Below are 57,671 nucleotides of genomic sequence, written 5' to 3' on the forward strand. Positions count from 1 at the left end.
ACTTCGCCCCAGAATTTAAATTTATCGCAATGGAATTTACAGGAAAAATTATCGCTATCCTCTCTCCAAGAGGTGGAGTTTCAAAGACTAGCGGAAACGAGTGGAAATCACAAGAGTATGTAATTGAGAACCATGACCAATATCCGCGCAAAATGTGCTTTGACGTTTTTGGCGAAGACAAAATCGAGCAGTTCAATATTCAGATGGGCGAAGAACTGACTGTATCATTCGATGTAGATGCCCGCCAATGGCAAGATAGATGGTTCAACAGTATCCGTGCATGGAAAGTTGAACGTGTTAGTGCGGGTGCAGCTATGGTCCCGGGAACTCCTGTTCCTCCTCCGCCACCTTCTGCAACTCCTGATTTTACTTCCGGAGATGCTAAAGACGATTTACCATTCTAACATAAAACTCGATTTTTGAATTTGTATATCATCAAAAACTTCCGGAGAAATAATCTTCCGGAAGTTTTTTTATCCGTCATTTTCTTTGCTGAATTTCTGATTACCTAAGTAATGATTAATAATTCGACTATTCGGCTTTATATTTTAGTACTATATTAGGATAAATTACTCCGTCTGCACAAGTAAATTGTACGAAGATCACAAAATTACTGAAAAAGTCGGAATTACGTGAAAAAAATTCCGGAACAAAACGATAATGTTTTTCAGGTTGCAAAAGCAATTTTTCAAAATCTGCCATCAACATAAAATGATATGAGTCAGACAACCCTCCCGTTCCGGCACGGTAACCCAATGCTCCACCTAATACTTCTCCTTTTTCCAGTTGCCGTATATAATGAGACAAACTATCTTCGTCGGGAGCAAAAAGCAAACGTCCGTTATAAAATGTTGCATAAACGTGTAACGGAGACTCTGAAAAGCCCGTCAATTGAGAAAATAACGTGGTAAGAGGTAGCCTGTAAACTGGATAAGCTTTGTCCGGAGTATAACAAAAAGAGAGACGGGTATTTCTTCGTTCTCCTTCTTCCAAAGGAGCTACTTCAACAAAGGAACGGAGCATTCTTTCAGCCTCTGTCACATCGGCAACGGAAAGCCCCATAACAGCCGCAGGGCCTAACAAGGAATCTTCCCGTTGAAAAAGGAGAGTCACCAAATCCTGCCCTGTATTCTCTATAAGAAAACGAGATAACTCTTTATCACGATCAAGTATTTCTCTAGTTCGTGAGGCTACAGCATATTCTTGTCTTTCACCATATGCTAATAAGGAACCCCAATCTGTTACGCCTTGTCTGCTTAGATAGAATGTAGTGGATGGTAAGGCATCGCCCGCAAATCCTTTTACAAGTTCCTGTTGGCGAAGTGCATTAATAAAAGTAAAGCAAGAATCTACATCATGACTAACACCGGAAAAATAGATAAAATCATCTTTCAGTTTCATATCGAATTCCGTCCATCCGATCATTCCCTCCAAATGAACATAAATTGTAGCTGTAGAAGCAGGCTTTCTTAGACCATTCAATTTTATAAATGTAGAATCAGAAGCCACTGAATTTCCAGTCTCACGAGTATCAATAACTTCTTCAATAAGTTTTTTCTGATAACTGAGAGCCAAAAAGTCCTGCGTCAGGTAACAAGCCAGAAAATTACCATCTGCCATTGGATAAATATATATATATTCTCCTTTATATTTAAATATTTTAAATGGATAGGCAGAAGAGAGATGCTTCTGAACAAACTTATCTACAAGCTCACGATCACCAGCCCCCAAACGGCAATAGAGTACTTGATTATAGTCATTATCCGGCTCATGGAAGCTGATCAACAATCGATTCATCTGTCGGCTCAACCCATGTGGAGCATCTTCCTGAAGGTTATAAAGATTATCTTTCAAAGAGGAAAATAGTTTGGATATATGCAGATAGTGTTGATTTTGACTGCAAGTCAATCCTTCGATTTCAGATATCAGCTCGGCAGCATTATCTGTTACAATGACAGCAGAGGCAGTAGACGGAATTAGAGTATAGAGATTGAAATCTTTTCGCTCATCGGCGGCCGATAATCTAAAAAAAGAGTACAAAGCGAATCCTGTGCACAAAAGTACCACAGAAGAGGTAATTGCAATTTTCACTATTGTACGAAGTTTCATAATATTGGTTGTTTATCGGCTAGGGACAAAAATAATAAATTCTACAAAGAAAACAAAACTTTTGCTAAAAAAAATCACTTGCAGTCAAAGATAGATTTCTTGTCCGTCAAACGCTAGGTGAATATTTTTAGGAAGCTCCCTCTCTACTTTCTCATGTAGCCCCATATCATGACTCATATGTATAAAGTAAGTCTCCTTTGCTCGAATACGCTGTGCATTTTTCAATGCCTCCTCTAGGTTTTGATGAGTAGGATGCGAAGCTATACGAAGCGCGTTCATTACCAAAACATCCACCCCTACTAATTGTTCATACGATTCTTCAGGCATAGTCAGCATATCTGTGATATATCCTACACGCCCGATACGATAACCCAGAATAGGCAAACGTCCATGCATTACACGCAGTGGAAGTACTTCTGCGTCATTAATCATAAAAGATTGTCCGGCAATAATTTCTTGTAAAGGTATATTGGGGATACCCGGATAGTTGTGATCTACAAAACAATAGGGCATACGCGAACGTAGTCCATCTGCCACATATTCTTCGGCGTAAATAGGTACTGCACCGAAACGGCAAAATGGACGCAAATCATCCAAACCGCCTACATGGTCATAGTGCTCATGGGTAATAAGTACTCCATCTATCTTTTCAAAAGGCAGATGCAATACTTGTGTTCTAAAATCAGGGCCACAATCGATGAGTATACGTGAATCATCCGTTTCGATAATTGCAGATGCACGCAAACGATTGTCTTTCGAATCAGCAGAAGTACAAACCGGACATATACAACCAATTTGAGGAACTCCAGTCGATGTTCCACTTCCAAGTATTCTTATTTTCATTTCTTAAATAAAGGACTAATAATCGATAATAGATCGTTATTATGCAACATCACAATATACTTAAATTATCCATTATCAATTATATAAACTTCCGGATTAATATCAATTCCAAACTTCTGAAAGACAGACGTACGTACCGCATCCGATAGTGCAATAATATCACTTCCTTTTGCACCTCCACGGTTTACAAGCACCAATGCCTGCTTATCATGTACGGCTGCCGGACCCAATGTTTTCCCTTTCCAACCACACTGATCGATCATCCATCCAGCCGGAATTTTCACCGAGCCATCATTCAGTTCGTAATAGGGTATTTGGGGGTATTCTTGCTGTAAAACTTCTAATTTTTCTCTCGAAACAATAGGATTCATAAAGAAGCTACCTGCATTTCCCATGACTTTCGGATCGGGAAGTTTGCTTTCACGAATGTTAATAATCACTTTACGGACTATAGCTAATGTAGGTTTGGAATATTTCTCAAGTTCCTGAAGTATAGTTCCATAATCCAAAGTATAGTATTCTTTTTTACTAAGGCGAAAATGTACATACGTCACAAAAACTGTTTTATTTTCTGTATGTTTAAAAACGCTATTACGGTAAGAATAGCCACATTCGTCTACTGAGTAAACGCGTTCCTGACCCTTAAAGTTCACTGTTTCTACTTCAGTAATCAAATCTTTTACCTCGACACCGTAAGCTCCAATATTTTGTACTGCACTTGCTCCTACTTCACCAGGTATGAGAGAAAGATTTTCTACTCCATACCATTCATTCTTCACGCACCAAGCTACAAAATCATCCCAAATGACACCTGCCCCAACTCTTACAGACACTGATTGTTCGGTCTCCTCTATAACCTCGATGCCTTCAATACGGGAATGCAGGACCAAACCGTCATAGTCTTTGGCAAATAACAGGTTACTTCCACCTCCAATATGCAAAAAAGGTGTCGTAACGGCACCTTGCACAATCAGTTGCTTCAATTCTCCGACTGAAGCATATTCCAAAAAACGGGTAGCTTTAACATCAATACCAAACGTATTGTGAGATAAAAGAGAATACATAACTAATCATTGTTTAATTAACATAATAATATCCTATCCATCAACACATCGAAGCTTTATTATATACTTGTATCTTCAAACTTATACAACTCCCAAGCTCCTCCTTTCCGACGGAAATAAAGGATATTCGAGAATCCATTTCCGTTACCTTTCAATGCAAGAATTTTTGTCGATGAATCATCATCATTCCGCTGTCCATAATTAATATTTGAAAGACGATCAGTTGGCAATACCGGTTTAAATGCAAACCATTGGTTCCGGTCGATCGTAGTTTCCAGAATAGAAAAGTCATCATCCGGATCAGAAGTGACAAAAACAAGTGGATCAAACACGCGCTGGCTCTGGAAAATACTATCAGATGCAAAACGTCCGAAAAATTCCACAAAATCTTCATTCTCACTCTGCTCTATAGAACGCAGGTTGATAGCTTCCAGTATCCATGCTCCTTTAATACGCTCGAAATAATACCTTTTCATCATTCGTTTTTTCACGAATATCCACTCCACTTGTACAGAAGTTAGTGAAGTATCGCCAACAAGGTCCATATCTTCTTCTCTATCAAACAGAAGCGTATAATAATGCTGTTTGGTAAATAAGTTATCATGCTTCCAAAAACGTTTTTCGATGTTTACTTTCTCATCCCCATTGTAATATGGCAATGGAAATCTAACACGCTGAAACTGCAAAGTATCATCGGAAGCAAAGTTATAAATAAAATCATCGAAAGATTCGTCCACTTCTGTCGGTTTCGGGTCTTCCGGCAATTTTTCCTGATGAATAGAGTCTTCCTTTTGTCGGATAGAATCCACTTCATGAGTAATAGATGCAAAAGGGTCGATGCTCGTTCTCTTGTTTCCACAGGAGCTTAAAAGTACGAGCATCATAACCCCCGCAATTAGTTTTTTCATTATTTTAGTTTTGCTCTTAATTTTTCAAGCATATCCACCGTCATACTTTCCAAATCATAAACCGGTTTCCACCCCCACTCTTCACGAGCACAGGTATCATCCAAACTATCCGGCCAACTATCAGCTATACGCTGTTTCAAGGGGTCAATATTATAAACCATCTCGAACTCAGGAATATGCTTTTTAATAGCCTGAAAAATCGTTTCGGGACCGAAACTCATGGAAGCGATATTGAAAGCATTACGGTGTATCAATTTTGCCGGATTTGCCTCCATCAACATGATAGCTGCATTCAAAGCATCAGGCATATACATCATATCCATTAATGTACCTTCTTTAACCGGACACACAAATTTCTCACCTTTTATGGCTGAGTAGTAGATATCTACCGCGTAATCAGTCGTGCCTCCACCCGGTGGAGTCACATTCGAGATAATGCCCGGAAAACGGACAGCACGAGTATCCACACCATATTTATTAAAATAATAGTCACTTAACAACTCGGTAGTCACTTTAGTAACACCATACATTGTGCGAGGACGTTGTATCGTATCCTGCGGAGTTTTTGTATGAGGTGTACTTGTACCAAATGAACCGATAGAGCTAGGAGTAAACACAGCACATCCTTGTTCGCGTGCTACTTCCAAAACATTCCACAATCCATCAATACCGATTTTCCAAGCCAATTTAGGCTTTGATTCAGCAACTACAGAAAGTAAAGCTGCCAAATTGTAAATCGTATCAATATGGTATTCCTTCACCACCGATTCAATCATCGCTCCGTCTGTTACGTCTACAATTGCAGACGGTCCTGACTCTTTTAATTCTCCCTTAGGTTCTGCACCAGGGATATAACCAGCTACAACGTTTGTATTTCCGTAACGCTTACGTAGTTCCATCGTCAGTTCGGATCCTATCTGTCCGGTAGCTCCAATTATCAAAATGTGTTTCATTTTTTCTTCTTACTAAAGATATTAAGCTAAATGGTGCGCAAAGTAAGCACTTTTTTTTCATATTTTCGTCAAGAAAACATTGTTATTCCAAGAAAAATAGTGTCCTTTGTATCATAACTTAATCACTCAAACACTATGTACGGTAAAATGCAAGAATATCTCAGCCAAACACTGGCTGAAATCAAAGAAGCCGGGCTTTATAAAGAAGAACGACTGATCGAAAGTGCGCAGCAAGCTGCCATTACTGTAAAAGGTAAAGAAGTACTAAACTTCTGCGCCAACAACTATTTAGGGCTTTCCAATCACCCTCGTTTGATTAAAGCTGCTCAGGAAATGATGGATCGTCGCGGATATGGTATGTCATCTGTTCGCTTTATTTGTGGAACTCAAGATATACACAAAGAGCTGGAAGCTGCTATTTCAGAATATTTCCAGACTGAAGATACAATTCTGTATGCTGCATGTTTCGATGCCAATGGTGGTGTGTTCGAACCTCTTCTCACAGAAGAGGATGCTATTATTTCAGACTCTCTAAATCATGCCTCCATTATTGATGGTGTACGTCTTTGCAAGGCTAAACGTTATCGTTATGCCAATGCCAATATGGACGAATTGGAAAAATGTCTGCAAGAAGCACAAGCTCAACGTTTCCGTATCGTCGTAACAGACGGCGTATTCTCTATGGATGGAAATGTAGCACCGATGGACCAGATTTGTGATTTAGCAGAGAAATATAACGCATTAGTAATGGTAGACGAATCTCACTCTGCAGGTGTGGTAGGAGCTACGGGACATGGTGTAAGTGAGTTATATAAAACTCATGGACGCGTAGATATTTATACCGGTACGCTAGGTAAGGCTTTTGGAGGCGCTTTAGGTGGATTCACTACCGGACGTAAAGAAATCATTGATTTGCTACGTCAGCGTAGCCGTCCTTATCTGTTCTCGAATTCGTTAGCTCCGGGTATTATCGGTGCAAGCCTTGAAGTGTTCAAAATGCTGAAAGAAAGCAATGCACTTCATGATAAATTGGTAGGAAATGTGAACTATTTCCGTGATAAGATGACTGCTGCCGGTTTCGATATCAAACCGACGCAAAGTGCTATATGCGCTGTTATGTTATATGATGCAAAATTATCACAGGTATATGCAGCACGTATGCAGGAAGAAGGCATATATGTGACAGGCTTCTACTATCCGGTTGTCCCTAAAGATCAAGCACGTATCCGCGTACAAATCTCTGCAGGACATGAGAAAGAACATTTAGACAAGTGTATCGCCGCCTTTATTAAAGTAGGTAAAGAACTCGGTGTACTAAAGTAAAAAACTTTTTTCATCTTCCATTGTTATTATATTCTACTTGTGGGATTATAACAATGGAAGAATTTATATAATCATGGAAGAACTAACACTTACAACACCTGCATTACTTTTTTCTGCAGTTTCACTGATTTTATTGGCATATACCAACCGTTTTTTATCTTATGCACAACTGGTTCGCCAACTACGCGACCGTTATATAGAAAATCCAACGGATATCACTGTTGCCCAAATAAAGAATCTTCGCAAAAGATTAAACCTAACCCGAACAATGCAGGAATTAGGTATTGCAAGTCTATTTCTTTGTGTTGTGAGTATGCTCCTTATCTATATTGGACTACAATTACTTTCAGTTTATGTATTCGGAGTTGCTCTGATTTTGCTGATTGGCTCTTTAGGTGTTTCTTTTCGCGAAATACAGATATCAACCCGGTCATTGGAGATTTACCTTGGAACGATGGAGAAGGGAGAGGATAAAATTAAGAAGTAGTTGTGCAAGGTAGAATTACACTAAAAACAACTGCCTTTTCCCGATTCGGATGTCAATTCAATGCTGCCCTTCAATTTACTGATAATATTCTGGCAAATAGACAGTCCTAAACCTGCTCCCTGAGAGAATTCATTTTGCTTATAAAATCGGCTGAAAATCATCTTTTGTTCTTCGTAAAGTATTCATCGACTGCTATCCTTTAAGTAGATAAACACTCCATTACTTTCCGACAAATAATGATAGCCCAATGTAATCGAACCTTCATTTGTGAATTTTCCTACATTATTCAAGAAATTAGTCAATACTTGCGTTAGACGTCACAAGTCTACTTCTACTTCAATTAAATAGCGTTTATCCTCATTCTTTGATAAATTTGAGACGTGAAGGAATCAGCATCTGTCACACGCGAAACTAAACTCTGGACATTTTCCTTACCATTTTGTCACTCTACTACTTACAGAAGAAGTGGTACTCTGTGCATACGTAATTGATATGGAACAGAACTGGACACAAAGAAAACATATTCTCATCATTACAGTCAATATTTCATCAGACACTAGACTAGCTAGCTGACGTTTTGTATGTGTTTAAATTATCACAGATTGACAAAGATAATTAAACATGAAAAAAAGCAAGAAATTATGGTAAAAAAAAGCTGCCCAAATCTTTATTTGAGCAGCTTTTATCATTTTTTATATCAAACGATTGCTTTCGCTTAACGTTGTCCCAGTTGTGAATCAATAAAGAAAATACCTGCATCACCTGCTTTTTTGATCTTATCTACAATATTTAGGGCAGTAGCTTCCTCTTCTACCTGCTCACGAACAAAGCCCCACAAAAAGTCCTGAGTAGCTTTATCCTTTTCTGCAGCAGCTAGATCTACCAGTTTATCCACTAATTCAGAAACATGACGTTCATGTTTATAAACATGCTCAAATACTTCCAAAGGAGTGCCCCAACCATTAGGAACAACATCTATCTTGTCTACTTTTGCAGTACCACCACGCTTTACAATATAATTAGCCATTGCACAAGCATGTTCAATCTCCTCAAAATATTGCTTCTTCATCCAATGTGCAAAACCACTAAAACCTTCTTTCTCCAAATAGAAAGACATCGCCAAATACAGATTTGCAGACCACATCTCAGCTATGACCTGCTCATTAATTGCATTTTGTAATTTTTCCGAAATCATAATTGTATTTTTATTATAAAGTTATAATGTAATTCCATAATAAACTTATTATATATATAACAAGAAATAAATCCAATTTGTTTCAGCAAAATTGTTTTTTTAAGCTACATTCACCTTTTATTTACACAAGTTCATCAGATGTATATCCTTTCGGGAGTTCCCGACAATTATAGCTGGAAGCCATTATTTCACCGTAAGCTCCGGCAGAGCGAAGAGCAATCAAGTCACCACGCTTCACTTTGTTCAAGTCTATCGCTTTACCGAAAACATCTGACGATTCACAGATCGGTCCCACCACATCGTAAGATTCAATCGAGCCTTCGGATGTAATATTCTCTATTTTATGATATGCTTGATATAAAGCAGGACGAATCAAGTCTGTCATACCTGCATCGAGAATGGCAAACTGTTTCTTTGTCCCTTGTTTTACATAAAGAACCTTAGAAATCAATGAACCGCATTGAGCGACTATAGCTCGTCCCAATTCAAAATGTAACGTTTGGTAAGGACGCAGTTTTAGTTGTCCGGCATAGGTGGCGAAATATTCCTTAAAATTAGGAATCGCCTGGCGATTAGGATGTGCATAGTCAATTCCTAATCCTCCACCTACATTTATATGCTCTACTAAAATGCGACGAGCTTCTAACTTATCCTGAAGCTCATTAACACGGTTACAAAGAGCAACAAAATCACCCATATCCAATATTTGTGAACCAATATGGAAATGCAAACCGATAAACTTAATATTTTTCATTTCCAGTGCTACGTCAATCACTTTATCCATATCCTGCATACTAATACCAAACTTATTTTCAGCAAGACCAGTAGTAATATTAGCATGAGTATGAGCACCTACATCGGGATTAATGCGGAAAGCTACATTAGCTACTTTATTCTGAGCAGCAGCCAATTCATTGATAATTTCAAGTTCAGGAATAGACTCAACGTTAAAGCAGAATATACCATATTCCAGCCCTAAATTAATTTCCCAATCAGCTTTGCCAACACCCGCAAAAACTACCTTGTTAGCCGGAAAACCGCCGCGAATAGCTGCACGGATTTCCCCACCACTTACACAATCAGCTCCCATCCCGCTTTCACGGATAATGGTAAGCACTTTTAAATTTGCATTTGCTTTAACAGCATAGTGAACTGCATAATTAGGATATTTGGCAATCTCATGGCTGATAGCAGACAACGTATCACGCAATACCTTTGTATCATAATAATAAAAAGGAGTTTGAATGGTACGAAATTTATCAATTGGAAATATTCCTTTCATAATTGGAAACTTGTTTAGTTAGTTAAAAAGAGCGCTTTTATCAGTATTGGTAAAAGCGCTCAGTATATTTTCAGTGGAATTATTTGTTATTGAATAGCATATCGCTCAACGACTGTAATGCCACCTTCTTATCACATTCTCGAATTAAGAAGGAAATATTGTAGTTACTTCCTCCAAACGAAATCATTCGTACCGGAATATCACGCATTGCATCAAGTGCTTTTGCTTCGAAACCGATATTTTCCCATTCCAAGTCACCGACTACGCAAATAATACACATATCCTTATCAACGGTTACTGTACCATATTTCTTCAAATCATCCAGAATCTCATTCAGATGCTTTGTATTATCTATGGTTACAGATACTCCCACCTCTGAGGTACAGATCATATCGATAGAAGTCTGGTAACTTTCGAAGATTTCGAAGACCTTACGCAAGAAACCATGAGCCAGCAACATACGACTTGACTTGATTTTGATAGCTGTAATATTTTCTTTGGCTGCAACTGCTTTGATTTTACCTTTTTCCGTATCGTTTGAAATCAAAGTTCCCGGAGCTTTCGGATCCATTGTATTGAGCAAACGTACAGGAATATTGGCATATTTAGCCGGCTGAATACAAGTCGGATGCAGGATTTTAGCACCGAAGTAAGCCAATTCAGCAGCTTCTTCAAATTGTAATTGACGAACCGGAGCAGTTTTATCAACGATACGTGGATCGTTATTGTGCATACCGTCAATATCAGTCCAAATCTGAATTTCAGAAGCATTTACTGCAGCACCGATCAGTGATGCTGTATAGTCGCTACCTCCACGTTGCAGATTATCAATCTCACCGTAAGCGTTACGACAAATAAAACCTTGTGTGATATAGATTTCAGCATCCGGATAAAGTTCAAGTTGAGCTTGCAACTTATCCTTGATATATACAGGATCAGGTTCTGCATTTTTATCAGTACGCATATATTCCAAAGCCGGAAGCAATACAGACTTCACGCCACATTCCTGCAGATAGAAGTTCACCATTGCCGTAGAAATCAACTCACCTTGTGCCAACACAACTTTCTCTTCGAACAAAGTAAAAAGATCTTTGGTATAAGAGCGGATGTAGTCGAAATGAGACTTGATGACTTCCAGACTTTTCTGTTTATACTCCTGAGTCGCGTAAAGTTCATCAATATGCTGTTTATACTTGACCTCCAGCTTATTGATAATCTCGTTGGCACCCTCCGGATTTTTCTTATACAGATAGTCCGAAATTTCCACCAATGTGTTTGTTGTCCCTGACATAGCAGAAAGAACAACAATCTTCTGTTCACCATCGGTAATCAATTTGGCTACTTCCTTCATCCGCTGAGCAGAACCTACGGAAGTTCCTCCAAACTTTAAAACTTTCATCTTCGTTACTGTTTTAATTATCTATATTTAAATCTATTTCTATTGTTTTCTGTCGGGATATATACTCGTCCGTTATATCTGTAATCTGATGTTCGGCACAACGATATACCCTGCCAGGATATTCTTTAAGTAATTGTAGATTGTGCGTGGTCATCACTACCGATGAACCGGACTTGCAAATATTATGCAACAATTCCACAATGGATTTACCCGTTTCTATATCCAGGTTTCCGGTCGGTTCATCTGCCAAAATGATTGCCGGAGAGTTAAGCACTGCACGAGCTATCACAATACGTTGTTGCTCACCACCCGACAACTCGTTCGGAAATTTGTAGCCTTTATTAGACATTCCAACCAATTGAAGTACTTCCTCAATACGTTCCTTGATCTCTTGCTTATTGTTCCAACCAGTAGCACGAAGTACAAACTCAAGATTATTATATACCGTACGATCCGTCAATAATTGAAAATCCTGAAATACAATTCCTAACTTACGACGTAACTGAGGTATATACTTACGTTTGATAGTCCGCATATTATAACCCAATACTTCCGCTTCGCCATCAACCACGTCCAATTCACCATACAAAGTTTTCAGCAGGCTCGTTTTTCCGGAACCTACTTTTCCAATCAGGTAAACAAACTCTCCTTTGTGCAACTCCAGATTGACATTACTCAGTACACAGAGTTCCTGTTGATGGATTTCTACGTTTTTATATTGAATTAGTGTTTCTTCCATGTACTGCTATGTCTTTCCTGTAACTCACGGGCAAGATTTTCAATACGATAGCCTTTTGAAGTTAGTAATACGATCATATGATAAATCAGGTCAGAGCCTTCATAAATCAAACGGTCGTCAGTACCATTGGTTGCTTCGATCACTGTCTCTACCGCTTCTTCACCTACTTTCTGTGCTATCTTATTGATTCCGGACTGGAAAAGGCTGGTAGTGTAGGAACCTTCAGGCATTTCTGCATGACGTTTGTCAATAAAATCTTGAAGAAGTTTCAGGAACATAACCGGTTCTTCATTCTTTTCACCCCAACAAGTATCTGTACCTGTATGGCAAACCGGACCTACAGGATTTACCTGAATCAACAATGTATCATTGTCACAATCGGCTTTGATAGAAACAACATTCAGAAAATTACCACTCTCTTCTCCTTTGGTCCACAAACGATTCTTGGTACGGCTAAAGAAAGTTACTTTTCCAGTTTCTACTGTTTTATCATACGCCTCTTTATTCATAAAGCCCAACATGAGAACTTTACATGTTTCATTGTCCTGTATGATAGCCGGAACAAGCCCGTCCATCTTATCAAAATCCAATTCCATCATTCCTATTTTTTCAGTTTACTATTTACAAATTACAAACTAAACAGTTCGCATTGGTATATTCTGTGTGCAAAGATACGATTTTAATTCGGGAATTTTAATTTCTCCGAAATGAAAAACACTGGCAGCCAATGCCGCATCTGCTTTTCCGAGTAAAAAAACATCACGGAAGTGTTCTTTCTGCCCTGCTCCTCCCGAAGCTATCACAGGGATTGAGAGTTGTTCCGCCAAAGAGGCAAGTGCTTCGTTAGCGTATCCGGTCTTTACTCCATCATGATTCATGCTCGTAAAAAGGACTTCTCCTGCACCACGTTCTTGAGCTTCTTTCGTCCATGACAGCAGTTTTTTATCAGTTTCAATACGTCCGCCATTCAGGTAACATTTCCATCCATTCTCAGTTTGTTTAGCATCTACTGCCAATACACAAACTTGTGAGCCAAAATGTTTTGCTATTTCATCTATCAACTGAGGATTTCGAATAGCAGAAGAATTGATTGATATTTTATCTGCTCCGGCATTCAGTAAACGGTCTACATCGCTTAGTTCATTAATTCCACCACCTACCGTAAACGGAATATTGATATTGGCAGCAATACGTTTCACCAATTCTGTAAATGTCTTACGTCCTTCATGACTGGCGGTAATGTCCAAAAAAACAAGTTCATCAGCTCCTTGTTCACTATAAACGCGTCCCAGTTCCACCGGATCACCTGCCTGCCGCAAATTGACAAAGTTAGTTCCCTTTACAGTTTGTCCGTCTTTAATATCAAGACATGGTATAATTCTTTTTGCTAACACAATATTATCTTATTTACTATTTGACAATTTATTCTAGTTATACAAAACCTTTTACTTTATCCGATCCACTATTACAAGAAAATCTGTAAATCTTTCAAAGTAATATGTCCTTCATAAAGCGCCTTACCAAAAATGACTCCAGGAATTCCGGCTTCATTCAAAGCTACAATATCATCAATTTTACTCACTCCACCACTCGCCATCAAATAAAGATTTGAAAATCTATCTATCATTTCTTTATATAAATTAATAGAAGGCCCCTTCAACATTCCATCACAACTAATATCGGTACAGATTACTTTTTGAATGCCTTTATTTATATAGTCTTCAAGGAAAGGAAAGAGTTCACAAGCACTTTCGTCTTTCCAACCATTAACGGCAATCTTATAATCTTTTACATCTGCTCCTAAAATAATTTTTTCGCTACCATAAACATCCAGCCAATGACAGAACAACGACGGATCTTTCACTGCAATACTACCTCCTGTCACCATCTGCGCACCACTTTCGAAAGCGATTCTCAAATCGTCATCGCTCTTTACTCCTCCTCCAAAATCTATCAGTAAAGAAGTATGGTTAGCTATCTTTTCCAAAACCCGATAATTGACTATATGATGAGAAGCAGCACCGTCCAAATCTACGACATGAAGTCTTTGAATTCCATGCGCTTCAAACTCTTTAGCTACTTCAACAGGATTTTCATTATAGACTTTCTTGCTATTATAGTCTCCTTGGGAAAGGCGTACACACTTTCCATCTATTATATCTATGGCAGGAATAATTTCTATCATCAGGCTATTTAGATTATTAGTTATTCAAATTTATTTTTTTTACCATCCAACATTACTTTATGCACCTCTTATTAAATGCCTAAAATAGTTTATATATAAACGATGAGAGAGTTTATGTATAAACGATGATGTAGTTTATGCATAAACAGCAACATCGTTTATTATAAATCCAAAAAGTTTCTTAGAATCCTCTCTCCTGTCTTTCCGCTCTTTTCCGGATGAAACTGGGTTGCATAAAAGTTATTTTTATGTAAAGCAGCACTAAACGAATGAATATAATCTGTTTCAGCAGCGGTAAACTCACAAATCGGAACATAGAAACTATGCACAAAATAAACAAATTCTTCTTCGGTAAATCCTTCAAATAGTTTGCTATTTACGTTATTAATGTTATTCCATCCCATATGTGGTACTTTTTCCTCATGTTTCTGAGGAATAAAACGCTTCACATCCACATCAAAGATATTCAGACAATCGACTTCTCCTTCTTCTGAATGGCGACACATCAACTGCATTCCCAAGCAAATACCAAACACAGGTTGGCGCAAATTTTTAATCAGTTGATCCAGTCCGGTTGCCTTCAAATGGTTCATAGTAGTCTCCGCCTCTCCTACTCCGGGAAAAATTACTTTATCGGCAGATTGAAGTTCTTCTTTATCAGCAGTAATTACTGCCTCAACCCCCAACCGCTTCAAAGCATAATCTACAGAACGGATATTTCCGGCATTGTATTTTACAACAGCTACTTTCATCAGCTAAATATTACAGTTTTATTCTTATAGGCCAGAATCTTACGTTCAATGTGCTTTTGTACTGCACGAGAAAGAACAATTTTCTCCAGATCTTTTCCTTTATTAACCAAATCTTCTACAGAATCCTTATGAGTAATACGAACTACATCCTGTTCAATTATCGGACCTGCATCAAGTTCTGTTGTTACATAATGACTAGTTGCACCAATAATCTTTACACCTCTTTCAAATGCTGCATGATAAGGCTTAGCTCCCACAAAAGCAGGAAGAAAAGAGTGATGTATATTAATAATCTTATTCGGATAAGTATTGATCATCTGCTCAGAAATCACCTGCATATAGCGTGCAAGAACGATAAAAGTAATATTATGCTTAGCCAGCAATTCAAGTTCTTTGCATTCCTGTTCTTCTTTTGTCTCCTTTGTGATAGGAAACAAATAGAAAGGTATACCAAAACGTTCGGCTACATGCTGCAAATCGGGATGATTGCTTATTATAAGAGGAATTTCCACATTCCATTCTCCGGCAGTATAACGCGCCAACATATCAAAAAGGCAATGTGACATTTTCGAAACGAAAATAGCCATACGCGGTTTCACGTCCGAGAAATAAAGACGAAAATCCATTTCATATTTTTGTGCATAAAGCGTTCTGAAATAATCTTCAATCTTCTCCTGTGGAACTAAGAACTCTTTCAATTCCCATTCAATACGCATAAAAAATATGTTCTCTACATGATCTACATATTGATCCAGATAGATAATATTTCCTTTGTTTACCGTAATAAAGTCTGTCACTTCCGCAAGTATTCCCGGTTTGTCGGGACAGTGTAATAACAGTTTGGCTGTAGTCATCATTCTTTTTACAAATTTACGATTCAAGGCAGAAAACTCTCCACCCTTGCAATTTTAGAGTGCAAAAATAACGATTTATTGCAAAATTACGAATTATTAAAGCAGAAAGTTTACATAAAAAGACGAAAATCGAACAGATAGAAAGAAAAGAGAAAACTTTTTATTGAATTCTTTCTATTATCACGTTTTTAGTTTTTCTTCCACTGTACCAATATACATTTTTCTATTGCTTTCATTAAGACATCCGCTTGAATCGGGCCCTCTATAAAATCCATACAAACGGCTTTCGTGCCAATTCTTTATTTTCTCCATAAGCATAAGCAAGTTGAATAATCACCGGAATATTTTTATACTTTCTATTAAGTTTTTAATACGGTAAAAACATCCATTTCTTGCATCTTAATATCTATCAATACCAAGTCTACCAATCATTTATTGATAATATCCAATCCTTCTTTTCCGTTCAAAAACCATAAAACCATAAAACACTTTTTTAATATACAACTCAACACTATAAATCAATAACGCTATCTTCAGCAATCGGAATTACAGGATGATCTGGATCTTCAACTAAGGATTCCTCTTACTCCTTACTCCACAAAACTGCCCAATGCCATAACATCTCCGTCCAATCGTTCAACTTCACAAGGTATTATAATTCCCGAACGATCACCTTATCCCTTCCTCTAATAATCTGAATACAATCTTCCTTTTCGATTCTTCTTCAATAACCTAACATATAGAAAACCCTAATCCAGTTCCTTGGGCAAATTTATCCCGCTTGTAAAAGTGATCAAAAATCATCTTCTGCTCTTCCACTGGAATGCCGATGCCAGTATCTTCTACATAAAGGCAAATTTCACCTTTATTCTTATTATATTTTACACCAAGCTTTGTATATCCGGAAGTAGTAAACTTAAACGGATTATTTTCAAAATTGACTAATACCTACTTCAATCCGGTACTATTAGTAGTAAGTATAATATCTTCAGATAATGTTTCTTTTATGAATGAGACTGAAGGAGACGCTGTCATTCTTAGTTATACGTAAATTTCATTGCTAATTTAACGAGGCAAATACAATCCCAAAAACAGAACTACCGATGAATCTAAACAAGATTTTTTTTCGAGAATAAAAATCTCATTATGAGCATTTAAGCTTACATTCTCATTTTTTCTCAAAAAAATATGTTCTCAATAGTTTGCAAGTTTATAAAAAACAGCTACCTTTGCACCCGCAATCGAGAGAGATGCAGATTAATAAAATAAAATTCTGGTGCGTTAGTTCAGTTGGTTAGAATACATGCCTGTCACGCATGGGGTCACGGGTTCGAGTCCCGTACGCACCGCTTCTTCTAATAGAAGGAACAGGGAATGAAAACTAGTTAATCTAAATAAAATTTGGTGTGTTAGTTCAGTTGGTTAGAATACATGCCTGTCACGCATGGGGTCACGGGTTCGAGTCCCGTACACACCGCAAAAGCAAATAGTAAATTAAAGAAAAGTTCTGAAATCCTTAAATTTCAGAACTTTTTTTATCTTCCCCCATTCCGATAGAAGTAAGAATCTAACACATTTCGAAACTCTGCCATCATTACTTTAAAAACAATGCCATCATAATGATAAAGTGTTATATCATGATGGTAACATTTAAACTAACATAGCAGATCAAACACATTTAATAGTTACGCATTACCTCTTTAAAATACCATTGTATCTTTCCAAAATTCTCCAATGATATATATTCATTCTCATTATGACTTACAATCTGATATTTATAAGAATCGGTGCCTCCTATTGTAATATAAGAAGTTATTATTGTAACAGGATATATTTCAGCTAACTCTTCTTTTATAATCTGAAAGCCTCTCACGTTTTCAGGAGAAATACCGGAAGGCTCACGTTGTGATATTACATCTATAGAGACATCATAACCTTCGCATATTTTCTTTACGTGCTCCATAACTCCAGCAATTAAATCACCAGACAGAATCCGAAAGTTCACTCTAACTTCAGCTTCTGAAGTAAGCACATTAAGAGCATCACTTCCTTTAGCCATAGTCACAGCTTTTGTTGTACGAACTAATACATTGGATGCAGAAAACTTTTCCATTACCTTATTATTGTGAAATTATAACTGACTTCCATGCATTTACATATATCACAAAAGCAAGATCGCTAAAAATGTTAAATCGGTATAACTCTTCAAAAGGAGCTATGTCAGAAGTCTATAATCACTATCTTCTAGACTTTTGACATACTCCCTTTTCTATTCTACCATTTTAACAGATCTATTCAATAACAAAATCCTCTGATTTAAAATTACCGTAAAACCGTCCAGATGTAGCATTAAATTTCAAGACACAATAATCAGGATCCGTTACACCTTCTTTATAATACATCGTGTCTCCTTCTTGCCAGATCATTTCTTTACTTGCACTATCAGTCAATACTTCCATTGTTCCGCACAGCATTACTCCCTTAAAAAATCTTGCATCACAAAAGTAAATACAAGCACGATTGTTCATTGTAAACTGCGTCGCCCTCATTGAAGAAGTATTGGTAGTGAAATAAAATGTTTTTATCCCAACTCTTTTTCGTGGCTGCAACATTGCTTTAATATTTGGGCAACCCGTTACATCAACAGAACCGACAAAAGCAGTTTTCTGCTTATCAATCATATTTCCAATTGTTTTTTCTACATCTCTCATTATTACATAATTTTTTAATGTGATTAGCTGAGTGCAAAAATAGGAATACAAAAGAATATCGATGTAATAAAAACTATGGTAGAAATAGCACTTTTTACGGTTTATGAATATTACGATAGCTTGATGGCGTTTCTCCTGTATATTGCCGGAAACACCTGGTAAAATAAGAAACTGATGAAAAATGAAGGTAATAAGCTATCTCCAATATAGATAAATTCGTATAAACAAGTATTTTTTTTGCTTCATCCATCACCTTATTTTGAATATATTGTTTGGCACTAACACCCAAAGCTAAGTTTGCAATCTCATTTAGGTAATTAGGAGTGATGCACAGTTTATCCGCATAATAACGAACAGAATGTTGCTCTTCTAAATAAAGTCCAACTAATTCAACAAATTTGTTTGCATGAGTCTGATTCATCTCCTTATTTTCACTTTTAGTCTGAATATCACAAAGATAAGCCCGGTCCAACAACATAAGTACTTCATAAAGCAATGCTCTCAACACTTCTACACCACTTTGTTTGTATGAATTTATCTCTATTTTGATATGATGCAGAACTTGAATTATACGAATGTAAAGTTCGCTAGATAGACACAATTGAGCAGATACTTTTCCAGAACAGAAAAAAGAAAGGTGTTGCACAAACAAAGCATCTTTAAACAGAGAAGATAAAAATCCATCTTCAAAAATTAGCGCATAACCATTTACAATGTGATTGGTATCCCAATTTCGAATTTCACCAGGTCTTGAAAAGAAAACATCATAAGGCTTTGCTATATAAAATTGATTATCGATTGAAAAATTTCCTCCCCCTTCTGTTATGAAAGTAATGTCATAGTAGGTTAATGTATGAGTGGGATTCTTAGTCAAGAACTTTTTTATATTCTTTAGCTCAATTACATCAACCAATAGTTCACTTCCATATTTATATTTATAGAATTTAAATTGTGGAATTATTTTTTTCATTCATACATTTTATAAAATACAACCCGACACAAAGATATCAAAATTCATTAAATCAGAAAAAATGCAATTAAAAAATGATATCAATCTATCTTTGAGCCAAGGAAAATAAATACTATTGTATCATGCAATATCAGAATAGACAACATATAAATCAAAAAGAAGATTATATTATGTATGAAGCAGATTCTAAAAGACTTTTGTTTAGTATTCAATGGTCCCGAAAAGTGAAATCTATAAAATATTCATTCTTTCCTTTTTTGTAAGACTTTCAAGTACTGTATTATATGAATTACTTACAATCTCCTTAATTTTATTATCTGGCACATCCTGATTAAAATAAATACTAATCCAGTACTTCTTGTTCATATGCCAACCCGGAGTTATACCTGCGTATCGAGCTTGTAATTCTACAGATTCACTAGGATTACATTTAACACAACAAAAATCAAATATTTCTATATTTACAAAGCAAAACCATTTATTTGCTATGTAAAAACAAAGAACATCCTGACTATATTTATCGGAAACATTTGAAAAAGGCATTTTCTCATGAACACTTTTCAAAGAAAGACAGTACTCTCTAAATTCTTCTACATTCATATATTTTAAATGATTGACCTAACACAAAATTATATATATTTTTATTTATACAAAAGAATCATGAAAAATATTCCTTCCTATATTTCCTCCACACTCCTCCTTAATCTTTACTTATATACAGCAAATAGTATTTATTCCATTATAAAATTATATCAAACTTAATTGATTTGAATAAAATGACCTATCTCATTTAATAGTATATCCCGATTAATTGGTTTCGAAATAATGGCCGATGCTCCTGCCTGTTTCGCCAATCTTATGTTCTCATCAATAGCATAAGCTGTCTGAATAATAACAGGAAGTTTCTTGAAATTCTTTCTTAGCTTGGATAAAGCAGTAATTCCATCCATCCCGTGCATTTTTATATCCATCAATATAAGATCGACCTTTTGTTTCCTAATTATCTCCAAAACATCCTTTCCATTTATAGTCCAAATTATAGTACAATAATTTTTTAAAATATTATTCAGAATCATATAGTTACTTACACTATCTTCAGCAATTAAAACAACAGGTAGTCCGTTATCACAGGCAATAATAGTCTCAGACTTATTCGTCTCTAACAATTCCTCATCTTCCTCATAAGATTCCATTTTATCAATATCATTATATGGAAATATAACTTCAAAACGACTACCTTTATTTTCTTTCGAGGTCAAAGTGATCTTACCATTCAACTTATTCACAATCACTTGACAAATAGACAATCCAAGTCCTGTTCCCTGAGCAAACTCATTAACTTTATAAAAGCGGTCAAAAATCATTTTCTGATGTTCTTCAGGGATACCGGCTCCGGTATCTTCAACATAAATACAGATTTCTTTTGCTTCTTTATTCTGCTCTAATCCGATAGTCACATATCCGGAAGAAGTAAATTTAAAAGCATTATTAATCAAATTAACCAATACTTGTTTAAGCCTCAACTTATCCGTCTCGATATATAACATCTCGGGAAGTTTACTTTTAATAAAATCAACATTCGAAGGGACTTGTACCATACACATACCATGCACATCATCTATGATCTCATTCAAATCACATTCTTCAACAGAAAGAGAAACATTTCCTGATTCAATTCTCGAAATTTCTAAAATATCATTGATTAATTTAAGTAACAATTCACAATTCAGATTGATAATGTGTATATACTCCAATTTATCTTCATCCGGCAGAGCCTCGTCAGTAGCCAGCATATTAGAAAATCCTACAATCGCATTCAGAGGAGTCCGGATTTCATGGCTCATATTAGCTAAAAAAGATTCCTTCAATTCGGCTTTAGATGCAAGATCTCTGGCTATAATCAGTTCCAACTCTTTATCTTTGAAATCCTGAATATTCATCAACAAACCAATGACTGAAGATTTATCTCCTAAAATACCTGTTATATTCAGAAATCTGAGCTCATACCACACATATCCCTGTCCATTGAAATTCATTCTTGCACGAATTTCTCCACGTACTCCTACTCCATTAACCACATTGATAAAACTTGTCAATGCCTTTTCTGCATCATCAGGATGAGTTATCTGATTTATAATATCCAGATTAATAGTTTCATAACATGAACCTATACTATCTAGAAACTCTTTATCAAATATGAACTCACCGCTTTCACCATTATATCTCCATGCAAAAATATTACTTCCTTCCATAGCCAAAGAGAGGAATTTCTTTTCTTCCCACAAATACATTTGTACCTGACGCTTCCGTTTGGCTTCGCGATGGTATAAAAAAAGCAGATTGACAATAAGTAAAGAAATAAATCCGCCAAAAACAGAGGAGCCAACAATCACTTCTGTTTTATATTTCACATAGAAAGGCATATTGACAATCTCAAATTCTTTGGGGACCTTATCAACAGGAATGTCCCAACGATTCAGAACCGCCCAGTCTAGCACATATTTCTTCGGAACCTCTTTTATTGGTAAATCAGCAACTTTTTCGCCTTTCATTATTCTGAATATATAATCACATGTTGCATTAACTTGATCTTCCAAAGTCATAAAATACCCCCCAATAATATCCATACGATGAGTAAATCCTTTATTGACAGCCGAAAAAGTGGGCACGGTAGCGAGACGACCGACATTTGCAGTAGAGTAATCATATTTAGCCAACAAAAAAACTGAATATCTGAATGAACCAGAAATATTCCACATCAAGTCTCGCCCACGCTCATCCCACATATTAATAAAATGAAGAGTCGTTTTTAATGGTCGTTCACTATAATCATTGCCTCTTAAATATTCATTCAACTCTTTATTTACCCCTTTATTTACAATAGAATCATTTTTTCGCAAGAATGTATCTAGTGTATTATAAAGTTCCTCATCCTTATCTTTATATTGTTCGGCTAACCTTGCAATAACCTTCTTTCCATTATAAGTCTTATCATAAAAGAAACGGACACGCTTTACACCCATAAAATGCTCTATCATCTCAATATTCTTCACATAATCAGGATTGTCCCATATACCAGTAACATTAGGATATTCTTTTAGTAACTCCTTATTAGGAAAATTCACTCCAGAAAAAACAATGGGTATATCTTTTAAAAATGGATGTTTGGATGCAAGCAGTGAATAAGTAGCTTGATCGTCGGTTACCATAATAATATCAGGTTTAACTTCGATAGTATCCAAATAGTGATTAATACGTTCTATTTCATCATCACGATCATAAGCATCACAATCTAAATAAAAAGTATGTATATTCGCTAATACTTTCTTATCCTTCAAATCCGACACAATCAATCTATTGAATTCAGGGTAGCCAGAGAATGTTTCCTCAAATGAATGTATTACAATAAGATTTATGTTGCCATCTTTAACATAAGCTATATTCGAATTTACATGATCAATAAAACAAATTAAAAACAAAATAAGTACAACATATTTTGTTGCATTCCATATGCAATAACCCCGATATCTCATAATAATATTTGTTTTGTTTGCTATATACTTTTTGCAAAGATATAAAATAAAATGATTCTTATGCAAGTTAAAATGATTCTTCTATTTACAAGTTTTTCATACTTGTAATATTGCCCATAATTCAATCACAAACAAACAGTCTATTCATTTATTTCCTAATCATTACAAGTAAAAAAATCTGTTTACTCTAGTGATTCAATATATTGTTTACAAACCAAACTAATAGAATAATATACCATCACAATTTCTGTAATAAAGTTTCATTTAGCTTAATAATGTTTTTATAAAATTCTCTCTAATTTTTCCATTTGATTATAAAATATTTATTCAATATTCGATCTTTCAACATTCCACTTTATATTTTCAATTTTTCTACTTATCTTTGCTAATGAAACGAAAGAAAAGTATCTCTATAATCTTACCAAACATATACTAAATGAAAAAACTCTTTTCTTTGATAATACTTTTGAGTATTATGGAATCGGTCCAAGCCATAAAAATCATATATGGTCCTTATTTACAAATGGTAACGGAAACAGAAGCAACAGTCGTATGGGTTACCGATAAGAAGTCATTGTCATGGGTAGAGATAGCTCCCAACGACAAATTAGATTTCTATGCAGAACAACGTCCGCAATACTTTGAAACCTATCTGGGACGTAAAGTCCTGGGGACAGTACATAAAGTAAGAATAAACAAATTGACCAAAGGTAGCACATATCGCTATCGTATTTTCTCACAAGAAATACTTGACGAGCAAGATTATCAAATCACATACGGCCCGGTAACCGCAAGTAATGTTTATTCAAAAGCTCCTCTCACTTTCCGTACTTTAGATGGTGGTAAAGATAAAATTAGTTTTATGGTAGTCAATGATATACATGGAGATAATATTCTTTTCAATAATTTGCTAAAAGACTGCAAGAAAGGAGAAACTGACTTTGTTTTATTCAATGGAGATATGGTCAGCCACATGGACAGTGAGCAACAAATGTTTGAAGGTTTTGTCAATCCGGCAACCAATCTATTCGCTTCTGAAACCCCTTTCTATATGATTCGCGGCAATCATGAAAGTAGAGGAAAATTTGCTCAGCACTATATGACATACTTCCCCACTCCCACCAATAAGCCTTATTATTCCTTTAAAGAAGGACCTGTATATTTTGTCATTATGGACGGAGGTGAGGACAAACCGGACAATGACATCGAATATCTGGGCACTGCCGCTTTTGATAAATATCGGGAAGAGCAAGCCGAATGGCTGCGTAGTGTCTTACAAAGCCAAGAATTTAAATCTTCTCCTTTCAAAGTAGTCGTCATTCATGTTCCTCCGGTACAAAGCACATGGCACGGACCATTGCACACGAAGAAAACATTCTTACCTATTTTGAATGAAGCCGGTATCGACCTGATGTTATGCGCACATCTACATAAGCATATAAATAACCAACCGAATACGGATGGAGCAAACTTCCCTATTCTGATTAATTCAAATACTCATGTATTGAAGATCAATGCTGATGCGAAAAGATTAAATATCGTAATTGAAGACGAAGCAGGCAAAGAAGTAAAAAGGTTATCTTACAATACCAAATAAAAAATACCATTCAGTGGTCAATCTCATAAAACATTTTCTACTATATAGGGATGGACCACTGATTTTTCTATACTTATCGCTACACAAATAAAAACATAGAAAACTAAATAATCATCAATATCCAAATCTTTCCACTGCCATTTGCATTTGTTGGATAATGGAAACTCCAAACGGACAGTTTGCCTCGCATTGACCACATCCAATACATTCCGAAGCATGATGTGTAAGCACTTTATAATGTTCACGTACCGTTTCCGGAATCTCATCTTGAGCATTAGTCAGATTATAGTATTTATTCACACTTGCAATATCAATACCGACGGAACAAGGAGCGCAATGCCCACAATACATACAATGCCCTTGCCACGAGAACTTATCCATGCCGGACATTACTTGAGTATAGTCTTTTTCTTCTTTGGTCGCAACGCACCAATTAACAGCCGCCTGTATTTCCTCACAACTTTTGCAGCCTACCATCACAGCATCCACACCCGGACGAGTCAAAGCATATTCTAAACATTGCACCGGAGTCATTGCCTTACCGAACGGAGAATTCTTTTCACTAAGCAAATCCCCGCCTCCATAGACTTTCATCACATCCAGCCCGACACCTCTTTTTTCACAAAGTTCATAAAGTCTTTCTCGCTCGGGAGCAATATTCCGCATTGGACGTTCATAGTTTTCATCTGCCCATAGATCGTCCACATTCTCACTGGGCGGCTGCAAATCGTAACAAGGATTTATTGAAAACATCAGTACGTCAATCAGGCCGCTCTTTACTGCCAGCAAAGCTACAGCGGGATTATGACTACTCAATCCGATATAGCGTATCCTGCCTTCCTGTTTCAAACGTAAAGCCAGTTGAATAATCGGACCGTCGAAAATATCCTGCAAATCCTGTTCACTATCGACATAATGTATCATGCCAATATCCAGATAATCAGTTTGTAGGCGTGTCATTTGGTCTTCAAAAGAAGCAAGGGTCTTTTCTATATTGCGAGTCCGCAGATATTGGTCATTCTCCCATGTGGCACATAAATGTCCCTGTATAATAAAATCCTGACGATGACCGGACAATGCTTTCCCGATATGACTACGCAACTCCGGATTAGAAGAATACAAATCAATAAAATTAATCCCTTTACTGATAGCAAAGTCCATCTCTGAACATACTTGTTCTTCTTTTTTGCCGATAAAACCTTCACATCCTAACGCAATGACACTAACAGATAAGCCGGTATTTCCCAATATTCTATATTCCATGATTATTCAGTTTCATAAATCATTCCATTTCATTATAAATTCACAAATATACTCATTTTATTTCCGGCTGACCAACATCACTCCCAGTAAAATAAGTAACAATCCAGATATTTGAATGAGCGTAATATGTTCGTTCCCCAAAAACATCCCTAGAAGCACAGCAATAAACGGATTGACATAAGCATGAGTGCCAACTTCTAGAGCCGGACGAATTTTCAGCAACCACACATAAGCCGAATAAGCAAGCAAAGAGCCGAATAGAATCAAATAAGCTAATGAAAACCAACCTGCGGTAGACACTTCTTTTAGATTAACCTCTGTCATATCTCCATTAACAGCGGAACATATCCAAAACATTGCACTAGCAAAAAGCATTTGCCATGCCGAACCGGCAAAAGCATTCACCTCTTCCTCACGGGAAGAATGGTATTTAGCATACAACGTACCCAAAGCCCACGAGATACATCCGACAATCAAAAGTAAAAAGCCTGATCCACTGTGAAAGGATAGTAAGTCCGAATTAAGCTGTTCGAGATATAACATTACCACTCCCGAAAAACCGATCATGCCTCCCGCTATTCTGAAAAAGCTACAGAAATTATGCTTCCACATGGGAACATCCAACAACAAAATCCAGAGAGTTGTAGACGAAGCTATGATAGCTACGAAACTACTCGTCACATAACGCTGTGCCAACATGACAACCGCCATATCAATAAACAATAGCACAATTCCACTCACAGCCGAACGCATTACGAGACTTCTTTTAAATACCCGTTCTCCGCGTATGTAACAAATGCAGAGAAGTATCATCCCAGCCACAGTAAACCGCAACGCACCAAGTAAAAAAGGAGGAAAATCTTTCAAAGCCACACCTATAAAAAAATAGGTAGACCCCCAAACAACATAGATTAGGAAATAAGCGATAACAATACCTACTAGATTCCTGTCAATTTTATGTTCTCTTTCCATATTTTCTTTTTTACTTGGTTACGTCACGGTACAAATACGCATTTTTCATTGATATTAGATTATTGATGCCGTAAAGCCAGTTCCAAGCGTTTTAAACGTTTTAAACCGTCAATCAGCACCTTCTGGGGACATGCTATATTAATGCGAATAAATCTTTCACCCTCTTTGCCGTACATACTCCCTTCATTCACCCAAAGTTTTTCTTCCTCCAACAAAGTTTTCACTATCTCTCTGGAAGATTGCCTTAATGCCAAGCAATCCACCCAGACCAGATAAGTTCCCTCCAGCATGACGACAGGAAACTGTGGAAGATGCTCGTTGAAGTATGTTCTCAGACAATTATAATTCTCCCAAAGATAATGTGTCAGTTCTTCCAACCACTCTTCACCTTCATTATAAGCAGCTATCAGAGCCTCCACTCCGAATGGATTTACATCACAAACCTCATTGATATTTATGGCTTTATCTATTTTCTGGCGCATTTCCTGATCCGCAGAAATTATATTTGCAATCTGCAATCCTGCGAGATTGAATGCCTTACTTGGTGAAAGACAGGTAACTGAATGCAATAAAAACTCCTCTGATATAGAAGCAAAAGGTGTATAAGTATGTCCGGAAAAAACCAGTTCACAATGAATCTCATCCGCCACTACCACTACTTTATTCCGAAAACATATTTCACCGATACGTACCAGTTCCTGCCGTGTCCAAACCCTTCCTGTGGGATTATGCGGGTTACATAACAACAGCAGTTTAACCTTCGGATCGGCAGCTTTGTTTTCCAGATCTTCAAAATCAATCCGATAGGTTGCATCTTCATAAATAAGCGAATTGGTTATAACTTCACATCCATTATTACGAATGGAAGAAAAAAAACAATTATATACTGGCGTTTGTACTAAGACACGATCACCCGGAACAGTTAATGCCTTGATGATAGCAGATAATGCCGGAACTACACCCGAAGTATAAATAATCCATTCCTTCTTCATCTGCCAGCTATGTCGCCTTGCAAACCAAGCTACTATTGCCTCGTAATAGGCAGAAGGTACTTTCGTATAACCAAAAACACCATGTTCTACCCGTCTGCGCAATGTCTCCACCACAGCGGGAGCCGTACGAAAATCCATATCGGCCACCCACATAGGCAGAACATCGTCTTCTTTCGCAGTATCCCATTTATAGGAATTAGTGCCACGACGGGGAATTATTTCATCAAAATTGTACTTCATTGATTGAAACAGGTTGCATCATCCCATAATTTCAGTTCACAGTTACCGGGAGCTTTGATATTCCCATCAATAATAATTTCACCATAACTTTCCGCAATAATGCTTCCACTTCTCGGATTCTTCACACTGTGTACAGGACCGTTAATGGTTGCTTGCAAACTACTATACTCAAAACAAAGATCAGCATCTTCAACCATCGTACAATTTTCCATTACAAGATCGTGTGCATAGCAAAGCGGTTGAGTTCCTGATATTTTACAGTTTACCAGACGTAAGTTACGTGAATGCCAGCCTAGATATTCGCCATTCAATTCCGAATCATAAACGGTCACATTTTCGGTATTCCAGAATGCGTCCTTTGAATTGATGACCGCATTACGAATTTCCACGTTCTTACAATACTGGAATGAATAGTTTCCATTCTGACTGTAATTCTCGATACGGACGTTTTCACCATACATAAACAGATAATCCGCTTTATCGATCTGTACATTTTTCAGATCTACATTACGACAAGACCAAAAAGTCTCTAATGCGTTGGGAAGCTGCACATTTTCCAGTTTGACACCATCCATTTCACGAAACATTTTCGGGGCTTCTACTACGGTATCTACCATTTGTAAGTTTTGTGAGTACCATAAAGCCGCACGTGCACCTTCTGTAAAGAAACTGTTCTTCACGATAAAGCCATTGTTATGCCAGAAAGGATATTTACCTTCAAAACGGCAATTCACCGCTATGATATTACTACATTCCTTCAATGCGGATTCACCCGTATGGATTGTTACATTTTCCAGTTGTAAGTCGTGTATTGCAAACAAAGGACGTTCACCTGCATATTCTTTATTTCTAATTTGTTCCATGATTAATTTGTTTAGATATTTATTTATAATTCCATTCCCATTTCATAAGCATTATCCAAATGCTTCTTATCAATCTGTCGCGCCAATTTTTCACATCCGGTACATCCACCGACGCAATATGTCCCTTTCTCATTATCACCTAGCACCCGACTTATTATTCGGAAATAACGTAAGGGTTCTTCAAAGGTCGTTTCCTTGTCATCACCGGCCGTCATTAGCAGTACCGTATTTTTTGAAGGGTATTGGTCGTTGATAGAAATTGCATAAAGTCGTTCGATAAAAGCTTTCAGACGTGATGTTATAGTCCAGAAATACAGAGGTGAAGCCATTACTACTGTATCACATTCCTCAAATAATGGATATAACTTCTGCATACCATCCTGAACTACACACTGATGACGAGCATTGCGCTGACACGCTCCACATCCTCTGCATCCTTCTATCCGCATACTGCCTAAATAAACTTTTGTAACAGAATGCCCCCGTTCCACGAGCCCTTTGATATAGGCATCGGTCAGTCGGTCAGTGTTACCCAATCTTGTTCCTGCACTCATTAAAACAAGTACATTTCTTCCATCCCCTTGATGTATCTTCTCAACAACTGGAGGAAGTGAGCTGTCCACCTGTTCTTTATCATTCAGAAAACGATGGATAACTGCGCCACCCAATAGTAAACTTCCTGTTGTTATCAATGTATTCTTAAAAAAGTTTCTTCTTTCCATGTTTCTTAATGTAATTCAAAAGTCACAGTCACACTTCCCGCCCCAAGAGCAGAAGCCAGTCCCGAAGGCTTGTCGATATGTCCCAAGCGTGTATAACTGTAGGAAGTTGAAAAACTCTCGTAAAAGAGTACCACACATGATGAACCGTAAAGCATCAGGTCACCCGCACGTATGGTTCCCGGATTGGAAGATGAGGTCTGTAGATTTTCGGATAGATAATAATACTTTTCGTTACCATTCATTTCCGACATATTCACAGTCATCGGCAGTAACGCTTTAAAAGCATTGGCTGCTACGTTATCTTCCAGTGTAGCACTAAATGAGGTCGAACCAACTGTTATTTTAAGGCTGTTACTCATGGGACTATTGTTGTTATTATCTTCATTGGTATCATTGTCATTATTTTCATCGTCGTTGTTACCATTGCCGTTATTGCCATTATCATTGTTCCCATTATTACCATTGTCCGGACTATCAGGAACTATCGGCTGTCCTATTTCCGGAATGGGACCATCCGTGCTACACGATACGGCACTGAGCGAGAAAGCCAGTATCAGTAAGAAAGTCATTATTAATAAGCGTCTCATGATGGATAGATATTACAGTTTCAGATATTCTTTAAAGAAAGACTCCAATTTATCAAATGGGATAAGACTTACACGGTCGTATAAATCCACATGACCCGCACCCGATACTATATACAATTCCTTCGGTTCGGCAGCCAGCCGGTAAGCCTCCTCACTGAATTCACGGGAATGCGCATTTTCACCGGTAATGAAAAGCATAGGTCTGGGAGAAATCGTTTCAATATCAGCAAACGGATAGAAATTCATAAACTTCACATTACTTGTAAGAGTAGGATGTGTAGTAGTCAGAGGTGATGCACCTTCAGGGGTAACTTCTCCACGTGGTGTACGGTAGAATTCATAGAATTCACGTTCTATCGGAGCAGATTTGTCTGTCAGTTCATGCACAGTACCACTGGCATATTTAGTCTCTCCGCCTAGAAATTCAACATATCGCTGTTCGGCAGCTTCAGCAATTATTTGTTTCCTTTGTTCCAACGTGAGAGTATGTTTCAATCCGTTACGGCTCGCCGTTCCCATATTATACATACTTATCGTTGCAATCGCTTTCAGACGAGGATCTATCTTTGCAGCACTGATCGCAAAACTACCACTGCCACAAATACCGATTACTCCAATGCTGTTACGTTCGATAAACGGACGAGTACCCAGAAAATCTACCGCAGCACTGAAATCTTCTGCATATACTTCCGGTAAAACAGCATTACGCGGTTCACCTTCACTCCCACCCCAGAAGGACAAATCTATAGACAGAGTTATGAAGCCGCGTTCAGCCATCTTCATTGCATAAAGGTTTGCACTCTGTTCTTTAACTGCCCCCATCGGATGTCCGACGATGATTGCAGGATATTTTTTCCCCTTCTTCATATCCTTAGGCAAAAAAAGATTTCCTGCTACTTTCATCTTGTACTGATTCGGAAAAAATACTTTTTCTACATTTACCAGATCGCTTTTATAAAAATTATCCGCATCTGTTTGGCCAAAAGCGAAACTTACAGCAAACGAGATAAGCAATATAGTTGCCAATGATAATATCCGTTTCATATTCATTCATTTTTAGTGATTAATAAATTGGTTGTCTACTTTCTACATTGCAAAATTACGATAGGAAAAAGACATTCTTTGTAGACAAATTACAGACATCATTACCTAAATTACAGATCAGGTTGTTTTTACTTTATTCTTGCTCTTTAAAAGAATAATCAGACTATAATATTTGCCGCAATGGTCTTTGAATATTGCCAATTGCGAACTCTCACATAAACAAAGATCAAACTTACTATAAGGGAAAGTAGTGCTCCAAGAACTGAATAACGTGTACCAAGAAATGTAATAAGCAACCCGCAAACAGCCGTACCGATTGTCGTCCCAAGATTGGCGGACAGCAAGAAAAGCCCATTTGCAAAATCCGGAGCTTCAGGTGCAGCTTCTATAATCATATACTGCATACTATTGCTGGCTATACCCGCCAAAACACCTAAAACAAGAATAATAACTACCATCGCCACCATACATTCACCAAATGTAAACAGACATATATACGAAGTTAATAGTGCAAAAGGAATGATAATAATGCAACGGTGAGCATTTATGGAAAGCATTTTTCCTGCCAAAAGATTCCCAATAATATTTGTTACACCATATATGAGCAGCATTGTGGTGATTATATTGTAAGATACATCCGTTATATTTTTCAAGAAATCAGACATATAACTAAAGAATCCGAATATAGCACCGTTTATCAATGTCACAGCAATGATAGAATTCCATGTTATTGTTTTTTTCAATACACTGAGTTGAGTACCATAAGATAACCTTTCTTTGACCGGCATGGAGGGCAAAAACACAAAAGTTGCTATTAAAACCAGCGTATTTATAACTGTAAAGAATAGCATAGCCATCGAGAAAGAAACTTCGCTGGCAATAAAGCTCGTTACGGGAACACCCAGAACCATACCTCCGGACACACCCATAAATACCTTAGACACAGCCTTGGGGGCTTCTTCTTTACTAACGGATGCCGCCGCCACCGTAAAAGCCATAGATACATATACCGGATGAAGAAAAGCCGGAAGAATTCTGGCTATCAACAGCACTGTAAAGTTGGAAGTAACCATGGAGATAACATTACTCAGTGTAAATAATCCCAATGCCAGCAACATCACCTTTTTCCGGTTTATTCCAGAGAAAAGTAGAGGCGTGATAGGAGCCGATACTGCTACGACCAGTGCAAATACACTAACAGTCCAGCCGGCTTCCGGAACTGTTACATGAAAGGTTTCTGCTATCAATGGCAGAATACCTACCACACCCATTTCGGTATTGATGATTCCAAAGACACCTACCGTAAGAATAAAGACGAGCAAACCTGTTGATTTTGGTTTTAATTGTTTCTTTTGATTTATCATATCTTTCCTTATTTGATTCATTAATTTATTCACTGCAAAGTACGGAAAAACAATGGCGAATTTTAGTAGACATATTACAGACATCATTACCTCAATTACAGAAGTTGTAATTTTATCCTATCTCCTGTTTGTTTTTCTCTAAGAATCAATACTTAATTATCTTATATTATCTGTCATACTATAAACAATATATCCATTATGTTATAGACGAAGATCATCGAGACATAGTCCTTTTGTAGACAGATTACAGATTTTAATACCCTAATTACCGATTCGCTCCTTACCATCAATCAAATATGTTTTTTATTCATACCTTTGCTACTGTTCAAATACTTACGTCTATGGAAAAGATAGCGAAATTAGAAAATGTAGATCAGTACAACAGCTTGTATGGACTCGAAACATTGCACCCATTGGTAAGTGTCATCGACCTTACAAAGGCTACCAGATTGGTAAACCATATTCAAATGAGTTACGGACTGTATGCGCTTTTTCTGAAACAAGCAAAAAGTTGTGATATTAAGTATGGTCGTAAATACTATGATTATCAAGAAGGAACGATTGTTTGTTTTGCTCCCGGTCAGACAGTCACCGTAGAAACATTGGAAGATGAAGTAAGACCTTCCGTCTACGGAGTTGTTTTCCATCCGGATTTAATCCGTGGAACTGCTTTAGGCAAGACCATAAAAAACTATACATTCTTTTCTTATGCAGTTAATGAAGCATTGCACCTGTCCGATCAGGAAAAAGGTATAGTAATGGATTGTCTGGAGAAAATCAGTCTCGAGCTTGAACATGCTATTGACAAACATAGCAAATCCTTAATCGCTATGAATATAGAACTGCTTCTGAATTATTGCATACGTTTCTATGAAAGGCAATTCATTACACGTACTGATGTAAATAAAGATACTCTCACGAAATTCGAACTACTTTTAAATGATTATTTCCAAAGTGACTTGCCAACACAGGATGGATTGCCTTCCGTAAAATATTTTGCAGATAAAATATGCCTTTCGTCGAATTATTTCGGAGATCTGGTTAAAAAAGAAACCGGAAATACTCCACAGGAACATATTCAGCAGAAAATCATCGAATTGGCAAAAGATCATATAAAAGAAACAGATGAAACAGTTAGCCAAATAGCTTATGCATTAGGTTTCCAATACCCACAACATTTTTGCCGGTTGTTTAAAAAGCGTGTCGGTTGTACCCCCAATGAATATAGAACACTAAACAGCACATTTTTTTGATTAAAGTTTTTAAGCATAGCTTGGGAAATAGAAATCTTATGAAAAAAGACGTATTAAATATAGAGACTGTACATCAATGCAATTGCTGTCTTGGAAATAAAACACTACACCCTTTAGTAAGTGTTATTGATTTATCGAAAACTAATCTCAACCAACGTACCATTAAATTTGACTTTTATACTATTCTGTTGCTAGAAGGAGAAGCAGAGGATTTTTTATATGGACGTAAATACTATGATTATTCTAATGCCTCAATTGTTTTCCTAACTCCGGGAGAGTCGATTGAAATAGATAAATGCAAACTCGTTTGTACCAAAGGCTGGTTATTGGCTTTTCACCCGGATTTACTCAGTCGTACTTCATTGGGAGAGAACATAAAGAACTATTCATTTTTTTCGTATAAACCGGATGAAGCTTTGCACCTGTCCCAACGCGAAAAAACAAAAGTCATAGAATGCATGTACTCTATCAAAGAGGAACTACAACATCCTATAGATTATCATAGTAAAACATTAATTTCACGATACATAGAACTTCTGCTAGATTATTGTTCCCGTTTTTACGAACGCCAATTCATCACGCGCTCCGAAGCAAATAAAGTAATCATCGGACAAACTGATGCTTTATTAGAGGAATATATTCAATCCGGTAAATTGGAAAGTTATATACTTCCTTCGGCTTCATATTGTGCTGATTTACTTTATTTATCTCCTCATTACTTTTGTGATGTTTTGAAGTTTGAAACAGGAAAAAGTATTTATGAGTATTTTCAGGAAAAACGGTTGGAAGTATCCAAGAGAATGCTATCAAAGCAAGGAAATACTGTCAGCATGGTAGCGGAAAAGCTAGGATACTCGAGTACACAGTATTTCAGTCATCTTTTTAAAAAACTGGCAGGTATTTCTCCCAGTGAGTACAGGCTTACACAAAGCTAGTATTTTGTATTGAAAACTAATCAAACATTAATAAAAGACTACTCAACAGTTTCATAGGTTCACTAACTTTATTACCCCAATCATCGATATAATTTCCGAACAAGGATCTCTGTTTAGTTTAATGCAATTATTAACTCAACGCCAGTAATTAGGGTTAAACAACCTGTAATCTATATACAGTCAAGCTTCTAAACCTGCCGTATCTTTGTACCGTTACTTAATAAGAAAACTTTTAAAATTTTATCCGATATGTATTTAGAAAATATTTATTCCCCAAAAGATGTAAAAAAATTATCAGTGAAAGAACTGAATGATTTAAGTGATGAAATTCGTAGTGCACTATTAGAAAAGCTAAGCAAACATGGAGGGCACTTCGGACCTAATTTCGGAATGGTAGAAGCCACGATTGCTTTGCATTATGTATTCAATTCTCCGAAAGATAAAATAGTATTTGATGTGTCACACCAAAGCTATGTACATAAGATGCTGACCGGACGAAAAGATGCTTTTCTCAATCCTGCCGAATATGACAAGGTATCCGGTTACACCGAACCGCAAGAAAGCAAACACGATTTTTTTGTGATCGGTCACACTTCTACTTCTGTAAGTCTGGCGAGCGGATTAGCCAAGGGACGTGACCTGAATGGTGACAATGAAAACATTATTGCTGTGATAGGAGATGGTTCGTTGAGTGGTGGTGAGGCTTTCGAAGGGTTAGATTATGCAGCGGAATTAGGAACCAACATGATTATTATCGTTAATGACAATCAGATGTCTATTGCTGAAAATCACGGAGGTTTATATAAGAATTTACAAGCTTTACGCGAGAGTAATGGTCAATGTGAGTGCAATTTCTTTAGGGCGATGGGACTTGATTATATGTATGTAGAAAATGGCAACGATGTGGAAGCTCTAATAATAGCTTTCTCTACAGTGAAAGATATACAGCACCCTATTGTAGTCCATATCAATACCCTGAAAGGTAAAGGATATGAGCGTGCAGAACAGGATAAAGAGACTTATCATTGGCGTGTTCCGTTCAATATAGAGACCGGAGAACCAAACATTGATTACGGTCAGGTAGAAGACTACTCGGAAGTAACCGCGCAATATTTGTTGAACAAGATTAAAGAAGATTCACGTGTCGTAGCAATCACTTCGGGCACTCCTACCGTCATGGGATTTACTCCGGACCGTCGTCTGGAAGCAGGTAAGCAATTCGTAGATGTCGGTATTGCTGAAGAACATGCGGTAGCACTGGCTTCGGGCATTGCGGCCAACGGAGGAAAGCCTGTCTACGGAGTGTACAGTACGTTCATTCAACGTTCCTACGATCAACTGTCGCAGGATCTTTGTATCAACAATAATCCTGCGGTACTGTTAGTATTCTGGGGAACATTATCCGGGATGAATGATGTGACTCACCTTTGTTTCTTCGATATTCCGTTGATTAGCAATATTCCCAATATAGTCTATTTAGCTCCAACTTGCAAAGAGGAATATCTTTCCATGCTGGAATGGAGTATCCGGCAAAATGAACATCCGGTAGCAATTCGTGTTCCGGCAACGGAAGTGATTAGCTGCGGTGAGCCAGTCGATACTGATTATAGTGAACTCAATCGTTATAAAGTTACTCACCGTGGTTCGAAGGTAGCTATTCTTGCTTTAGGTTCATTTTTCGGATTGGGAAAGTCCGTATTATCTTTATTAAAAGAGAAAGCGGGAATTGACGCTACACTGATCAATCCACGTTATATTACAGGAGTGGATGACAAACTTATGAACGAGTTAAAAATCGATCATAAGCTGGTGATTACTTTAGAAGACGGTGTACTGGACGGAGGCTTCGGCGAGAAAATCGCCCGCTATTATGGAACTTCGGATATGAAGGTTCTCAATTACGGAGCTAAAAAAGAATTCGTAGACCGTTTCGAATTGCAAGAACTACTTCTTACCAACCATTTGACTGACAAACAGATCGTAGAAGATATCAAAAGCCTCATCCCATAAGCGACTCATTACTTTTGATTGGAAGCTCTCATGCAAACAGAGCCTCTGATTACTCCCAAGCAGAGCGTCTATTTACCACAAGACGCTCTGTTTTTTTCAATCTGAAATATAATAAGGAAGAGCTATTTTCTTTCGTCCTTTTTTTGACTAAAAATCAACTTCCCTCTTTGACTGATGGTCCACAAACCATTTTCGATTCTTACATTCTTTGTGTCATCATCTTCTACGTTCCAAGCAGATCCACCGGAAGGCAAGCTACGCCTATCCAAAATTTCATTAGGGTTACCATTTGAAAAGAAAAGTTCCACTTGCGCAGAGTCGGGACTAAAAACAATAAAAGTAGAAGCATTACTTCCATCCACGTCTTCCGTACGAATTCCTTTTTCAAAAACACGAATGCAATCTTTCAATACTTCACACCATACATATCCGGCCGAACCGATACATCCATGCTCGTCACGGTCACCTCCCAAAAGAGTTTGATCACGTGAAGAAACCGCTATTTTAGTAGCTGACATCCCTTTCGTATAACTTCCATTATAATACACCGTAGCAGTATCTTCTAGCAGTATCCCGTTTGGAGTATCCCGTTCAGCATTCAATGTGCTGAACTGTAAAGTATCACCAGATTGAGTAACAATAGCCAAGGTATTCATTGTAGCATCAGATATCACTCCCTTCACACTCACTTGTTTGGGTGCACAAGCAACCACCCCCAGCAGACATATCCCCGCCATTACGTTTAGATATTTCATAATCGTTATAAGTTTAAATTAAAGAATGGCTGCAAGTTACAAACAATTCCTAACATAAGCAATCATTTCGGTGAATCACTAACTGATATAAAAGAGATAGCTGCCACATTTACTTATTTGGGTGCCATTCCTCATTTTAATAATATTTACGTCATATAATTATATCTATTTCAGTATAGGTTCTGAACTAACTATAAAAAAAATAAAGTGATACGTTATTACTCCACCACTATTCGTGGAGTATACAATTCCTCAAAGTCCGTTTTATTAATCCCGGTTATTGTTACGGGTAAATAGCCGACAGTGATAACTATTTTCCCATCTACAACCTTCATTTTTTGTACTCTTCCAAAAATATCTGTCACGATTATTTTTTTAGTATGTTGCAAGTGCAAAGTTTCTTCTTTACTTTCTTTTTCCACCCACAAGCACATTTGAGTCTTTCCTTTGTTATCGTATGCAAAACCATAGGTCGAACCTATATATTTACCAATAGGAGTAGCATATCTGTAGTTGTTTATCATATTAGAATATGCGATGCCAGACGGCTTCACACTAAGCGACTCATTAAATCTAAGAATACCGAAAAAAGATTCCGGGTTATGAAATCCAAAGGGCTCGTCGGCTATCTCATACCAGAATACCTTCTTGGCCCCATAATATAGATGTAATAAATAAGTTCTTACCAAATAAGCAGCTTGCTCATATTCTGTGACAGGTACATAATGGTTAGGTTCTCCATTACTCTTAAAAGTACTCCACCCCACTTCCGTAACCCACATTTCTGTGGGTACTTTCATCTCCCTCAGCTTACTCTTATTTTCATTATAATAACCCGATGCAAACCTTTCTGTTTCAGGATATCTTTTTTGATTAACATAAGGATGAATAGCAATGACATCAATGTAAGAAGCAGCTCCTCTTTCATTTACAAAATATTCAATCCACTCCCCTTCACCCTGCCACATTAATTGAATGGATGAGTCTATAGTACGGATTGAATCACTCATCTGCTTAATAAGATCTGCAAAAGGTTTTCCCCAACCCTGTGGCCGCCACTGTTGTCCTTCAGGATGTGGCCAACGTTTCGACCATCCACCAAAATTATTAGGTTCATTTTGCGACTCAAACACAGAGAAATGTCCTTTAGTTAATTCCACATATTTCTTTAAAATAGATATATCCTCATCCCATGTCCAGATATTTTTTTCATTCTGTACACCGTCAAATGAGTTTATATATCCAAATAAATTGAGCCAGCAAATATGATGACTATCCAAATAATCCAGATCAGGATCACTTTTTAGTCCATCTTCAACAACTTTCTTCCAATTACTCTCATCACGCACCCAAGCAATGCCCAGCTTTTGTTGCACTGCTCCGATCTTCCATTTCTTATAATCATATCTGGTGTAATGTCCACAAATACCAAAAGGAGAGTCCCAGTCTTTCTTTGTGAGAGTCACGTTCGGAATAATTCCAAATCCTTGTTCGAGAGTATCTGTCTTGGTTGCGGATGTAGCAATCACCTTTAGAGTATAATAACCAAGATTCTTTTGTTTCAGCGGATAGTAAATAGTGGAATTATCTTTTTCATTCATAAAATACGATTTCCGGCTCAATATTTTCCGATCTGTATCCAACAGTTCCAATGTCACTTCCCTACAGGAATCCTCCACTTGTATAAAAACAGTTCCTTTTTCTTTAGCATGATAAAGTGCTCCGGGTTGATCAAAGGTTATTTTTATCGGGAACAGATCTTCTTTCTGCACATTAGCGGTTACGTTAATACTGTATAGCATAAATGTACCCAAAAGGCATAGAATCACTTCCATCTTAAACATTGTGTTTCTCATATTCAAATTGCTTTCGTTACACATAAAAGTACAAAGCTACAAAATACCATGTATTTTACTACAATCTCCCATTATATTTATAAAATTGTATCTGAAGAGTAAAATGAAGGAGAAAATGTCTATGCCACAAATGGAAATCGGTAAATCTAATCTAAATAATGGTGGCTCATCTACAGTTTAAACTTATCTTTGCAGCATAAAATAACTGTTTAATATGATAAAGAATATAGTATTTGATTTGGGTAGAATGATTGCAGATATGAACCGCGACAAAAATTTTCAGGATTTCATTGAAATAGGAGTAAAAGATACGTATACTCGCTTGGACAGATATCATCAGAACTATTTTTGCTCATGATTCACTAAGTTATGAAATTTGTTTATCCAAAATATAAATACATATTTATTATTATTTGTCTGATAATCACTTTTATATGTGGATACAACTTTAAACGGTGGTATTTGACAAATAATAAGGTAGAGAAATATATTTCTCTCATATATTCTTTCTCCGAGAATGAGATTGGCTATAAAAAATTTGAGGAACTTATCAAGCAGGAATTCAGGAAGCAAGGGATTGAACCGGTTTTCAATAGATTTTATCTTGATTGTAATAAAGCTGATCAAAAAACAGAGATAGGAGATGTGAGAAAGTATCTTGAAAATATCAAGAACAAACCGGCAGATCTTATCCTGACAGTAGGTGATCAATCTACCAACGCTTTATTATTAACCGGACACCGGCTTCTTTCCTCCATTCCGGTAATAGCTTGTAATGTACATTTTCCTGATGAAAAACTCCTTGAAAAATATAAGACCAGAAAAATATATGTATTACGTGACTCTCCGGACTTTAAACGTAATATCGAATTTATCAAATCACTGCAACCCCAAAAAAGTATAGAAATTATTTATAACATTGATTTAACTCCACTTGCACGTCAATCCTTTGACTTATTAACCCATATTGTTGATAGAAAAAACGTACGTTTTCTAAGTCCCCAATCAGCATTTACCATTGAACGTGATTATAAAGAAATAAGAAAAATGATTGAGTATTATTGTCTGATGCCGGCAGTAACTAATCATAATAAAAAGGAAGATTTAATCATTAGTCTCTATCCTTTTCAATACATTAAAAACAATTCTTTACTTTCTATGATGGATAAATTAAAATCAGACCAAGAGAAAAGAGTGTTTTTACTCGACAAATTCGATTTAGCAGCACTTCCGATAGTCAATGCTTTAAATATACCTTCTTTTAGCTGTTCAGACAAAGGATTTGGAGAAGGAACTAAGATTGTAGGAGGTTATATGGCTACTAAAGAAATCTCCGCCCGAACTGCGGTCGATCTGGCAGTTCGGCTATTTAATAAAGACAAGATTGGTATAATTAAAATAAGAGATTTAGAAAAAGAATATGTGTTAGACTGGACTTATTTTTCAATTTACACCGATTATGACATTAAGAATGCATCTTCTAACGTACGTATTATTAATTATTCTTTTCATGATCGCTACCGTAAGGAACTTTATTTTTTTATCGGATTATTCAGTCTTGCATTTATCCTTATATCTATTATATTGCTACGTATTTACCGACGTTCGCTGATAGAACAAAAAAATCTAAAGATTCTTCAGAAAGCTCATAAGCGCTTGACTCTTTCTACAGATGGAGGTCAAATTTCACTTTGGAATATGCATATGGGAGAAATCGAGTTTGATGATCTTTTTGTTCGCCTGACAGGGTTGGAGCAACGACGGTTCACACAAACTGATTTCTTTAAGTATGTGCATCCTGACGATTTTCAACCATTAAAATCTTTTCACGAAACATTACACAAGTCTCCAAGCATACAAATACAACGCATACGGTTCTGTTTCAATGATAAAAATGGCTATCAATGGTATGAGTTCCGATACCGTAGCCTGACAGATGCACAAGGTGAAATGATGCTAGTTGGTATTATGCAAAATATTCAAGAACTTGTAGAACGTGAACACCAACTAATTTTAGCTAAGGAAATAGCAGAGAAAGCTGAATTGAAACAATCATTTCTCAATAACATAAGTCATGAAATTCGTACTCCACTTAATGCCATTGTGGGATTCACTAATTTACTGGTAGAAAGTGGCGACGAGATAGATCAGGATGAAAAGAAAAGTATGCTTGAGATTATTAACCATAATAATGAATTACTTTTAAAGCTCATTAATGATGTATTGGAAATATCCCATTTAGATTCCGGTAACATGGATTTTGATATAAAAGAATGGGATGTGACAAAAATTATCAAAGAAATATACTATAAATATAAGCCATTAATCCAATCTTGCTTGCAGTTCCATCTTGATTTGGATGAAACAGTTACTTTGCCTGTAAACATAGACCGTTCACGTCTCATCCAGGTTATTTCTAACTTCTTGAATAACGCGAACAAGTTTACCCGGAATGGAAATATTACATTGGGATGCGAAATAGGCCCGGCACATAATGAGGTCTCCATCTACGTGAAAGATAGTGGCAAAGGGATTGACAAAAAGGAACTTATGATGATTTTTAACCGTTTTTATAAAAGTGATGAATTTGGACAAGGAAGTGGACTCGGACTTCCTATATGTAAGGTCATTATTGAGAAACTATCAGGACGAATAGAAGTACATTCAGAAGTTGGGAAAGGTAGCTGCTTTACCATAATTCTATCTTTAGCAAAGAAAGAGAGCCACAAGAACAAGAGGTTTTGCGAGTATTAGAAAAGTAAAAAAACGCACAAACAGACTAATCTTTTAATAAATACCAAGTGTGGATTCTACCGGCTCAAAAGAGAATTCGGCAAAATCCACACCTTACAGATATAGTATAAAGATTCGTAAAATGAGATTCTACTTTTTCAATCCGTCTACCTCTTTTAAGAGTTCATCTACAGCTGCTCTCAATTGTGTATCTTCACCCTTAACCACTTTTTCCGGATTATTAGCTACTTTGATATCCGGCTCCAATTGGCTATTTTCCAAATAACTGGCGTCTGGCAAACGATACCCTATAATAGGAATACCAAAAACTAATGAAGGATCTTGCAAAGTTTCCCAAGATACACTAGTCATTGTGCCGGGAACAGGCATTCCGACAAGTTTGCCTATATTACGATAATTATACACCCAAGGAGTACCATGGGCGTTTGAATAGTTAGCTTCGCACTGCAACATAATAGAAGGTTTATTCCAACGACGACTAGGCATATCACAGGCCTCACGTCCACGAACTACTTGAGTAAAGTATTTCTGTCCGCTGAAAAGGATTTCAATGTCTTCGTGCAGACGACCGCCGCCATTGAAACGGGTATCAATCACAATTCCCTCACAATTATTATACTTGCCTAAGATATCCGAATAAACAGTACGGAAACTATCATCTCCCATAGACTCAATATGAACATATCCCAATCGTCCGTTCGACCATTTTTCAACATCTGCTGCACGCTGTTTTACCCATCGATCATATAGTAATCCGTTTAATTGTCCACTCGTAATAGGCATCACCACCTCATCCCAGCGTTCTTTACTTTGCGGATTATAAATTGAAACCAATGTTTTCTTCCTGGCCTGATTGTTCAGTAGATTAGTTATATTATTATCAGAAGTAATCTCGTCGCCATTAATCTTTTCTATTATACATCCGGCTTTGACCTTAGTACGAGAATGATCGAACGGACCTTTTTCAATGATCTCGGCAATCTGTATTCCCTTTCCCTGATAATTCCAGTCGAACAATAAACCCAGATTAGAAGTCACATCTCCATTACCTTTCGGATAATAGCGTCCTCCGGTATGTGATACGTTAAGTTCACCCAACCATTCACTTAACAATTCTGCAAAATCATAATTATTGTCGATATGTGGAAGAAATTTACGATAAGTAGCAGTCATTTTATCCCACTCCACTCCATGCATATTGATATTATAAAAGCGCTTTTGTTGTTGCTTATACACATGGTCGAACATAGCTTCCCGTTCAGCTGCCAAATCCATCCTCATTTCAGCCTGATAACTAATTGATTTCAGGGCATCCGACTTAGCATCCATCTTTTGCATATTTCTACTACCCAACAAGAATATATTCCCATCTTTATCCAACATTAAAGATGTCCATCCGGAGTTCAGCTTATGTAAACGTTTTGTATCCTTTTCACGAAGATTCATTTTCCACAGATCATACCCTTCTTCAAAAGCCGAGAAATAATAAAGGTTTTCTCCATCTTTCGACAGAATGGCACTACCCAAATTAGAAGAATTAGGTGTAAGACGTACAATACGATCTTCAATCCCATTAAGTTCTACAACAATATCTTTTTTATCATCCTTTCTTTCTTCGGTTTTATCCTTCTCCTTATCTTCGTCCTTTTTCTTGTCTCCTTCCTTATCTTTTTCCTTCGCTTTTTTCTGCTCCTTCTCAAAGTCTTTAAGAAGTTCAAAGTCCTCTTTATTCAGGCGGTAACGATCATAAGCATCTTGATTTAAAAATACCAGCATAACATCTTGTTGTGATCCCCAGGAAGCATGTGCACGCATGCCATATCGCTCGGTCTGGAATAAAATTGCATTTCCATCAAGTACCCACCGTGGAGAACCGCTGATATATCCGCTATTAGTCAGATTAGTGATATCTCCACCCTGAGCACTAACAATACCTATATCCGAATAAGGATCATGACGGTTTCCAATAAATTCAAGGGTAAACCATTTACCATCGGGCGACCATTCATAATCAAAACCACCACCTGTATTAAACCATGTTGAGCCATCGGTAACTTGACGTACCTTTTTTGTTTCCAGATTAAGCACCATCAATCGGATACGGTCTTCAATAAAAGCCAACTCTTTACCATCCGGCGAATATTGAGGAAAAGTACGTTCTACTGTTTTCGATGGAAGTAATACTTCCTCTTCAATAAGAGTCGCATTAGGAAAATTAACTTCTTCTTTACGGGCTATTTTAGCTGTAAAAAGCTGCCAGTTCCCATCCCGTTCACTAGCATAAACCAATGTTCGATTGTCCGGAGCAAAGGAAACAGCCGACTCACTCACTGGGGTATTTGTGATTTGTTTGGTGGTACCATATTCTGTTGATGTAACGAAAACATCGCCACGCACAATAAAAGCGACTTGTTTTCCATCCGCTGATACACTGACAGAAGTAGCTCCCTGAGAAAACCTCAGGGAAGCAAGTTGTGGTTCATCATCACGAACCAATTCAACCATTACTTTATTCGGGCGAGCATTCGCTTCCTGCGTATAAAGTTCCCCATCATATGTATAACATAAAGTTCCTTTATCACTCACTGACAAAAAACGTACCGGGTGTGTACGAAAGTCCGTAATAGCCTTCACTTTCTGATAATCACTCAAGGAAAAAGAATAGACATTAAACGATCCTCCGTCACGTTCACTCAAAAAGTAAACAGAATTTCCATCCGGAGCAAAAGCCGGGTCGCGGTCTTCTCCTTCCCGATTTGTCAGGTTCGTATGCTTTCCGGTCCGAACATCGTACAACCAAAGATCCCTCGTAATGGAAGAAGTGTGATGTTTTCTCCATTCATTCTCAAAACCTTTTTGATCCTGATACAGAAAACTATTACCCGTTTTATCAAAACAAACCCGTTCGGCAGGAGTTGCCAACACTTGTTCCGTCTGTCCTCCTTGTGCAGAGACTTTATATAATTCCGTCATTGCTCCGGATGGAAACAAAGCACTACTTGCAGGGTCTTGAATAGAAGCTGAGAAAAGTACAAACTTACCATCGGAAGTAAAAGCCGAAGGAATTTCAGAAGCAGAATGACTAGTAAGTCGTTGAGCAGTCCCTCCATTGGCAGACATTATAAAAAGGTCAAAATTACCATTCCTATCACTAGCAAACACAATCTTTTTCCCATCGGGGGACCATATCGGGTTGGCTTCGTAGGACGATTGTGTTGTTAGTTGAACAGCCGTACCTCCCTTCGTAGCAACTTTATAAATATCTCCTTTATAACAGAATACAATTACTGCTCCATCCGGTGAAATACGTGCATCACGCATCCACAAGGGAGTATCAGCATAACCCGACAATGCTGTCAGTGCAAATGATAAACATGCTATCAGTTTCTTCATGTGAATAGATTATATATTATTATTTAAGTCAGTCTGAATAATTTTTCCCGTATAATTATAAAACACTCTGTCATTAAAATCTTTACAAAAGAAAGCGAATTTATCTACTCCTGTACAGTGACAAATCCCTATTCGGTGAGGTAAATAATTCCGTAAGTAATCCGCAATCACCCGATATTTCTGTTCTTCCGCATTGTGTATATGAAAACCACCTAGAAGCAGATTACATGGCAGTTCGGGAAATACAGCTCGTATAGTCCTCAATAGATGGGTAATGCCACGGTGGGAACACGCGCTTATAATGGAAAGCCTATTCGAATCAACCAAAGCCATGGCCAATTCATCCTGAAAGGTATCCGGTATTTTACGACCATCTTCCTGCTGCACCCAAAAATGCTCAAAATGAGTATCCTCCTGATCTATAATTTCAATAGTTGGAAATAGAAAAACTCCCGGAACAAGTTCTGTCTGCTCATCAATGAAACGAAAGCGGTTGATATCAAATCTATGTACATATTTAATTCCATTTTCACGCTCATCTTTAAACTTCGGAGAGAAAATATTTTGTTTGCAAATAACCGTCGCCCGACTATTCAACTTTAAAAAAGAATGTAATCCTCCCGTATGGTCACTATGCCCATGAGAGAGAATTAAATAATCCACTGTTTGCAGATCAATATGTAACAAACGGGCGTTGCGTATGAATAAATCCGATGCACCTGTATCAAAAAGCAAGCGGTAACCGGATATCTCGATATAAAGAGAAAGGCCATGTTCAGCTTGCAATTTATGTCCATATACACAATTTTCTACAAGGGTGGTTATTCTATAGCCCATAATTTTGCTGTTTGAATAATATAAAATAAAGAGTTCTGCTACAAAATTATGATAATTCTATGGTAGAACAAACAACTAATAAGTAATTACTTCAAAATAAATGAAGTTTCCCCTTTGGCCATTTAAATCTTTCATTTTTAAAAAAGGAATTTTTTTTTCTACCCGCATATAATTTATATATTTGCAATGATACGAACATCACAAAAGAATGAAAAAAATCTCATTGACCGATTGTCATAAAGAAAAGCTATTTCAGATTCCTCTTTTCCAGGAGTTACCTCTAAATATTAAGCACTCATTGCTTGATAAACTAGATTTTGTGGTATATAAAGCAGACAAAAAGGAAATCGTGGTCATGCAAGGTACACCTTGCAACAAACTTTATGTTTTATTAGAAGGGAAATTGCGTGCTGATATCATCGACGGATTAGGAAATGAAGTGATGATTGAATACATTATAGCTCCACGTACTTTTGCCACTCCTCACCTCTTTAATCCAAACAATATGCTCCCTGCTACTTTTACAGCTATTGAAGATAGCATCGTACTGATGGCTACTAAAGAATCCACTTTTAAAGTTATAAGCGAAGACCCTCAAGTGCTACATAATTTTCTCTGTATCGCAGGAAATTGCAATATTTGTACGGTGTCCCGCTTAAAACCTCTTTCACGGAAGACCGTTCGGGAAAGATTCATCGTTTACCTATTTGAACATAAGAAAAAAGACTCTTTGGTCGTAAATATTATGCATACGCAGTCTCAACTTGCCGAATACTTGAACGTAACACGTCCTGCTTTATCTAAAGAAATTAATAAAATGATTAGAGAAGGGCTAATTATAATGGAAGGAAAACGAATAGAAATTCTGGAAAAAGCAACTTTGGAAAAATATATTTAGTTTCACTACTATTTATATTTACAGATAGCTCACTTTAAATAAACACATTCACTTTTTAATCATAAGTACTATATAGGATAAGAATAGTACGAACTTATTTTATATATATATAAGTTGTGCCACCTAATTGGCACAACTATGTCACCTGATTGGCACGCTTGTACCAATCAGGTGGCACAAGCGTGTCAATTAGGTGGCACAAGCCGAAACAATATATAGTTTCACATTCTTCATAATTGACCAGTTAATCAGATAATTGACTTCCTAACCTAATGATCTGTTCAAATCCGACAATTCAACAGCAATAATAAATTACCCCAGACATATATCTGTGAACAAAAAAGCATAAAAGAAATGATCAACCAAATACTTTCATCCATTATTTCAATTTAAGTTATAAGTATGTACACTGACTCCCAGTGCAGATGGAAGATAGTTAATTCCATACCAGCACATTTGCAATAGTACGAATGAGACTAATAGAATAATTAATGCCGGGCGAACCTGCAACGGTTTCCCCAACCGGAAATGAATATATATCAAATAAGCAAACCAAGTAGCTGCCGCCCACGTTTCCTTCGGGTCCCACGCCCAATAATGTCCCCAGGCTTCTTTTGCCCAGATTGCTCCTGTAAGCATACCCAATGTCATAAAGGCCAGACCGACATAAGTGAGATTATCACACAAATCCATTTCCTTCCGTTCGATGGTTTTCTTTTTGAACCAAAGTAAATAGGCTGCCATCACCGTTGCCGCCCCTAACATGGCATAAGCAAACATATACACAATCACATGAGGAGGAAACCACGGACTTTGAAGAGCGGGCATCAAGGTTTTATTATGAATCTCCGGCTTGAAGATATTAATACAGATAAATACCAGTGAAAGGATAAAACTGAAACTGAGAATCCATTTATACTTCCAACGGCTGTAGGTTATCAATCCGGCAAGTGGCAGGAAAAAAGAGTACCACAGACGAGTCTCCCCCATGGTACGCATCGGAGGACGTTCCAGAGACAACCAGAAACCAACGATAAAACTGAAAAAGATGGCCAATCCAAGCATAGTAAATCCATACGCCCATCCCGTTTTCTTTCCACGCCAGGCAATAAATGCTCCCAGTCCCCAGCAGATAAGTGCTGCTATTGCAAATAAGATGAAATGTTCCCAACTCATACTGTTTCCTCCTCTTTCTTCTTCTGAGCATTCACAAACAAACAGATAGCTCCAACCATCATCATTACAATTCCTGTATAAACTACAGGCAACCAAGGATCTCGGACTAGCTCAAAGACGCTGATATCACTCCACCGCCCTTTCGATTCATCGTAACTTAATTGATAAATTTTCCATCCTTCCAACTCTAGCGGATGGTTTACTTCTATAGTCGCTTCCGTAATCGTTCCTGTCTGGGTATAGACTTTTACATCCGATGCAAAACGCTGAGGTTCACGTTCCGGCATTACAAGACTGGTCAATGAATCAAGACGTAACGCCTTATATGGAAAAAGGAAACTGCCACAACTAACCCAGCCTTCTCTAGTTAGCTGTTTCTTCTGATTCACAGCTTTCAAATAAACAGCATAAGTTGCTCCCATAGAGTGAAAATCCGTAAATTTCAATGTATCCTCAGTAGTTACGGAGGCAGCCATCGGAATAGATTGTAAGATAGTTAGTTGCCAATCTTGCAATGCTCCAGCAGTCACATTTTCTTCAAGCAAGAGATGAACAGGAGATTCTTCAGGAAGCGCACTTCCCGTTTCATTGTCAATCAGCATCAGTTTGGGAGGATACTCATCAATCGTAAAATCCTTCAATTCGATAGCTAAGGGCAGTTCAATCAGTTGTCCCTGTTCGTCAGAAGCCCGCCATTCCGTATTTCCCATCTGTGTCGTCATCTTCAGTCGTTGCAGATCGGCATTTCCCAAAGTAGCAGTGATCAAAGCTATGAATAATCCTATATGATTAAGTAAGAAAGATAATTTGCTTCCTTTCAAAGGAAAGCCGGCACGAAGGATGGTTAATCCCAATACTGTGACCATCCAGAAATAGAGCAATACAAAAGGCCAAGACGAAATCATTCGGGAAAAGCCCAAGATATCGCTAGGAGAATTACCGGAAGAAACTTGTCGGATAAGTCCCATCACTACCGTCAGCAACGTCACCCATGCTAAGGACGAAACCGCTGCGGAATAATGACTCAGCCACCCAAATAAATAAACGCGTTTACGAAGAAGGTGCATACTGACTAGTCCAATGATATAAACGATCAATACAATCACATTGACCGGATAGGCGAATAAGCTCCAGTTGATCGCTCCTACAGTTACTTGCAACAGAAAGCCTGTCACCAGCAATCCCGCACCAATCAACAGACCTTCTTTATAACTCCACGGTTTACTCCACATATATCTGTTCTTATTTCTGTGACAGACGACCTGCTGCCTTTGCTTTCTGCAACCAGGCAGGAACTGTTGTATTCAGGAATTTCTCTTTAGCTGCTTTTTCCGCATCCATATCCAGACCGATATATTGCTGTGCTTTAACCTTAGTAGAAATATCAGGCATCGGAACTTCTCCTGTAAATCCATTCTTGACTAATACTTTGGATACTGCCAAACGAGCTTGCATAGCACGGTCGAGTCCGTGAGAAAGTATTCTTTGAATTTCTTGGGGAGCATGGAACGAACCACCGTGTGAAGCAACTCCAAAATCCCAACGCCATTGTGCTTGACGAATCAGGGCAAGTACGTCTTTCATCTGGTCTTCTGTTGCTCCGGCATCCCAAGCATATTTTGCTTCGATATGCGCTTTTACTAGCTCCTGTTCCAAACGGTTACGAATTTCATTCGCTTTGCGTTGGCGTTCGTAAACGTTGTTTCGCAATGTTTCTTCACTCTCGCGATGACAAGCCTGACAAGTACGGTCTATCATTGCCAACGGACTTTGTATATGGTGATCACTGAATTTCACACCACCTTCACTCTTATACGGCATATGACAATCGGAACAAGAGACACCTCTCTGTCCGTGAATCCCCATCTGTGCTATTTCATAATCGGGATGTTGAGCTTTCAAAATCGGAGTACGACTCAACTTGTGGATATAATCATAGAAACCTGCCTCATCATAGTATGCTTCCATATCTTCTACTGTGAAACCTTTATCCCAAGGAAATGTCAGATATTTGCCGTCACCTTTGAAATAATATTCTACGTGACACTGTGCACATACCAGTGAACGCATCTCTTGGGGAGTAGCTTTTGTGATATCCTTACCTTGACGTTGGAAAGCCTCAATCAAAGCCGGACGACTGATATGAAGATTCATTGTTTCCGAATCGTGACAATCGGAACACCCGATCGGATTCACGATTTCAGCCCCAAATGCAGCCCATTTATTATGATAAAATGAATCTACGCCAAGCGCTTCCATCATACGAGGAACATCCGGGCTTTTACATGTCCAGCAAGTAGAAGGTTGAGGACCTTCAGTCGGATTCATAGGTGCTCCGGTACGCAGGGATGCAGTTATATCTTCAATAGCATGCATATGCCCACGTGGAGTAGAATAATCTTTAGAGAATGCATATCCGGCCCAGAGAACAACCATCTCAGGACGTTTCTCCAACACATCAACTGCTATATTTCCATTAAACTCACTCTCAAAATCAGTCTTGGCTGTTTCTGTCCATGTCTGATATTCACGAGGAAAATCATCGTTATAGCGTTCGTTACGAGCCTCAATCCCTTTGATAACGTTTTTACGATTATTGAATATGCTTGCTACTTCTGCTCTCCGTTCCATCAGCGCAGAAACACACAATCCCAAAACAAAAACAATAATCATTGAACCTACGAACAATAGCCATCCTTGCCATGATTTTAATTTCTTTTTTATCATTATATATTGGTTTTATTATTTTATTTATGTTGCATTATTGATCATCCATCATTTTCCGAAGCCACTCCGGTACAGGTGATTTCGGATAAGGTACAATAGCCGCCGGAGTACTGGAAAGGGAGTTCTTTCCACCATGAGGTACATCACGGTGACAATCCCAACAGGCTTTTCCTTCTCCAATTTGCGACATCATATAGTCTATCTTTCCTGTCTTCACAATTTCCATATTCAATTGTGTGTGGCAACGAATACAGTTATTCATAATTACTTGAGAACTGGCTTCATGAGCCTGAATTACTTGTGGTTCACTTTTCGTAAGGAATGCGGCTACATGTTTCATTCCATCCATTCCTTTGAATACCCATTTCTTCACTTCATTTTCATGAGGAACGTGACAATCATTGCAAGTAGCATTCCGGGCATGGGAACTATGAAACCAGGTTGCGTAATATGGAGACATAATGTGACAGTTCACACAGGCCGCCGGATCATCACCCAGATAAGTATGTGCCCGAAGCTGATACATGAATAAGCTCCCTACACCTACAATAATACCGGTAATAATGACTGCTGTCACTTTCCACCTATACGAAGGGAATATTCGATTTAGAATTGGAAACTTAATCATATAAAAAAGAATTTTTCACAAAGATAAAGGATTGGAAATAAATAAAGCGTAATATCTATTACACTTTTCTACATTATATAGCCACACGAATAATCATTAGGCAATAAAGATATAAATTAATTATTGTATTGCAAAGGTAAGTTATTGGAAAGAAAAAGAATATCTTTGCGATTTAGTTTTTTAATGCAGCAGGAGATTAATGAGAAACTTTGCAGCCATTGATTTTGAAACCGCAAATGGGCAACGTACCAGCGTATGTAGTGTCGGAATAGTTATTGTACGAAACGGAAAGATTGTAGACAGAATATATAGTCTCATTCGTCCCCGTCCCAACTATTATACACAATGGACTACTGCTGTTCACGGTTTGACAGCCATTGATACGGCAGAAGCCAATGACTTTCCTACCGTCTGGTCGGAAATAGCCTCACGTATCCAAGATCTGCCACTCGTGGCACACAATAGCCCTTTTGACGAAGGATGTTTAAAAGCTGTTTATGAAATCTATAAGATGACTTATCCGGATTATAAGTTTTATTGTACTTGCCGGGCTTCCCGGAAAACATTCAAAAAAGAACTTCCCAATCACCAATTACATACAGTTGCAGCAAGATGTGGATATGACTTGACCAATCATCACCATGCATTGGCAGATGCAGAAGCCTGTGCCCAAATTGCAATGCTGATTATTCCTGAACCTGATTATAATCTGAAACTTCAATGGTAGAGAAGAGCAGTGTAAAGAGGGTGTCCGACACCCTCATAGATAGATAAATTAAAGTTGCCGGTGAATAAATGTTCCATCAATCCAGTAAGTCGCATGATTGGACTTAAATTTTAGTAACACATAACTTGGATCGGTAGGACCACCGGGAAAATGAGCAATAAACCAGTCTTGCCAAAGTGCTGCTTTCTGTTCCTCATCTGTCACGACTTCTACTTCTCCCGTTAAAGCTACACTGTCTCCTTTTTCATAAAAGCATAACCCCGCTTTCGGATTAGAAAGAAAATCCTTAGTCTTCAATGACTCAGCTCCGGTAGCCATCCATACAACAGAAATACCTTCGGTTGCTATTTTACTAATTGGAACGGGACGTGGATACCCTTCTGTATTGATTGAAGTCAATACGACGACCTCACATTGCTGCAACAACTCTGCTGCTTGTTCTTTTAACGTTTTCGTTGTCATAAATCAATAGAACAACTAACTATAAAATTCGTTTAGAGAATAGACTTAGCAATACCCATTTCCAATCCACGAAGCTCCGCCAATCCGCGAAGACGACCTAAGCAAGAGTAACCCGGATTTGTTTTTTTCTTCAAATCGTCAATCATCTGATGACCGTGGTCGGGACGCATAGCGATCGAACATCCGCGGCGTTGTTGCAACAGAATCAGATTCTTCATAACATTGTACATATCTACATCACCTTCCAAGTGGTTTGCTTCATGGAAATTACCTTCAGCATCACGTTGCGTACTACGTAAGTGTACAAAGTTCACCCGATCCCCCCAGCGTTCCATCATACCTGCCAAATCATTATCAGCGCGTACTCCAAGAGAACCAGTACACAAGCAAAGACCATTCGATTCGTTAGGTACAGCCTCGATCAATTTTTTAAAGTCTTCTTCTGTACTCATGATACGGGGCAAACCTAAAATGGTATAAGGAGGATCGTCCGGATGGATCACTAGTTTCACCCCTACTTCGTCGGCAACCGGTGCAATCTCTTTCAGGAAGAAAATCAGATTAGCACGAAGTTTCTCAGCATCTATATCATCATATCTATCCAGAGCTTCCTGGAATTGTTCTACAGTAAAGCTTTCCTCCGAACCCGGCAAACCGGCAATCATGTTACGAACTAACAATTTCTTGTCGTCTTCACTCATTTGTTCGAAACGTGCTTTTGCTTTAGCTATTTCTTCCGGAGTATAGTCTTTTTCAGCTCCCGGACGTTTTAGGATGAAAAGATCAAAAGCTACAAAAGCTGCTTTTTCAAAGCGAAGTGCTCTGGAACCATCAGGCATGGTGTAAGCCAAGTCTGTACGAGTCCAGTCCAATACAGGCATAAAGTTGTAAGTAACTACCATTACACCACACTTAGCGAGATTACGGATACTTTCTTTATAGTTTTCGATATATTTCACAAATTCTCCGGTTTGCGTCTTGATATGTTCGTGTACAGGTACACTTTCAACAACCGACCACGTCAAACCCACTTCTTCAATCATTTGCTTACGCTTCATGATCTCTTCTACTGTCCATACTTCGCCATTCGGAATATGGTGAAGAGCATTTACTATACCGGTAGCGCCGGCTTGTTTGATATCCCACAAGCTCACAGGGTCATTCGGACCATACCAACGCCAAGTTTGTTCACATAAAAACATATTGTTCAGTTATTAAATATATAGTATTATTTTTTAGATAGAGAATGCATCAAAACCACCGTCGATAACTGCTACTGTACCTGTTACGAAGTTAGAAGCGTCACTAATCAAGTAATGGATTGTTCCGTAAAGGTCTTCCGGTTCACCAAAACGATTGAAAGGAGTATGAGCCAAGATCGTTTTTGAACGGTCGGTCAATGAACCGTCAGGGTTGGTCAGCAATGCACGATTCTGATCGGTCAGGAAGAAACCCGGAGCAATCGCATTTACACGTAGACCGTTACCGAATTTCAAAGCCAACTCACCAGCCATGTATTTAGTAAAATTCGCAATAGCTGCTTTAGCTGCACCATAACCGACAACACGAGTCAATGGACGAAGAGCGGATTCAGAACAGAAGTTTACAATAGAACCTTTCTTTTGTTCAACCATCACCTCGGCAAATACCATTGTTGGCAATACTGTACCAAACAGATTCAAATCTACTACTTTCTTGAAAGCGTCTACTTGCAGATCAAAGAATGTTTTATCCGGCGCGATAGTAGCTCCTGCCATGTTTCCACCGGCAGCATTGAGCAACACATCAATACGTCCGTAAGTCTTCATAATCTCTGCTTTATTACCTTGCAAGATTTCTTTGTCCATTACATCTGTATATAAGAACATAGCTTCATTACCTTCAGCTTTTATACTCTCTACCAAAGCTTTTCCAGCCTCTTCACTTCTGTCGAGAATCACTACTTTTGCACCTTCTTTTGCAAGATAAGCAGCAATTCCTTTACCCAAGATTCCTGCTCCACCGGTGATAACAATAACTTTGCCTTTTACATTAAATAATTCATTCATAACTTCTTGATTTTTATATTGTTTATAACATATTATTCAGATAATATTTCAAGTTCTCTTTTAAGAGAATATCAATGGGCATCAGGTTTACTTTCTCCAAACTCTGTTTAAACAACAGATGATTACATAAAGATTTGATACCATCATATCCCTGTTTTTCAGGGCGTTGTGCAACTAATGCAGTTATCACCCCTTCAGAAAGCAACTGTGTATTACGTTTGATTAGATCATAACCAACCAGTTTTACAGACTTCATTTCTCTCGCCTTTAAGTAATTCCCCAAAATATAACAAGTTGAATTAAAGATAACAGCACCTGCAATATTCGGATTCATTCCAAATATCTCATCTAATTTCATGAAATTGTATACCGAATCATCAATTTTTAGTTCTACTTCATACAGCTTTCCGCCGAAACCAATTTCATTCAGATAGCGGCAAAAACCTTCTCTGCGGTTCTTTCCTTGATTAGAGTCATTCTTCCCATTATGAGTAATTCGCGCCATCAGAATATCGGAAGTAGAAGAAAGTCTGTCTGTCAGCAATCGGGCAGCAATTACTCCTGCATCATAGGATTCCGTTCCGTAATAAGCCAATTGATGTTGTCCTTCAATATTGGAATCTACATAAACATAAGGTATATCATTCTTATCCAGTTCCAAGGAAAGACGAATCACAGAATCAGTAAACAAGGTAGCAATCAGTACTCCATCTACTCTCTCATCAAATAATTTACGAATTATATCATCAAACGTTTTATTATTATACTGGTCAAAAAAGAGCTTGGTAATAGTTATGTTATAGGATTCCATCTCTAAAGCAGCTTTATCAATGCCTTCAGAAATAGCTTCCCAATATTCGCCTTTAGTAAAAGAAGGTATGATCGCTATAAAATGAAATTGTTTCTTCGAAGCTAAGGAACGTGCCATTAAATTAGGTTGATAATGAACCATTTCCAAAATTGCCTGAACCTTCTTTCTGTTTTCTTCGGATACCCTCCCACGATTATGGATGACTCTATCTACCGTACCGACAGAGACTCCTGCCATCTTGGCAATATCTATAATACGAATATTTGAGAATTCTTTATCCATCACTAAATAAATAACTTATTATTCGTCTGCAAATTTAAAATGAATTATTGAATCAAACAAAAGTGTGTGCGCACACACATTCAAGCATAAATATCATATATATTTATATATCAACATTTTAAAAGAACAAGCAACAAAGATATCTGTTGTTAAACATAATAAAAAGTACAAATTTAATAATAGAAGAAGAGAAATATCCTTTATTTATTGGGGAATAAGAAAGAAATATTACGCAAAAGAAAAGAATAATATAAATAAATCATCAAAATGTGTACGGACACACAGAAACATCCATACTTAAACAGAATGAGAATCGTATCAATAATAGCTTTATCTCAAAGAACAAAAATGCTAAATAATGCAATTAGAAAAAAGCGGATTATAGAGATTAAACAGAGTTGAAATAATAAATCCCCTCTATAATCCCATATAATCTGCATTCTTGAAATATAGTGTAGGACTCTTATATTCCTAACTATTTTTTATTTTTCTAGCTTTTCTTTTACTTTACCAGCCACTTTATCTGCTTCAGCAGCAACCTGATTGGCAACCTGTGCCCCTGCTTCTACAGCTCTCACACCCAAATGTCTTGCTCTTCTTTCAGCATCAGCTGCTGCCATTTCAGCATCCTGACCGATACGATGGATAGCATCATAAATATCGTTTTCTAATTTCTTCACTTTAGCAGTGCGTGATAGACGATAAGCCACCGCACCTAAAATAGACCCGATTCCAAGTCCAATCCAAAAACTTCCATGTCTACATTCCATAATTAAGTTTCAAGTTTTAATTGGTTAAAAATATAATGATTATGATTTTACCTAAATAAAGAAGCAATCCATAACACTAGGATAGCTCCCACAGTAGCAGTTATCAAACTACCAATCAATCCGGAAGCAGCAAGACCGAAAAGACCGAATACCCAACCGCCTAATATTCCTCCGAGAATACCAAGCAACAAGTTTATGATAAGACCGAAGCCTCCTCCACGCATGATTTTGCCAGCCAGAAATCCGGCTACAATACCTATTATGATATACCAAATAAAGCCCATACTATTCTCCTTTTTTTAAACTAAGAACAGTAGGTAGAAAGGAAAGTTCAATCATTCAAAAATGAATTAACGACAATTTAGAATACTTAGTTTTAAGGTTTGCAATTATCCATT

Annotated in this window: 52 protein-coding genes, 2 tRNA genes and 3 pseudogenes (1 of these 57 running past the window's edge); 13 read left to right on the forward strand and 44 right to left on the reverse strand. The window is 37.5% G+C overall.

The genetic code is table 11. From position 1 onward, the window contains the following. Positions 1-29 precede the first annotated feature (29 nt). Positions 30-404 (forward strand): DUF3127 domain-containing protein, encoded by a 375-nt coding sequence (locus tag PHO71_RS07815; RefSeq protein ID WP_300201633.1) that lies wholly within the window; start codon positions 30-32, stop codon positions 402-404. Between the two features lie 127 nt (positions 405-531). On the opposite strand, the gene PHO71_RS07820 is transcribed toward PHO71_RS07815, so the two are convergent. From PHO71_RS07820 to PHO71_RS07840, 5 genes are all read right to left on the reverse strand, one after another. Next, positions 532-2,109, reverse strand: coding sequence for a DUF3352 domain-containing protein (locus tag PHO71_RS07820; protein WP_300201335.1), 1,578 nt, complete (start codon positions 2,107-2,109; stop codon positions 532-534). Between the two features lie 84 nt (positions 2,110-2,193). Next, positions 2,194-2,952: an MBL fold metallo-hydrolase gene (locus tag PHO71_RS07825; protein WP_300201338.1), complete on the reverse strand. Its 759-nt coding sequence runs from the start codon at positions 2,950-2,952 to the stop codon at positions 2,194-2,196. 65 nt (positions 2,953-3,017) lie between these two features. After that, a complete protein-coding gene (gene murB / locus PHO71_RS07830) occupies positions 3,018-4,016 on the reverse strand; it encodes a UDP-N-acetylmuramate dehydrogenase (RefSeq protein WP_300201341.1) in 999 nt (332 codons plus the stop codon). 59 nt (positions 4,017-4,075) lie between these two features. Further along, the gene (locus PHO71_RS07835) at positions 4,076-4,924 is read right to left on the reverse strand and encodes a DUF4348 domain-containing protein (protein WP_300201344.1); all 849 of its coding nucleotides are present in this window, start codon (positions 4,922-4,924) and stop codon (positions 4,076-4,078) included. Next, the gene (locus tag PHO71_RS07840; protein WP_300201347.1) at positions 4,924-5,877 is read right to left on the reverse strand and encodes an NAD-dependent epimerase/dehydratase family protein; all 954 of its coding nucleotides are present in this window, start codon (positions 5,875-5,877) and stop codon (positions 4,924-4,926) included. Before PHO71_RS07840 ends, PHO71_RS07835 begins: the two co-directional genes overlap by 1 nt. A gap of 135 nt (positions 5,878-6,012) precedes the next feature. Between PHO71_RS07840 and kbl the strand changes: the two genes are divergently transcribed. After that, the gene (kbl, locus tag PHO71_RS07845) at positions 6,013-7,200 is read left to right on the forward strand and encodes a glycine C-acetyltransferase (RefSeq protein ID WP_300201349.1); all 1,188 of its coding nucleotides are present in this window, start codon (positions 6,013-6,015) and stop codon (positions 7,198-7,200) included. 73 nt (positions 7,201-7,273) lie between these two features. After that, entirely contained in the window at positions 7,274-7,687 is a 414-nt protein-coding gene (locus PHO71_RS07850; protein ID WP_300201352.1) for a DUF2721 domain-containing protein, read from the forward strand. A 20-nt stretch (positions 7,688-7,707) separates the two neighbouring features. On the opposite strand, the gene PHO71_RS07855 is transcribed toward PHO71_RS07850, so the two are convergent. From PHO71_RS07855 to PHO71_RS07905, 11 genes and pseudogenes are all read right to left on the reverse strand, one after another. After that, positions 7,708-7,848 carry an ATP-binding protein gene (locus tag PHO71_RS07855; protein WP_300201355.1) on the reverse strand — a complete coding sequence of 47 codons (141 nt, stop codon included), beginning with the start codon at positions 7,846-7,848 and terminating at the stop codon, positions 7,708-7,710. Between the two features lie 554 nt (positions 7,849-8,402). Further along, on the reverse strand, positions 8,403-8,882 hold the full coding sequence (locus PHO71_RS07860) for a ferritin (protein ID WP_300201358.1): 480 nt from the start codon (positions 8,880-8,882) through the stop codon (positions 8,403-8,405). Between the two features lie 121 nt (positions 8,883-9,003). Further along, positions 9,004-10,164, reverse strand: a complete 1,161-nt coding sequence (gene lysA / locus PHO71_RS07865; protein ID WP_300201360.1) for a diaminopimelate decarboxylase — start codon at positions 10,162-10,164, stop codon at positions 9,004-9,006. A gap of 79 nt (positions 10,165-10,243) precedes the next feature. Next, the gene (locus PHO71_RS07870; RefSeq protein WP_300201363.1) at positions 10,244-11,563 is read right to left on the reverse strand and encodes an aspartate kinase; all 1,320 of its coding nucleotides are present in this window, start codon (positions 11,561-11,563) and stop codon (positions 10,244-10,246) included. 13 nt (positions 11,564-11,576) lie between these two features. Further along, positions 11,577-12,302, reverse strand: coding sequence for a cell division ATP-binding protein FtsE (locus PHO71_RS07875; RefSeq protein WP_300201366.1), 726 nt, complete (start codon positions 12,300-12,302; stop codon positions 11,577-11,579). Continuing rightward, the gene (hisIE, locus tag PHO71_RS07880) at positions 12,287-12,898 is read right to left on the reverse strand and encodes a bifunctional phosphoribosyl-AMP cyclohydrolase/phosphoribosyl-ATP diphosphatase HisIE (RefSeq protein WP_300201636.1); all 612 of its coding nucleotides are present in this window, start codon (positions 12,896-12,898) and stop codon (positions 12,287-12,289) included. The genes PHO71_RS07875 and hisIE overlap by 16 nt, the downstream gene beginning before the upstream one ends. Positions 12,899-12,937: 39 nt before the next feature. Beyond that, positions 12,938-13,696 carry an imidazole glycerol phosphate synthase subunit HisF gene (gene hisF / locus PHO71_RS07885; protein WP_300201369.1) on the reverse strand — a complete coding sequence of 253 codons (759 nt, stop codon included), beginning with the start codon at positions 13,694-13,696 and terminating at the stop codon, positions 12,938-12,940. Positions 13,697-13,767: 71 nt separating this feature from the next. Continuing rightward, on the reverse strand, positions 13,768-14,487 hold the full coding sequence (gene hisA / locus PHO71_RS07890; RefSeq protein ID WP_300201371.1) for a 1-(5-phosphoribosyl)-5-[(5-phosphoribosylamino)methylideneamino]imidazole-4-carboxamide isomerase: 720 nt from the start codon (positions 14,485-14,487) through the stop codon (positions 13,768-13,770). 161 nt (positions 14,488-14,648) lie between these two features. Further along, complete coding sequence (hisH, locus tag PHO71_RS07895) at positions 14,649-15,239, reverse strand: imidazole glycerol phosphate synthase subunit HisH (protein WP_300201374.1); 591 nt, start codon at positions 15,237-15,239, stop codon at positions 14,649-14,651. Beyond that, positions 15,239-16,096, reverse strand: a complete 858-nt coding sequence (gene purU, locus PHO71_RS07900) for a formyltetrahydrofolate deformylase (protein ID WP_300201377.1) — start codon at positions 16,094-16,096, stop codon at positions 15,239-15,241. The genes hisH and purU overlap by 1 nt, the downstream gene beginning before the upstream one ends. 729 nt (positions 16,097-16,825) lie before the next feature. Continuing rightward, positions 16,826-17,026, reverse strand: a pseudogene (locus PHO71_RS07905) (sensor histidine kinase); the annotation flags it as partial. A 342-nt stretch (positions 17,027-17,368) separates the two neighbouring features. Between PHO71_RS07905 and PHO71_RS07910 the strand changes: the two are divergent. Then, positions 17,369-17,442, forward strand: a tRNA-Asp gene (locus PHO71_RS07910). A gap of 54 nt (positions 17,443-17,496) precedes the next feature. After that, positions 17,497-17,570 (forward strand) — tRNA-Asp (locus PHO71_RS07915). Between the two features lie 201 nt (positions 17,571-17,771). Here the strand turns inward: PHO71_RS07915 and PHO71_RS07920 are convergent. The 5 genes and pseudogenes from PHO71_RS07920 to PHO71_RS07940 all read right to left on the reverse strand — a co-directional run. Then, positions 17,772-18,212: pseudogene (locus PHO71_RS07920) on the reverse strand (peptidase); the annotation flags it as partial. A gap of 172 nt (positions 18,213-18,384) precedes the next feature. Further along, positions 18,385-18,804, reverse strand: coding sequence for a pyridoxamine 5'-phosphate oxidase family protein (locus tag PHO71_RS07925; RefSeq protein ID WP_300201382.1), 420 nt, complete (start codon positions 18,802-18,804; stop codon positions 18,385-18,387). Positions 18,805-18,898: 94 nt separating this feature from the next. Next, positions 18,899-19,774, reverse strand: a complete 876-nt coding sequence (locus PHO71_RS07930; RefSeq protein ID WP_300201385.1) for a helix-turn-helix domain-containing protein — start codon at positions 19,772-19,774, stop codon at positions 18,899-18,901. 231 nt (positions 19,775-20,005) lie between these two features. Beyond that, positions 20,006-20,374, reverse strand: a complete 369-nt coding sequence (locus tag PHO71_RS07935; RefSeq protein WP_300201387.1) for an MmcQ/YjbR family DNA-binding protein — start codon at positions 20,372-20,374, stop codon at positions 20,006-20,008. Positions 20,375-20,532: 158 nt separating this feature from the next. Then, positions 20,533-23,307 (reverse strand): ATP-binding protein, encoded by a 2,775-nt coding sequence (locus tag PHO71_RS07940; protein ID WP_300201390.1) that lies wholly within the window; start codon positions 23,305-23,307, stop codon positions 20,533-20,535. A 436-nt stretch (positions 23,308-23,743) separates the two neighbouring features. Between PHO71_RS07940 and PHO71_RS07945 the strand changes: the two genes are divergently transcribed. Next, the gene (locus tag PHO71_RS07945; protein WP_300201393.1) at positions 23,744-24,904 is read left to right on the forward strand and encodes an FN3 domain-containing metallophosphoesterase family protein; all 1,161 of its coding nucleotides are present in this window, start codon (positions 23,744-23,746) and stop codon (positions 24,902-24,904) included. Positions 24,905-25,018: 114 nt separating this feature from the next. Here PHO71_RS07945 and PHO71_RS07950 read toward each other — a convergent pair whose 3' ends face one another. From PHO71_RS07950 to PHO71_RS07985, 8 genes are all read right to left on the reverse strand, one after another. After that, on the reverse strand, positions 25,019-26,167 hold the full coding sequence (locus PHO71_RS07950; RefSeq protein WP_300201396.1) for an aldo/keto reductase: 1,149 nt from the start codon (positions 26,165-26,167) through the stop codon (positions 25,019-25,021). Positions 26,168-26,224: 57 nt separating this feature from the next. Further along, positions 26,225-27,139: an EamA family transporter gene (locus tag PHO71_RS07955; protein WP_300201399.1), complete on the reverse strand. Its 915-nt coding sequence runs from the start codon at positions 27,137-27,139 to the stop codon at positions 26,225-26,227. A 59-nt stretch (positions 27,140-27,198) separates the two neighbouring features. Next, a complete protein-coding gene (locus PHO71_RS07960) occupies positions 27,199-28,371 on the reverse strand; it encodes a MalY/PatB family protein (protein ID WP_300201401.1) in 1,173 nt (390 codons plus the stop codon). Further along, a complete protein-coding gene (locus PHO71_RS07965; protein WP_300201404.1) occupies positions 28,368-29,234 on the reverse strand; it encodes a DUF3737 family protein in 867 nt (288 codons plus the stop codon). Before PHO71_RS07965 ends, PHO71_RS07960 begins: the two co-directional genes overlap by 4 nt. A 23-nt stretch (positions 29,235-29,257) precedes the next feature. Continuing rightward, a complete protein-coding gene (locus tag PHO71_RS07970) occupies positions 29,258-29,956 on the reverse strand; it encodes a flavodoxin family protein (RefSeq protein WP_300201406.1) in 699 nt (232 codons plus the stop codon). Positions 29,957-29,961: 5 nt separating this feature from the next. Then, positions 29,962-30,543 (reverse strand): cyclophilin-like fold protein, encoded by a 582-nt coding sequence (locus tag PHO71_RS07975; RefSeq protein ID WP_300201409.1) that lies wholly within the window; start codon positions 30,541-30,543, stop codon positions 29,962-29,964. Positions 30,544-30,555: 12 nt separating this feature from the next. Beyond that, positions 30,556-31,587 (reverse strand): alpha/beta hydrolase, encoded by a 1,032-nt coding sequence (locus tag PHO71_RS07980; protein ID WP_300201411.1) that lies wholly within the window; start codon positions 31,585-31,587, stop codon positions 30,556-30,558. 158 nt (positions 31,588-31,745) lie between these two features. Continuing rightward, positions 31,746-32,951, reverse strand: a complete 1,206-nt coding sequence (locus tag PHO71_RS07985) for an MFS transporter (protein ID WP_300201414.1) — start codon at positions 32,949-32,951, stop codon at positions 31,746-31,748. A gap of 341 nt (positions 32,952-33,292) precedes the next feature. Here PHO71_RS07985 and PHO71_RS07990 point away from each other — a divergent pair, with 341 nt between their 5' ends. The 3 genes from PHO71_RS07990 to PHO71_RS08000 all read left to right on the forward strand — a co-directional run bounded on the left by PHO71_RS07990 (position 33,293) and on the right by PHO71_RS08000 (position 37,149). Beyond that, positions 33,293-34,204, forward strand: coding sequence for an AraC family transcriptional regulator (locus tag PHO71_RS07990; protein WP_300201416.1), 912 nt, complete (start codon positions 33,293-33,295; stop codon positions 34,202-34,204). A 38-nt stretch (positions 34,205-34,242) separates the two neighbouring features. Then, positions 34,243-35,139, forward strand: a complete 897-nt coding sequence (locus PHO71_RS07995; protein ID WP_300201419.1) for an AraC family transcriptional regulator — start codon at positions 34,243-34,245, stop codon at positions 35,137-35,139. A 249-nt stretch (positions 35,140-35,388) separates the two neighbouring features. Next, entirely contained in the window at positions 35,389-37,149 is a 1,761-nt protein-coding gene (locus tag PHO71_RS08000) for a 1-deoxy-D-xylulose-5-phosphate synthase (protein ID WP_300201422.1), read from the forward strand. Between the two features lie 122 nt (positions 37,150-37,271). Here PHO71_RS08000 and PHO71_RS08005 read toward each other — a convergent pair whose 3' ends face one another. Both PHO71_RS08005 and PHO71_RS08010 read right to left on the reverse strand, forming a co-directional pair. Then, positions 37,272-37,904, reverse strand: a complete 633-nt coding sequence (locus tag PHO71_RS08005; RefSeq protein ID WP_300201425.1) for a hypothetical protein — start codon at positions 37,902-37,904, stop codon at positions 37,272-37,274. A 218-nt stretch (positions 37,905-38,122) separates the two neighbouring features. Beyond that, positions 38,123-39,760 (reverse strand): hypothetical protein, encoded by a 1,638-nt coding sequence (locus PHO71_RS08010; protein WP_300201427.1) that lies wholly within the window; start codon positions 39,758-39,760, stop codon positions 38,123-38,125. A gap of 214 nt (positions 39,761-39,974) precedes the next feature. Here PHO71_RS08010 and PHO71_RS08015 point away from each other — a divergent pair. After that, positions 39,975-40,100: pseudogene (locus PHO71_RS08015) on the forward strand (HAD family phosphatase); the annotation flags it as partial. 29 nt (positions 40,101-40,129) lie between these two features. After that, positions 40,130-42,514: a PAS domain-containing sensor histidine kinase gene (locus PHO71_RS08020; RefSeq protein WP_300201430.1), complete on the forward strand. Its 2,385-nt coding sequence runs from the start codon at positions 40,130-40,132 to the stop codon at positions 42,512-42,514. Positions 42,515-42,643: 129 nt separating this feature from the next. Here PHO71_RS08020 and PHO71_RS08025 read toward each other — a convergent pair whose 3' ends face one another. Together PHO71_RS08025 and PHO71_RS08030 are read right to left on the reverse strand one after the other, a co-directional pair. Continuing rightward, a complete protein-coding gene (locus tag PHO71_RS08025) occupies positions 42,644-45,907 on the reverse strand; it encodes a S41 family peptidase (RefSeq protein ID WP_300201432.1) in 3,264 nt (1,087 codons plus the stop codon). A gap of 9 nt (positions 45,908-45,916) precedes the next feature. After that, the gene (locus PHO71_RS08030) at positions 45,917-46,744 is read right to left on the reverse strand and encodes an MBL fold metallo-hydrolase (protein WP_300201437.1); all 828 of its coding nucleotides are present in this window, start codon (positions 46,742-46,744) and stop codon (positions 45,917-45,919) included. Positions 46,745-46,952: 208 nt separating this feature from the next. Between PHO71_RS08030 and PHO71_RS08035 the strand changes: the two genes are divergently transcribed. Next, positions 46,953-47,642, forward strand: a complete 690-nt coding sequence (locus PHO71_RS08035) for a Crp/Fnr family transcriptional regulator (RefSeq protein WP_300201440.1) — start codon at positions 46,953-46,955, stop codon at positions 47,640-47,642. A 384-nt stretch (positions 47,643-48,026) separates the two neighbouring features. Here PHO71_RS08035 and PHO71_RS08040 read toward each other — a convergent pair whose 3' ends face one another. From PHO71_RS08040 to nrfH, 4 genes are read right to left on the reverse strand one after another with little or no spacing between them, the layout of a single operon-like run. After that, a complete protein-coding gene (locus PHO71_RS08040; RefSeq protein WP_300201443.1) occupies positions 48,027-48,818 on the reverse strand; it encodes a cytochrome c biogenesis protein in 792 nt (263 codons plus the stop codon). Further along, a complete protein-coding gene (locus tag PHO71_RS08045) occupies positions 48,815-50,050 on the reverse strand; it encodes a cytochrome c biogenesis protein ResB (RefSeq protein ID WP_300201446.1) in 1,236 nt (411 codons plus the stop codon). Before PHO71_RS08045 ends, PHO71_RS08040 begins: the two co-directional genes overlap by 4 nt. Before the next feature lie 10 nt (positions 50,051-50,060). Then, positions 50,061-51,542 (reverse strand): ammonia-forming cytochrome c nitrite reductase, encoded by a 1,482-nt coding sequence (nrfA, locus tag PHO71_RS08050; RefSeq protein WP_300201639.1) that lies wholly within the window; start codon positions 51,540-51,542, stop codon positions 50,061-50,063. Between the two features lie 37 nt (positions 51,543-51,579). Beyond that, a complete protein-coding gene (nrfH, locus tag PHO71_RS08055; RefSeq protein WP_300201448.1) occupies positions 51,580-52,173 on the reverse strand; it encodes a cytochrome c nitrite reductase small subunit in 594 nt (197 codons plus the stop codon). Between the two features lie 199 nt (positions 52,174-52,372). Here nrfH and PHO71_RS08060 point away from each other — a divergent pair, with 199 nt between their 5' ends. Continuing rightward, positions 52,373-52,900, forward strand: coding sequence for a 3'-5' exonuclease (locus PHO71_RS08060; protein ID WP_300201451.1), 528 nt, complete (start codon positions 52,373-52,375; stop codon positions 52,898-52,900). A gap of 48 nt (positions 52,901-52,948) precedes the next feature. On the opposite strand, the gene PHO71_RS08065 is transcribed toward PHO71_RS08060, so the two are convergent. The 7 genes from PHO71_RS08065 to PHO71_RS08095 all read right to left on the reverse strand — a co-directional run. Then, positions 52,949-53,362, reverse strand: a complete 414-nt coding sequence (locus PHO71_RS08065; RefSeq protein ID WP_300201454.1) for a pyridoxamine 5'-phosphate oxidase family protein — start codon at positions 53,360-53,362, stop codon at positions 52,949-52,951. Positions 53,363-53,394: 32 nt separating this feature from the next. Continuing rightward, on the reverse strand, positions 53,395-54,564 hold the full coding sequence (gene uxuA, locus PHO71_RS08070; RefSeq protein ID WP_300201457.1) for a mannonate dehydratase: 1,170 nt from the start codon (positions 54,562-54,564) through the stop codon (positions 53,395-53,397). Between the two features lie 33 nt (positions 54,565-54,597). After that, complete coding sequence (locus PHO71_RS08075; RefSeq protein WP_300201460.1) at positions 54,598-55,410, reverse strand: SDR family oxidoreductase; 813 nt, start codon at positions 55,408-55,410, stop codon at positions 54,598-54,600. A gap of 22 nt (positions 55,411-55,432) precedes the next feature. After that, positions 55,433-56,503 carry a substrate-binding domain-containing protein gene (locus tag PHO71_RS08080; protein WP_300201463.1) on the reverse strand — a complete coding sequence of 357 codons (1,071 nt, stop codon included), beginning with the start codon at positions 56,501-56,503 and terminating at the stop codon, positions 55,433-55,435. A gap of 482 nt (positions 56,504-56,985) precedes the next feature. Next, the gene (locus PHO71_RS08085; RefSeq protein ID WP_300201466.1) at positions 56,986-57,273 is read right to left on the reverse strand and encodes a YtxH domain-containing protein; all 288 of its coding nucleotides are present in this window, start codon (positions 57,271-57,273) and stop codon (positions 56,986-56,988) included. A 47-nt stretch (positions 57,274-57,320) separates the two neighbouring features. Beyond that, positions 57,321-57,557, reverse strand: a complete 237-nt coding sequence (locus tag PHO71_RS08090; RefSeq protein ID WP_300201469.1) for a GlsB/YeaQ/YmgE family stress response membrane protein — start codon at positions 57,555-57,557, stop codon at positions 57,321-57,323. Positions 57,558-57,662: 105 nt separating this feature from the next. After that, positions 57,663-57,671, reverse strand: partial view of a glycerate kinase gene (locus PHO71_RS08095; protein WP_300201472.1) — the 3' portion only. The gene runs 1,146 nt beyond the window's last position; only the last 9 of its 1,155 coding nucleotides appear in the window; its start codon lies beyond the right edge, outside the window; it ends in the stop codon at positions 57,663-57,665.

This window comes from Bacteroides sp. (assembly GCF_028690125.1).
In the GTDB taxonomy this organism is placed as follows: Bacteria; Bacteroidota; Bacteroidia; order Bacteroidales; family Bacteroidaceae; genus Bacteroides.

Bases quoted from the DNA above. Each gene is read 5' to 3' on its own strand.
- PHO71_RS07815 (WP_300201633.1), top strand. From the start codon at position 30: ATGGAATTTACAGGAAAAATTATCGCTATCCTCTCTCCAAGAGGTGGA.
- PHO71_RS07820 (WP_300201335.1), bottom strand. From the start codon at position 2,109: ATGAAACTTCGTACAATAGTGAAAATTGCAATTACCTCTTCTGTGGTA.
- PHO71_RS07825 (WP_300201338.1), bottom strand. From the start codon at position 2,952: ATGAAAATAAGAATACTTGGAAGTGGAACATCGACTGGAGTTCCTCAA.
- murB (WP_300201341.1), bottom strand. From the start codon at position 4,016: ATGTATTCTCTTTTATCTCACAATACGTTTGGTATTGATGTTAAAGCT.
- PHO71_RS07835 (WP_300201344.1), bottom strand. From the start codon at position 4,924: ATGAAAAAACTAATTGCGGGGGTTATGATGCTCGTACTTTTAAGCTCC.
- PHO71_RS07840 (WP_300201347.1), bottom strand. From the start codon at position 5,877: ATGAAACACATTTTGATAATTGGAGCTACCGGACAGATAGGATCCGAA.
- kbl (WP_300201349.1), top strand. From the start codon at position 6,013: ATGTACGGTAAAATGCAAGAATATCTCAGCCAAACACTGGCTGAAATC.
- PHO71_RS07850 (WP_300201352.1), top strand. From the start codon at position 7,274: ATGGAAGAACTAACACTTACAACACCTGCATTACTTTTTTCTGCAGTT.
- PHO71_RS07855 (WP_300201355.1), bottom strand. From the start codon at position 7,848: ATGATTTTCAGCCGATTTTATAAGCAAAATGAATTCTCTCAGGGAGCA.
- PHO71_RS07860 (WP_300201358.1), bottom strand. From the start codon at position 8,882: ATGATTTCGGAAAAATTACAAAATGCAATTAATGAGCAGGTCATAGCT.
- lysA (WP_300201360.1), bottom strand. From the start codon at position 10,164: ATGAAAGGAATATTTCCAATTGATAAATTTCGTACCATTCAAACTCCT.
- PHO71_RS07870 (WP_300201363.1), bottom strand. From the start codon at position 11,563: ATGAAAGTTTTAAAGTTTGGAGGAACTTCCGTAGGTTCTGCTCAGCGG.
- PHO71_RS07875 (WP_300201366.1), bottom strand. From the start codon at position 12,302: ATGGAAGAAACACTAATTCAATATAAAAACGTAGAAATCCATCAACAG.
- hisIE (WP_300201636.1), bottom strand. From the start codon at position 12,898: ATGGAATTGGATTTTGATAAGATGGACGGGCTTGTTCCGGCTATCATA.
- hisA (WP_300201371.1), bottom strand. From the start codon at position 14,487: ATGATAGAAATTATTCCTGCCATAGATATAATAGATGGAAAGTGTGTA.
- hisH (WP_300201374.1), bottom strand. From the start codon at position 15,239: ATGAAAGTAGCTGTTGTAAAATACAATGCCGGAAATATCCGTTCTGTA.
- purU (WP_300201377.1), bottom strand. From the start codon at position 16,096: ATGATGACTACAGCCAAACTGTTATTACACTGTCCCGACAAACCGGGA.
- PHO71_RS07925 (WP_300201382.1), bottom strand. From the start codon at position 18,804: ATGAGAGATGTAGAAAAAACAATTGGAAATATGATTGATAAGCAGAAA.
- PHO71_RS07930 (WP_300201385.1), bottom strand. From the start codon at position 19,774: ATGAAAAAAATAATTCCACAATTTAAATTCTATAAATATAAATATGGA.
- PHO71_RS07935 (WP_300201387.1), bottom strand. From the start codon at position 20,374: ATGAATGTAGAAGAATTTAGAGAGTACTGTCTTTCTTTGAAAAGTGTT.
- PHO71_RS07940 (WP_300201390.1), bottom strand. From the start codon at position 23,307: ATGAGATATCGGGGTTATTGCATATGGAATGCAACAAAATATGTTGTA.
- PHO71_RS07945 (WP_300201393.1), top strand. From the start codon at position 23,744: ATGAAAAAACTCTTTTCTTTGATAATACTTTTGAGTATTATGGAATCG.
- PHO71_RS07950 (WP_300201396.1), bottom strand. From the start codon at position 26,167: ATGGAATATAGAATATTGGGAAATACCGGCTTATCTGTTAGTGTCATT.
- PHO71_RS07955 (WP_300201399.1), bottom strand. From the start codon at position 27,139: ATGGAAAGAGAACATAAAATTGACAGGAATCTAGTAGGTATTGTTATC.
- PHO71_RS07960 (WP_300201401.1), bottom strand. From the start codon at position 28,371: ATGAAGTACAATTTTGATGAAATAATTCCCCGTCGTGGCACTAATTCC.
- PHO71_RS07965 (WP_300201404.1), bottom strand. From the start codon at position 29,234: ATGGAACAAATTAGAAATAAAGAATATGCAGGTGAACGTCCTTTGTTT.
- PHO71_RS07970 (WP_300201406.1), bottom strand. From the start codon at position 29,956: ATGGAAAGAAGAAACTTTTTTAAGAATACATTGATAACAACAGGAAGT.
- PHO71_RS07975 (WP_300201409.1), bottom strand. From the start codon at position 30,543: ATGAGACGCTTATTAATAATGACTTTCTTACTGATACTGGCTTTCTCG.
- PHO71_RS07980 (WP_300201411.1), bottom strand. From the start codon at position 31,587: ATGAAACGGATATTATCATTGGCAACTATATTGCTTATCTCGTTTGCT.
- PHO71_RS07985 (WP_300201414.1), bottom strand. From the start codon at position 32,951: ATGATAAATCAAAAGAAACAATTAAAACCAAAATCAACAGGTTTGCTC.
- PHO71_RS07990 (WP_300201416.1), top strand. From the start codon at position 33,293: ATGGAAAAGATAGCGAAATTAGAAAATGTAGATCAGTACAACAGCTTG.
- PHO71_RS07995 (WP_300201419.1), top strand. From the start codon at position 34,243: ATGAAAAAAGACGTATTAAATATAGAGACTGTACATCAATGCAATTGC.
- PHO71_RS08000 (WP_300201422.1), top strand. From the start codon at position 35,389: ATGTATTTAGAAAATATTTATTCCCCAAAAGATGTAAAAAAATTATCA.
- PHO71_RS08005 (WP_300201425.1), bottom strand. From the start codon at position 37,904: ATGAAATATCTAAACGTAATGGCGGGGATATGTCTGCTGGGGGTGGTT.
- PHO71_RS08010 (WP_300201427.1), bottom strand. From the start codon at position 39,760: ATGAGAAACACAATGTTTAAGATGGAAGTGATTCTATGCCTTTTGGGT.
- PHO71_RS08020 (WP_300201430.1), top strand. From the start codon at position 40,130: ATGAAATTTGTTTATCCAAAATATAAATACATATTTATTATTATTTGT.
- PHO71_RS08025 (WP_300201432.1), bottom strand. From the start codon at position 45,907: ATGAAGAAACTGATAGCATGTTTATCATTTGCACTGACAGCATTGTCG.
- PHO71_RS08030 (WP_300201437.1), bottom strand. From the start codon at position 46,744: ATGGGCTATAGAATAACCACCCTTGTAGAAAATTGTGTATATGGACAT.
- PHO71_RS08035 (WP_300201440.1), top strand. From the start codon at position 46,953: ATGAAAAAAATCTCATTGACCGATTGTCATAAAGAAAAGCTATTTCAG.
- PHO71_RS08040 (WP_300201443.1), bottom strand. From the start codon at position 48,818: ATGAGTTGGGAACATTTCATCTTATTTGCAATAGCAGCACTTATCTGC.
- PHO71_RS08045 (WP_300201446.1), bottom strand. From the start codon at position 50,050: ATGTGGAGTAAACCGTGGAGTTATAAAGAAGGTCTGTTGATTGGTGCG.
- nrfH (WP_300201448.1), bottom strand. From the start codon at position 52,173: ATGATTAAGTTTCCAATTCTAAATCGAATATTCCCTTCGTATAGGTGG.
- PHO71_RS08060 (WP_300201451.1), top strand. From the start codon at position 52,373: ATGAGAAACTTTGCAGCCATTGATTTTGAAACCGCAAATGGGCAACGT.
- PHO71_RS08065 (WP_300201454.1), bottom strand. From the start codon at position 53,362: ATGACAACGAAAACGTTAAAAGAACAAGCAGCAGAGTTGTTGCAGCAA.
- uxuA (WP_300201457.1), bottom strand. From the start codon at position 54,564: ATGTTTTTATGTGAACAAACTTGGCGTTGGTATGGTCCGAATGACCCT.
- PHO71_RS08075 (WP_300201460.1), bottom strand. From the start codon at position 55,410: ATGAATGAATTATTTAATGTAAAAGGCAAAGTTATTGTTATCACCGGT.
- PHO71_RS08080 (WP_300201463.1), bottom strand. From the start codon at position 56,503: ATGGATAAAGAATTCTCAAATATTCGTATTATAGATATTGCCAAGATG.
- PHO71_RS08085 (WP_300201466.1), bottom strand. From the start codon at position 57,273: ATGGAATGTAGACATGGAAGTTTTTGGATTGGACTTGGAATCGGGTCT.
- PHO71_RS08090 (WP_300201469.1), bottom strand. From the start codon at position 57,557: ATGGGCTTTATTTGGTATATCATAATAGGTATTGTAGCCGGATTTCTG.